The organism is Sphingomonas sp. PR090111-T3T-6A, assembly GCF_000383095.1.
Classification (GTDB): Bacteria; Pseudomonadota; Alphaproteobacteria; order Sphingomonadales; family Sphingomonadaceae; genus Solisphingomonas.
This window is the reverse complement of sequence record NZ_AORL01000021.1, coordinates 901,374-956,932: the sequence shown is the minus strand read 5'-3', so window position 1 is coordinate 956,932 and position 55,559 is coordinate 901,374. Positions and strand designations below refer to the sequence as shown.

Genomic DNA, 55,559 nt, shown 5'->3' with positions numbered 1-55,559 from the left:
GTTGGTGAGGAGATAGAGCCGGCCCATCGCCATCGCCCGCGCGCGTTCGAGGATGCTGGCCAGCAGGAATTCGCCCGCCTTGCGCCCGCGCGCCCTCTCCGACACGCCCATCTTGGTCAGCTCGAAGCTGCCCTCGTCGATGCGGATCAGTGCGCAGGTGCCGACCACCCCCAGCTCCGCATCCTCGACGAACAGGATGATGCCGCCGCGATCGATGATCAGCTCGCGCGGATGGGAGAGGATCTGCCGGTCATTCTCCTCCAGCACGAACATCTGCTCGATCCACTCGGCGTTGATCCGGTAGAAATCCTCCGCGAGATCGTCCGAATATTCGCGGATCGAGAGGCCGGTCGCGGCCTGCGAGGCGTCGAGGGTGGCGGTGTTCACGCGCATCTCCATGGAGCAGTGATCGAGCTTGGTTTCGAGCTGGCCGATCTGGTCGAGCAGCGCGCCCGAGAGGTCGCCGCACAGATCGGTGACGACCAGATCGAGTGGCGGCCAGAGCACGGCCTTGGCGCGGGCCATCAGCGCCTTGCCCGCCTCCGTCAGCGCGAGCGTCTTCTGGCGCATGTCCGCATCGTCGCGGCTGGCGGCGAGCAGGCCGATGTCGAGGAGCGATGAGGCTGTCCGCGTCACGGCGGGCTGGCTGACCCCCAGCGCCTCCACCGCGTCTCCGATGGTGAGGGGGCCATAGCGATCGATCGCGGCGAGCAGGGGGAATTGGGCTGGCTGGATCGGCAAGCCGCTCGCCTTGAGCAGCCGTGCGGCGTCTGCCTGGAGCCGTTCGGCGAGCCGCTTCAGCCGGCTGCCAAGGAACAGATATCCCATATCCGCCAAGATGTCGGCCATGCGCTTCTCCCGAGTCGGAAGAAACATAACATGCTATCTATATTCTCGGGAATATCGGATTGCGGCTTGAGCGCACGTCGGGAAGAAGCACGATCGTTCGAAAAAACTGGAATGTATCTTCAATATTATCGCGATTTCCTTGCAAGGATCGTCCGTCTTATGACCGAAGGCCAACACGGCAAACCGCTTCCCCGCACAGGATTTCCCGATGACCCGGACCCTCGCTTCCGCCGCGATCGCGCTGTTTGTCGCGTCCGCCTCCATCGCCGCCGCGCCGGCCGGCCCGGCCAATCCCGACCCCAGGGCGCTGACCGCCGGCAGCTACACCGTCGAGCCCAACCACACGCGCGTCCAGTTCACGGTCGCGCATATGGGCTTCACCGATTGGTATGGCGACTTCACCCATGTCGCGGGCACGCTTCAGATCGACCCGGCGCATGTCGAGGCGAGCAAGCTCGACATCAGCATCCCGGTCGCCTCCGTCTCGACCACCAATGCCACGCTCGACGGCGAGTTGAAGAGCGACCAGTGGCTTGACGCAGGCCAGTTCCCGACGATCCGCTTCGTCTCGACCAAGGTGGTCCGCACCGGCCCGTCCAGTGCGACGATCACCGGCGATTTCACCCTGCACGGCGTGACGAAGCCGGTGACGCTGGTCGCCAGCTTCAACGGCGCGGGCGTGAACCCGCTCGACAAGGCCTATACGGCCGGCTTCAACGCCACGACGACGATCAGGCGCTCGGACTATGGCGTGAAGACCTATGTCCCGCTGATCGGCGACGAGACGGTGATCCGCATCAGCGCGGCCTTCGTTCGCAACGCGTCGTAACGCGCTTCTCCGGGCCGGCTGCGCTTCTTGCCGGCCCGGATCTGGCAAACGGCTCGGCATGTTCGGGCGATTTTAACAAAACTGCCTTGATCCGGGGCTAGCCGGGCCGGGTGGGTAGAAGCCGTCGATCGATCGGGCGTTTATGTGCGGCCGTGATGCTCGCGCTCGCCGTCGCGCGTCCGGCATGGGCGGGTGATCCGCCCTCGGTGTCGGCGAGCTACATCACGGATGTGATCGGCAACGCCTCGGGCGGGGTGGAGCGCGGCGTCGACTGGATCGGCCGGCTCGACCTCACGGTCGCGAGCGGAGACCGGCTGTTCGGCATCGACGGCGCCCATGCCCAGTTCGACATGATGCTGCTCCACGGTGGCGGTTTCTCGGCGGTGCGCACCGGCGACGGGCAGGTGCTCGACAATATCGACGCGCCCCACGCCGTCCGCCCGTTCGAGGCGTGGATCAGCGTGCCGCTCACGCCGCGCCTGCGGGCAAAAGCAGGGCTGGTCGACCTCAACAGCGAGTTCGACCCGCAGAATGTCGGCACGCTCTTCCTCAACAGCTCGTTCGGCATCGGGCCGGATCTCTCGCAAGCGGGACTGGACGGCCCCTCCATCTTCCCGGTGACCGCGCCGGGGATGGTGCTGGCCTATGAACCGGCGGGCTGGTCAGCGCGGCTCGGCGTGTTCGATGCGCTGGCCGGCGATCCCGAACATCTCCACCGTGTCTTCCCGGATTCGTTCGGGCGGCATGGCGCGCTGGTGATCGGGCAGGCGTCGGCGCTGATCGGCCCCGTGGTGCAGGCCTATGCGGGGGCATGGGCGTTCACCGATCCCCTGCCGCGTATCGACGCGCCGGGAGAGGCGCGGAGCGCGGGCGGCTATGTCGAGATCGAGGCGCGGTTGCTCGACGACGGGCCGACCCGCGCGCTCAAGGCGTGGGTGCGTGCCGGCAAGGCGACGGAGCGCGCGAATCCGATCGGCACCTATGTCGGCGGCGGCTTCACCTGGGGCGGGGACCGGCGCATGGCGGGCATCGCCGTGGCACGCGCCATTCTCGGCGATCCGGCATGGCGCGCTGGGCAGCCCGCGGTGCCCGCGCCCTATCGTGCGGAGACGGCATGGGAGATCACCGCCCGCGAGCGCATGGGACGCGGCCTCTTCCTCCAGCCCGACATGCAATATATCGTCCATCCGGGCTGGGCGCCCTCTGTCGGCAATGCGCTCGTCCTCGCTCTCCGGCTGCAATGGAACTGGCTGGGGGGGCATTGAGACGGGCCCTGCAGAAAATCGTTCAGACCCCTTTGAACTCGGACGCAGGAACGCCTAGGTCGGCGCGGGTGCTCACTGTGGGAGCGCTACCAATTCGGGAGAAGACGCGATGCTGGATGGATCAAGCCTGATCGGTGGACAGTCTGTACGGGGCGGGGACCTGTTCCAGGCGGTCGATCCGTCGACCGGCCAGTTGATCGCGCCGGAATTCGCCGGTGTCGGCGCGGCGGAAGTGGCGCAGGCCTGCGCGCTGGCGGACGAGGCCTTCCACAGCTATCGCGAGACCGACCCGGAGACGCGCGCCCGTTTCCTCGAAACCATCGCCGATAATATCGAGGCGCTCGGCGACACGCTGATCGAGCGCGTCATGACCGAGAGCGGCCTGCCGCGTGCCCGCCTCGAAGGCGAGCGCGGGCGCACCTGCGGCCAGCTCCGCCTGTTCGCTTCGGTGGTCCGTTCGGGCGACTGGCTGGGCGTGCGCGTCGACACCGCGCTGCCCGAGCGCAAGCCGCTGCCGCGCCCCGACATTCGCCTCCGCAAGATCGCGATCGGTCCGGTCGCGGTGTTCGGCGCGTCCAACTTCCCGCTCGCCTTCTCGGTGGCCGGCGGCGACACGGCCTCGGCGCTGGCGGCGGGCTGCCCCGTCGTCGTGAAGGGCCATCCGGCGCATCCGGGCACGGGCGAGCTGGTCGGCCGCGCGATCCGCGACGCGGTGAAGGCCTGTGGCCTGCATGAGGGCGTCTTCTCGCTGCTTCAGGGCACGACCACGGCGCTGGGCGGCACGCTGGTCGCCGATCCGCGCATCAAGGCGGTGGGCTTCACCGGCTCGCGTGGCGGTGGCCTCGCACTGGTGAAGATCGCGGCCGAGCGCGCCGAGCCGATCCCGGTCTATGCCGAGATGTCGAGCGTGAATCCGGTCGTGCTGTTCCCGGCGGCGCTCGCTGCGCGCGCCGAGGCGATGGCCGAGGGCTTCGTCGGCTCGCTGACGATGGGCGCGGGCCAGTTCTGCACCAACCCCGGCATCCTGCTCGCGCTCGAAGGGCCGGACCTTGATCGCTTCGTTGCCACCGCGACCAAGACGCTCACCCCGTTGGCGCCGAGCACCATGCTCACGCCGGGCATCCACAGCGCCTATGAGAAAGGCGTGGACGCCTTCGCCCAGCATCATGGTGTCGAGACGCTGGCGCGCGGCGCCGAGAGCACCGGCCCGCACTGCGCGCGAGGCGCCCTGTTCGCCACCAGCGCCGTGGAGTTCATCGCCGACCCGGCGCTGAGCCATGAGGTGTTCGGCTCCTCTTCGATCCTCGTCCGCTGCAAGGACATGGGCGAGGTGGCCAAGGTGCTGGAAGGTCTCGAAGGCCAGCTCACCGCCACGCTCCAGATGGACGAGGCGGATGTCGAGCTTGCCCGCCCGCTGCTGCCGATCCTGGAGCAGCGCGCCGGCCGCGTGCTCGCTAATGGCTGGCCGACCGGCGTCGAGGTGAGCCATGCGATGGTGCATGGCGGCCCCTATCCGGCGACGTCGGATGGCCGCACCACCTCGGTCGGCACGCTGGCGATCGAGCGCTTCCTGCGCCCGGTGAGCTATCAGAACCTGCCCGACGCGCTGCTGCCGGAGGCGCTCAAGGCGGCCAATCCGCTCGGCGTGCAGCGTCTGGTCGACGGGAAGACCGAACTCGGCAACCGCTGAGCCGGATCAGCGGGGCGGGGGAGCGGTCCTCCGCCCTGTCGTTCAGGCCGGGGAGGCGGCGAGGAAGGCGTCCAGCAGGGCGTTGGCCACCGTCTCCATCGAGGCGGCGGGGCCTTGCGCGCCGGAGGTGTGGCGGCTCGCCCGCGCGCCCTCGAACAGCAGGATGATGCCGTCGGCGAGCAGCACTGGCTCGGGCACGGGCAATTGCTCGACCAGCGCGATCAGCCGCGCCCGCATCGCGCCCTTGTAGCTTTCGGCAATGGTGCGCGCGGGGTGGCCGGGCTCGGGAAACTCGACGGCGGCGTTGGTGAGCGCGCAACCACGATGAGTCGGAGAGCGGGTCTCGCGCGCCACTTCGCTGATGAGCGTGCGCAGCCGGGCAAGCGGATCGCCGGGCGTCCGCAGCTCCAGATCGTCCCACCAGCTCATGATCCGGTCGAACCGGGTTTGCAGGCAGTTCGCGACCAGGGCGTCTTTCGACGAGAAGCTGCGATAGAGGCTGGGCTTGGTGACGCCGGCTTCCGCGACGATCTCCTCCACGCCCACGGCCCGGATTCCGCGCCGATAGAAGAGCCGCCGCGCCGTGCGCGACACGCGCTCGGAGGCGGGCTGACGAGGGGGAAGCAATGGCTTCACGCCCACCCTTTCGGCAATCTCCCGTTCACTTACCATCGCCCATTTCCCCTCCCGGCGCTCTTGACAGGATGTTACCGATCGGTACGCGGGTCAAGACGGCGGATCGGTCGGACAATGAGACGGAAAGGAGGCGATATGGAGTTTCGGGGCCTGGCCCACGATACGACCGAAGCGCCCCTTCCGCTGTCTGTGGAGGACGAGCCCTTCCTGCTGCGCGAGGGCGAGCAGGCCGAGTTTTCGCCGCTCGAAGAGCAGGTGATCGATCTGGCGCGCCGCGAGCGGCTGGGCAGCCTTCAGGCGCCGGGACGGATCGAGCGCTTCCTCTCCTTTGTCTTCGGCCTCAACATCGGCGGCCGCGCCCTGGCGGATGAGCGGCTGGAGTCGCTGCGCCGCGCGGTGGTCGTCACCCGGCATCGCCATCATATGCCGGACGTGCAGGCCGCCGAGCTGCGCGTGGCGGGCTTCTCCCTGCCGCAGATCCGCCTGATCGAGCTGCGTGCCATCGCCGCCTGAGGCGGCGCTCAATCGAATCGGTAGGGGACGATGTCCCGCCGTTCCGGGTCTACGCGGATCGCGCGGCCGGAGGGCGGAAAGGCGCGCTGCTCGCAATTCTCACGCGGGCAGATGCGGCAGGAGACGCCGATCGGGGTCGCGGCATCGGCCCGTGTCAGATCGAGATGGTCGGCATAGACGAAATCGCCCGCCTCGCCGATCTCGCAGCCCAGCGCCACCGCGTAGCGGCGCGGCGCGCGGGCGAAACTGCCGCTTTCCTTCACCAGTCCCTTGGCGGCCACCACGTAGCGCGTGCCTTCCGGCATTTCGGCAAGCTGGATCAGGATACGATCCGGGATCGCGACCGCCTCGTGCATGATCCACAGCGGACAGGCGCCGCCGAAGCGCGCGAATTGCAGGCGGGTGGCGGAGTGGCGCTTGGTGATGTTGCCCGCCATGTCGACGCGGCAGAAGAAGAAGGGCGTGCCCCGTGCGCCCGGTCGCTGGAGGGTCGAGAGGCGATGACACGCCTGCTCGAAGCTGACGGCGAAGCGGCGGCGCAGGCGGTCGATGTCGTGTCGGACCCGGCGGGCTTCCGAGCGGAACAGCTCGTAGGGCATCAGGATCGCGCCCGCCGCATAGTTGGCGAGGCCGACGGTCAGCAGGCGCGTCGCCTCGGTGGAGGGCAAGCCGGCGCGGGCCAGCACCACGTCGATCTCGTCGGCCAGTTCGATACGGGCGAGCTGGTGAGCGAGCTGGAAGGCGCGGCTCTCGGGCGCCTGCGCGGGATCGAGCGTCAGGACGCGGTAGACCGGATCGTAGCTGCGGAGCGGAGGCGTATCGCCAGAGGACGCGCGGAGCGTGATGCGGTGACGCTCCCGCAGCCGTTCGGCCAGCGCATCGGGGCCGGGCTCCAGCGTCGCGCCGATCGCCTCGGCGGCGGTATCGATCAGGTCGACATAATTGCCGGCATCGTGGAACCAGTCGCGCACCTCGTCCCACGGCAGGCGGCCTCCGGAGGGCGCGCCTGTGTCATAGGCGTCGTCGAGGCGCTGTAGCTGGTCCTCGGCGCGGCGCCATGCCGCATGGAGCGCGACGAAGCGGCGGGCGAGGTCCGGCTGCTGCTCGATGGCGCGGGCCAGCACCTCGGGCTCGGGTGGCGGTTCGGGGAGGAGGGGCTCGGCGGCCGCTTCGGCGAGGCCGGCGAGCAGGCGCGCGCCTTCGTCCTCGTCGATGCCGGTCCAGTCGGTCGGGAAGGCGGCGGCGAGCGCCAGCGCCACGGCGGCGGTGAGCGGGCGTCCATCCGTCTCGATCTGCGAGAGATAGCTGACCGAGATGCCGATCCGCTCGGCCATCGCCGTCTGGCTGAGGCGGAGCTGGGCGCGCAGTGCGCGGACTCGGGCGCCGGCATAGAGGCTGCGGACGGGGCGTACCATGATGCTTCCGCATATTTCACAAAATTGCCTTTCGCAACTTCACAAAACCACATTTGCGCGGGCCGATGCCAAGGTGCAGTGCGGCGCAACACCGCCGCCCAGGAAAGGAGAGCGATGCCCACGACCCTCGAGAAGCTCGATCAACGACGCGCCGAGGCCCGCCTGGGCGGCGGACAGAAAAGGATCGATGCCCAGCACGCCAAAGGCCGCCTGACGGCCCGCGAGCGGCTGGAAATCCTCCTCGACGAAGGCTCGTTCGAAGAGCTGGACATGTTCGTCGAGCATAACTGCATCGACTTCGGCATGGACGCGAGCCACATCCCCGGCGACGGCGTGGTGACGGGCTCGGGCACGATCAACGGCCGCCTCGTCTTCGTGTTCAGCCAGGATTTCACCGTCTTCGGCGGCTCCCTGTCCGAGCGGCACGCGCAGAAGATCTGCAAGATCATGGATATGGCGCTGAAGGTCGGCGCGCCCGTGATCGGCCTCAACGACAGCGGCGGCGCGCGTATTCAGGAAGGCGTCGCCTCGCTCGGCGGCTATGCCGAGGTGTTCCAGCGCAACGTGCTGGCATCCGGCGTGGTGCCGCAGCTCAGCCTCATCATGGGGCCCTGCGCGGGCGGCGCGGTCTATTCCCCGGCGATGACGGACTTCATCTTCATGGTGAAGGACTCGTCCTACATGTTCGTCACCGGCCCGGACGTGGTGAAGACCGTCACCAACGAGGTGGTGTCGCAGGAGGATTTGGGCGGGGCCTCGGCGCATACCGTCAAGTCCGGCGTGGCCGACGTGGCGTTCGAGAATGACGTGGAGGCGCTGCTCGCCGCGCGCGACTTCATCGACTTCCTGCCCGAGAGCAATCGTTCGGGCGTCCCCGTGCGCCCCACCGACGATCCGTGGGACCGGCAGGAGCCGAGCCTCGACACGCTGATCCCGGCCTCGGCCAACATCCCCTACGACATGCACGAGCTGATCCAGAAGACGGTCGACGAAGGCGACTTCTTCGAGATCCAGCCCGCGCACGCTGCCAACATCATCACCGGCTTCGGCCGCATTGAGGGGCGCACCGTCGGCATCGTCGCCAACCAGCCGATGGTGCTGGCGGGCGTGCTCGACATCGCCTCCTCGCGGAAAGCGGCGCGGTTCGTGCGCTTCTGCGATGCGTTCGAGATTCCGATCGTCACCTTCGTGGACGTGCCCGGCTTCCTCCCCGGCACCGCGCAGGAGCATAACGGCATCATCAAGCATGGCGCCAAGCTGCTCTTCGCCTATGCCGAGGCGACGGTGCCCAAGATCACGGTCATTACGCGCAAGGCCTATGGCGGGGCCTACGACGTCATGGCGTCCAAGCATCTGCGCGGCGACCTCAACTATGCATGGCCGACAGCCGAGATCGCGGTGATGGGCGCCAAGGGCGCGGTGGAGATCATCTTCCGTCAGGAAGCGAAAGACCCCGAGAAGCTCGCGGCCCGCACCGCCGAATATGAGGCGCGCTTCGCCAACCCGTTCGTGGCGGCGTCCAAGGGCTTCATCGACGAGATCATCATGCCGCATTCCACGCGGCGCCGGGTGGCGCTGGGTCTTCGCAAGCTGCGCAACAAGCAGCTCGAAAACCCGTGGAAGAAGCACGACAATATCCCGCTGTGAGCAACGAGGTCGCCTCCGCCGTGCTGCTGGTCGCGGTGGGCGGCGGCGTCGCCGTGCATTGCTCGCGCACCGCGCTGCGTGAACTTCGCGCCGGCGAGGGGCGGAGACGCTGGGGGACATATAGACGGGACGATGATCCACTCCGCTTCTGGGGTGTTGTCGTGGGAACCGCGCTCGCCGCCCTTCTGGGGCTGTTTTCCTTCTGCTTCGGCCTGGCCTCCGCGGCCGCGCTGGCGCGGATCATCTAGGATGATGTCATGACCTCCTCCGATCCGGTCGTTTTCCTCTCCTTCGCCCGCACGCCGATGGGCGGCTTCCTCGGTGAGCTGTCCTCGTTGAAGGCCACCGAACTGGGGGCCATCGCCGTCAGGGGCGCGGTCGAGCGGTCCGGCATCAGCCCGGATCAGATCGAGCGTTGCTATATGGGCTGCGTCCTGCCGGCCGGCCTCGGCCAGGCGCCGGCGCGTCAGGCGGCGATCTTTGGCGGCCTGCCGACCTCGGTCGAGGCGACCACGATCAACAAGATGTGCGGTTCGGCGATGCAGGCCGCGATCATGGCGTCCGACGCGCTGGTCGCAGGCTCGGCCGACATCATCGTCGCGGGCGGCTTCGAGAGCATGTCGAACGCGCCCTATCTCAACCTGAAGCACCGCTCGGGCGCGCGCATCGGCCATGACAGGCTCTACGACCATATGTTCCTCGACGGCCTTGAGGATGCCTATGAGCAGGGCAAGCTGATGGGCAATTTCGCCGAGGACGTGGCCGGCGAATATCAGTTCACCCGCGAGAAGCAGGACGAGTTCGCGATCGCCTCGCTCACCCGCGCGCAGCAGCATGTCGGCGAGCTGGCGAACGAGATCGTGCCGGTCACGGTCAAGACCCGCAAGGGCGAGGTGGTGATCGATACCGACGAGCAGCCCCGCAACGCCAATATCGGCAAGATCCCGACGCTGAAGCCCGCCTTCGCCAAGGACGGCACGATCACGGCCGCCAACGCCTCGTCGATCTCGGACGGCGCGGCGGCGCTGGTGATGACGCGGATGAGCGTGGCCGAGAAGCTGGGCGTGAAGCCGATCGCCCGGGTCGTCTCCCACGCTGCCTTCGCGCAGGCGCCGGCCCTGTTCACCACCGCGCCGGTGGGCTCGTCCAAGCGCGCTCTGGAGAAGGCCGGCTGGACGACCAAGGATGTCGACCTGTTCGAGGTCAACGAGGCCTTCGCGACGGTCGCGATGATCGCGATGCACGATCTCGGCGTCCCGCATGACGTGCTGAACATCCATGGCGGCGCCTGCGCGCTCGGCCATCCGGTGGGCGCTTCGGGCGCGCGTATCTTGGGTGCGCTCATCAACGGGCTTCAGGTCAACGGCCTCAAGCGCGGCCTCGCCTCGATCTGCCTCGGCGGTGGCGAGGCGACCTCGATGGCGGTGGAACTGGTCTGATGAAGCGAGCCAAGAAATGAAACTGGGCCGCCTCAACCATGTCGGCGTCGCGACGCCGTCGATCGAGCGATCGATCGCCTTCTATCGCGACGTGATGGGCGCGGAGACGATCCACGAACCGTTCGACATGCCCTCGCAGGGTGTGCGGGTATGCTTCGTGGATGCTCCGAACTTCCAGGTCGAACTGATTGAGCCGCTGGGCGAAAATTCGCCCATCCATGGCTTCCTCGCCAAGAACCCGGCCGGCGGCCAGCATCATATGTGCTATGAGGTGCCCGACATCCACGAGGCCAAGGCCTGGTTCGAGGGCAAGGGCGCGAAGGTGCTGGGCGAGCCGCGCATCGGCGCGCACGGCACATTGATCTTCTTCGTCCACCCCAAGGATATGGGCGGCGTGCTCACCGAAATCATGGAGACCCCCCGTGGCGACCACTGAGGACTGGAAGGCGCTCGCCAACAAGGAGGTGAAGGGCCGCGATCTCACCTGGCACACGCCGGAAGGGATCGATGTCAAACCTCTGTATACGGCCGAGGATGTGGATGGCATCGATCCGGGCCTGCCCGGCTTCGCGCCCTTCACGCGCGGCGTGCGCGCCTCGATGTATGCCGGCCGCCCGTGGACGATCCGGCAATATGCCGGCTTCTCGACCGCTGAGGAATCCAACGCCTTCTACCGCCGCAACCTCGCGGCCGGGCAGAAGGGGCTGTCCGTCGCCTTCGATCTCGCCACCCATCGCGGCTATGACAGCGACCACCCGCGCGTCACCGGCGACGTCGGCAAGGCGGGCGTCGCGATCGACAGCGTCGAGGACATGAAGATACTGTTCGACGGCATCCCGCTCGACGAGATGTCGGTCAGCATGACGATGAACGGCGCTGTGATACCGATCCTCGCCTTCTTCATCGTCGCGGGCGAGGAGCAGGGCGTCCCTCAGGAGAAGCTGGATGGCACCATCCAGAACGACATCCTGAAGGAGTTCATGGTCCGCAACACCTATATCTACCCGCCCGAGCCGTCGATGCGGATCATCTCCGACATCATCGGATATACCTCGGCCAACATGCCGAAATTCAACAGCATTTCGATCTCCGGCTACCATATGCAGGAAGCCGGGGCGACGCAGTTGCAGGAACTCGCCTTCACCATCGCGGACGGCAAGGAATATGCCCGCGCGGCGATGGCCTCGGGCCTCGATCTCGACAAGTTCGCGGGGCGGCTGAGCTTCTTCTTCGCGATCGGCATGAACTTCTTCATGGAGGTCGCCAAGCTCCGCGCCGCGCGCAAGCTGTGGCACCGGGTGATGACCGATCTCGGCGCCAAGGATGAGCGCTCGAAGATGCTGCGCACCCACTGCCAGACCAGCGGCGTGTCGCTGACCGAGCAGGACCCGTACAACAACGTCATCCGCACCACGATCGAGGCGATGGCGGCGATGCTGGGCGGCACGCAGAGCCTCCACACCAACGCCCTCGACGAAGCCATTGCTTTGCCGACCGATTTCTCCGCCCGCATCGCACGCAACACGCAGATCGTGATCCAGGAAGAGACGGGGATGACCAAGGTGGTCGATCCCCTCGGCGGCTCCTATTACATCGAGGCGCTGACCCAGGAGCTTTACGACAAGGCCTGGGAGATCATCGAGCGGGTCGAGGCCGAAGGCGGCATGGCCAAGGCGGTCGCGGCGGGCTGGCCCAAGGCGATGATCGAGGAAGCGTCGGCGGGCCGCGCCGCGCGTGTCGATCGCGGCGAGGATGTGATCGTCGGCGTCAACAAATATCGCCTGAAGGAAGAGGATGCGATCGACATCCTCGATGTCGACAACCACAAGGTCCGCGCCGGCCAGATCGCCCGCATCCAGAAGATGAAGGCCGCCCGCGACGAGGCGAAGTGCCGGGCCGCGCTCGATGCGCTGCGCGAGGGCGCGAAGGGGAGCGACAATCTCCTCGGCCTCGCCGTCGAGTGCGCCCGCCAGCGCGCGACGCTGGGCGAGATCTCCGCCGCGATGGAGGATGTGTTCGGCCGCTACGGCACTACGCCCACGCCGGTGAAGGGCGTCTATGGCGGCGCCTATGGCGACGATCCGCGCTGGCAGGGGCTGGTCGACGGCGTCGCCACCGTCGCGCGACGCAAGGGGCGCAACCCCAAGATGTTCGTCGCCAAGATGGGGCAGGACGGGCACGACCGGGGCGCCAACCTCGTCAGCTCGGCGTTTGGCGATCTCGGCTTCGACATCGTCGCCGGGCCGCTGTTCCAGACGCCTGCCGAGGCGGTGGAACTGGCGCTGGCCGAGGATGTCGACGTGGTCGGCGCCTCCAGCCTCGCGGCCGGGCACAAGACGCTGATCCCCGAGCTGATCGGGCTGCTCCGCGAGAAAGGGCGCAGCGATATCAAGGTGATCGCGGGTGGCGTTATTCCCGCGCAGGACTATCAGGCGCTGTATGACGCGGGCGTCTCGGCCATCTTCGGGCCGGGAACGAATCTTGCGGACGCGGCCGCGGAGGTGTTGAAGCTCCTCGGTCACAATATGCCACCTTCCGAGAAAGCTGCCTGAGATGCGTACCGACTGGACCCGTGAAGAGATCGCCGAACTCTTCGATCTGCCCTTCCTCGATCTGGTGGCGCGCGCGCACGACGTGCATGTCCGCCATCATCCCGAGAATGAGGTGCAGCTCTCGACGCTTCTGTCGATCAAGACCGGCGGCTGCGTCGAGGATTGCGGCTATTGCAGCCAGTCCACCTCGGCCGACAGCGGGCTCAAGGCCGAGAAGCTGATGGCGGCCGACGCCGTCGTCGCGGCGGCGCAGGAGGCCAAGGACGCGGGCTCGGGCCGTTTCTGCATGGGCGCCGCGTGGCGTTCGCCGAAGGAGCGCGACATGCCCGCGCTTCTCGACATGGTGAGCCGCGTGAAGGCGCTCGGGCTTGAGACCTGCATGACGCTCGGGATGCTGGAGGGCGATCAGGCCCAGCGCCTCGCCGATGCCGGCCTCGATTATTACAACCACAATATCGACACCTCGCCCGAGAACTACGCCAACGTCATCTCGACGCGGACCTTCCAGGATCGCCTCGACACGCTGGAGCGCGTCCGCGCGGCGGGCGTGAACGTGTGCAGCGGCGGCATCATGGGCATGGGCGAGACGCGCACCGATCGCGTCGGCTTCCTCCATGCGCTGGCGACTCTGCCCGAGCATCCGGGCTCGGTGCCTATCAACGCGCTGGTCCCGATCGAGGGCACGGTGCTGGGCGACATGCTGAAGGACGTTCCCTCCGCCAAGATCGACGACATCGAGTTCATCCGGACCGTGGCGGTCGCGCGGATCATCATGCCGGAGAGCATGGTGCGCCTGTCGGCCGGCCGCGAGAGCATGTCGGACTCGACGCAGGCGCTGTGCTTCATGGCGGGCGCGAACTCGATCTTCACCGGCGACAAGCTGCTCACCACGGGCAACGCCGGCGACAGCAAGGATGCCGCCCTGTTCGCCAAGCTCGGCATCCTGCCGATGAAGGGCGAGCCGGTGCAGGCGCATCTGGCGGCGGCGGAGTAATCTGATTGCGGAAGATCATGGCGTTTGGCGCGGCAAGCATCGCCTTTTGGGCGCTGGCTGCTTGGGCGCTTTTAGACGCCATGATCGGACCGTGCGGTTGGGGGCCTGATGCTCCCTGCGAAGGGCACGGTAAGGCCTATATCGGTTTGCTGCTTGTCGTTGCCATCATTTCGTATGCGGCGCTCTGTGTCGTTTTCCTCAGAAAATCAAAGAGGGGCCTCTAGGTGTTCGAGAAGATCCTGATCGCCAATCGTGGTGAGATCGCCTGCCGCGTCATCCGCACCGCGCGGAAGATGGGGATCAAGACGGTCGCGGTCTATTCGGACGCCGACGCGCTCGCACCGCATGTCCAGATGGCCGACGAGGCGGTGCGCCTCGGGCCGCCGCCGGCGTCGGAGAGCTACCTGCTCGCCGATGCGATCATCGAGGCCTGCAAGGCCACCGGCGCGCAGGCCGTGCATCCGGGCTATGGCTTTCTCTCGGAGCGAGAGTCCTTCGCCAAGGCGTTGAAAGAGGCCGGCATCGCGTTCATCGGCCCGCCGCCGAACGCCATCGCCGCGATGGGCGACAAGATTGAGTCCAAGAAGCTCGCCAAGCAGGCGGGCGTGAACGTCGTCCCCGGCTTCCTCGGCGAGATCGCGACCACCGAGGATGCGGTGAAGATCGCCACCGACATCGGCTATCCGGTGATGATGAAGGCCTCGGCCGGCGGTGGCGGCAAGGGCATGCGGCTCGCCTGGTCCGAGCAGGACGTGCGCGAGGGCTTCGAGGCGACCAAGCGCGAAGGCCTCGCCAGCTTCGGCGACGACCGCGTGTTCATCGAGAAGTTCATCGAGAGCCCGCGCCACATCGAAATTCAGGTGCTGGGCGACCAGCATGGCAACATCGTCTACCTCGGCGAACGCGAATGCTCGATCCAGCGCCGCCACCAGAAGGTCGTCGAGGAGGCGCCGTCGCCCTTCGTGACGCCTCAGATGCGCAAGGCGATGGGCGAGCAGGCGGTCGCTCTGGCGCGTGCGGTGGGCTATTTCTCCGCGGGTACGGTCGAGCTGATCGTGAGCGGTGCCGATACGACCGGCGAGAGTTTCTACTTCCTTGAGATGAACACCCGACTTCAGGTGGAGCATCCCGTCACCGAGGAGATCACAGGCCTCGATCTGGTCGAGCAGATGATCCGCGTCGCGGCGGGCGAGAAGCTCGGCTTCACGCAGGACGAGGTGAAGCTCAACGGCTGGGCGGTCGAGACCCGCGTCTATGCCGAAGACCCGTATCGCAACTTCCTGCCGTCCACCGGCCGCCTGAGCCGCTACCGCACGCCGGCGGAGAGCCGCGCGTCGGATGCGGTGGTGCGCGTCGATACCGGCGTCACGGAAGGCGGCGAGGTGTCGATGTTCTACGACCCCATGATCGCCAAGCTGGTGACATGGGCGCCCACCCGCGAGGCCGCCATCGATCTCCAGATCGGCGCGATCGACCGCTATCAGATCGAGGGCGTCGGCACGAACCTCGATTTCCTCTCGGCGCTCTCGCAGCATCCGCGCTTCCGCTCGGGCGCAATCACCACGGGCTTCATCGCCGAGGAATACCCCGAAGGCTTCCACGGCGCCCCCGAGACGCCCGCCACCGCGCGCACCGTCGCGGCGGTGTCGGCTGCGATCGCGCGGGTAGATGCGGCGCGCGCGCTCCATGTCGACGGTCAGCTCGGCACGCCGCTGGAGGCTCCGGCGCACTGGATCGTCCGCATCGACGGCGTCGAGCATGACGTGATGATCGAGGCGGACTCCGCCACGGTGGACGGCGAGAGCGTCAGCCTGTCGATCGGCTATCGCCCCGGCGCGACGCTGGTCGAGGCGGAGGTGGCGGGCGAGTCCGTGACGCTCCGTATCGCCCGCAAGCGCGGCCATATGGTCGTCACCACCGCCGGGCGGGCGCGCAAGGTTCAGGCGATGCGGCCGATCGTGGCGGAGCTTCGCCATCACATGATCGAGAAGCCGGCGCCCGACATGTCGCGCTTCCTCGTCTCGCCGATGCCGGGGCTGCTGACCCGTCTGCTGGTGGCCGAGGGGCAGAAGGTGGAGGCCGGCCAGCCGCTCGCCACCGTCGAGGCGATGAAGATGGAGAACATGCTCCGCGCCGAGAAGAGCGCCACCGTCGCCAAGGTCGCGGCGGAGGTGGGCGCCAGCCTCGCCATCGATCAGGTGATCCTCGAATTCGAATGAGCGGCGAGCCGCTCGCCGGCTATGCTCTCGTAACGAATGCCGTCTAGGGTAAGCGCATGACTGCACCTGCACGCGTCCACCTGATCGCCGCCGCGCGGCCCAATTTCATGAAGGTGGCGCCGCTCTGGCACGCGCTCACCGCCGCGCCCGATTTCGAGCCGGTGCTGATCCACACCGGCCAGCATTATGACGCCAACATGTCGGACGCGATCTTCGCCGACCTGTCCCTGCCGCAGCCGGATCATCATCTCGGCGTCGGCTCGGGTAGCCATGCCGAGCAGACCGGTCGGGTGATGATGGCCTATGAGGCCGTCGCGCAGGCCGAGCGGCCCGACTGGCTCGTGGTGGTGGGCGATGTGAACTCGACGCTCGCCTGCGCGCTGGTGGGGGCGAAGCTGCGCATCCCGGTGGTGCATCTGGAGGCGGGGCTGCGCTCGCGCGATCGCGACATGCCCGAGGAGATCAACCGCCTCGCCACCGATGCGATCGCGGACATCCTGTGGACGCCATCGCAGGACGGCGACGAAAATCTGCTGGCCGAGGGCACCGCGCCCGAGCGGATCGCGCTGGTCGGCAACATCATGATGGACAGCTTCGAGCTGGTCCGCCCCAAGATCGAGGCAGCGGCTGAGCCGCAGGCGCTGGGGCTTCCCGAGCGCTATGGCGTGGTGACGCTGCACCGCCCCTCCAATGTCGATGATCCGGCGACGCTCGCAGCACTGGTCGATGCGTTGCTGGAGGTGCAGGCGCGGCTGCCGCTGGTCTTCCCGGTGCATCCGCGCACCGCTCAGAGGCTCGCGGCGGCGAGGCTCGATGCGAAGCTGGAGCAGGGCGGCGTGCGGCTGGCCGGTCCGTTGCCTTATGTGCGCTTCATGAGCCTCGTCGCGGGCGCGGCGGCGGCGATTACGGATAGCGGTGGCATCCAGGAGGAGACCACCTATCTCGGCATCCCGTGCCTGACGCTGCGCGAGAATACCGAGCGGCCGATCACCATCGATCAGGGCACGAACCGCCTCGTCAACGCCGCGACGCTCGCGGCGACGTTCGACGAGGCGATGGCGACGCCGCCGTCCGAGAGGGCGCGGCCGAGGAATTGGGACGGGCGCACGGCCGAACGATGCGTTGCCGATCTGAGGAGACGACGTGGATGAGCGATGAGGTCCTGACGGCGATTGAGGGTGGGGCGGGGCGTATCCGGCTCAACCGGCCGCGCGCCATCCATGCGCTCACCACGGGCATGTGCACCGCGATGATCGCCGCGCTTCAGGCGTGGCGCGAGGAGGCGGCGGTCGAGGCCGTGCTGATCGATCATGCCGAGGGCCGGGGCTTCTGCGCGGGCGGCGACGTTGTGCAGGCGTCGACCGATCCGGTGGCGGCGCGCGCCTTCTTCCATGAGGAATATCGCCTCAACCATCTGCTCTTCACCTATGCGAAGCCGACCGTCGCCTTCATGGACGGCGTGACGATGGGCGGCGGCGTCGGCATCTCGCAGCCGGCGAAATACCGGATCGCGACCGAGAACACGCTGTTCGCCATGCCGGAGACGGGGATCGGCCTGTTCCCCGATGTCGGCGGCGGGTGGTATCTCTCGCGGCTGGCGGGCGCGATGGGCGAGTATCTGGCGCTGACCGGCGCGCGGCTCGACGGCGCGGAGTGCCTCGCGCTGGGGCTGGCCACCCATTATGTGCCGTCCGAGGCGCTGCCGGAGCTGAAGGCGGCGATCGTGGCCGATCCGCGCGCGGTCGAGCGGCTGCTGGCGGAAGCCTCGGTGACGCCGCCGCCAGCCGGCATCCTCGCGCATCAGCCGGAGATCGATCGCCTGTTCGCGCATCGCACGCTGGAGGGGGTGCTGGCGGCTCTGGAGGCCGATCCGTCCGAATGGGCGGAGGCGACGCTCAAGACCTTGCATCGCAAGTCGCCGCAATCCTGCAAGGTCAGCCTCAAGCTGGTGCTGGATTCACGCGGCCGGACCGATTTCGCCGACGAGATGCGCGCGGAATATGGCATCGCGGCGCATGTCTGCCAGCGGCCGGATTTCCGGGAAGGCGTACGCGCCCTGCTGGTGGATCGGGACAATCGCCCCGTCTGGAACCCCGCGACGCCGGAGGGCGTCACCGATCATATGATCGACACGATCTTCTCAAGCCTCCCCGATGCGGAGGCGTGGACGCCGCTCGGCCGCTGAGGCGGCGCGGCGGCGCCCGGCGCGTCAGTTCAGCTCAGCGCCACCAGCACTGGCGGACGCGGTGATGATGGCGCCACACCATGCGGCAGACCTTGTGGCGATGGCCGCCGTGCCAATGGCCGTTCCCATGATAGCCGGGCGGCGGATAGCCGTTGGCAGCGGCGGGCGCGGCGGCGATCCCGGCGGTCAGCAACGTGGCGGCAGCGATAGCGAGCAAACGCATCAGACTCCTCCTCCTCGTACAATGGCGACGTGTTCGTCATCCGTAACGATCCATATCTCATTCGGGTCCACATGGGCATAGGTGACGGATCGCGGCGGGACGGCTAGGTTCGCGGCGATGCGTAAGCCTTCCAAGACCAATCCTCCCGGCCTGCCGAGCCGCGAGCAGATCCTCCGCTTCATCGAGGAGAGCGATCAGCCCGCCGGCAAGCGCGAGATCGCGCGCGCCTTCGGCCTGAAGGGGCAGGAGAAGATCACCCTCAAGGCGCTCCTCAAGGACATGGCCGACGAGGGCCTGATCGACCTCGGCCCCGGCCGCGCCTTCCACAAGATGGGCGGCGTGCCCAAGGTGACGGTGCTGCGCGTCGTCGATGTCGACGGCGATCAGGTGATCGCGGTGCCCGAGCATTGGGTGGCGGAAGGCGCGCCTCCGCCTCGCCTGCGCGTGATGGAGCGCGGCCGGCGTCAGGGCGCACTGGGGGTGGGGGACCGCATCCTCGCCCGCACCGAGGAGGCCGGGCGCGGCCTCGTCGCGCATCCGCTCAAGAAGCTCGCCAAGGGCGAGGAGCTGGTGCTGGGCGTGATCCACAAGGAGGGCGACCGGCTGTGGCTGCGCCCCGTGGACAAGAAGGAGCGGCACGATCTCCCCATCTCCGATGCGGGCGAGGCCGATGTCGGCGATCTGGTGCTGGCCGAGAAGGCGGGGCGCCCGCCGCGGATCATGGCGCGCGTCACCGAGCGGCTGGGCGATCCCTTCGCGCCGCGCAGCTTCAGCCTGATCGCGATCCACAAGTTCGGCATCCCCGACGTCTTCCCCGAAGCCGCGCTGGAGGAGGCCGACCGCAGCGCCCGCCAGACGCTCGGCGAAGGGCGCGAGGATCTGCGCCACCTCCCCATCGTCGCCATCGATCCCGCCGACGCGCGCGATCATGACGACGCGATCTGGGCCGCGCCCGACGAGGATGCCGATAACGAAGGCGGCTGGAAGGCGATCGTCGCCATTGCCGACGTGTCCTTCTACGTCCGCCCCGGCACGCCGCTCGACAAGGAGGCGCGCAAGCGCGGCAACAGCGTCTATTTCCCCGATCGTGTCGTGCCGATGCTGCCGGAGATCCTCTCGGCGGAGGTCTGCTCGCTGGGCGAGGGGGCGGATCGCGCGGCGATGGCGTGCCACCTCACCATCGACAAGGACGGCAACGTCACCGCCTTCCGCTTCACCCGCGCGCTGGTCCGGATCGCGGCGGTGATCGCCTATGAGGACGCGCAGGCGGCGCATGACGGTGCGATCAGCCACCCGCTCACCGAGGATGCGCTGAAGCCGCTCTGGGGCTGCTGGGCGGCGCTGGCCAAGGCGCGCGCCAAGCGTGAGCCGCTGGAGCTGGACCTCCCCGAACAGCGCGTCCAGCTCGACGAGAAGGGACGCATCGCCTCGGTGGCGCCGCGTGAAAGGCTCGACGCGCACCGGCTCGTCGAGGATTATATGATCGCCGCCAACGTCGCCGCCGCGCGTGCGCTGGAGAAGAAGCAGGCCCCGGTCATGTACCGCATCCACGAGGCGCCGAGCCGCGAGAAGATGGTCGCGCTCAAGGATTATCTCGGCACTTTCGATGTGCCGCTGGCGCTGGGGCAGGTGGTGCGGCCCAAGACCTTCAACCGCATCCTCGATTCGATCGCCGATCGGGTCGAGCGGCCGGAGATCATGACGCAGGTGCTGCGCACGCAGATGCAGGCGGTCTACACGCCCAACAATGCCGGCCATTTCGGCCTCGCGCTGGGCAGCTATGCGCATTTCACCTCGCCGATCCGCCGCTATGCCGATCTGCTCGTCCATCGGTCGCTGGTGGGCGCCTATGGGCTCAAGCCAGCGGTCGAGGACACCAAACTCACCGGCGAAGAGGCCAACCGCATGGAGGATCTCGGCGAGAAGATCAGCCAGGCCGAGCGCCGCGCCATGGAGGCCGAGCGTGAGACGATCGATCGCTATGTCGCGGCCTATCTCTCCACCAAGGTGGGCGAGCTGGTCGATACGCGGATCACGGGCGTGCAGAGCTTCGGCTTCTTCGCGACGGTGGTGGGGCTGGGCGGCGACGGGCTGGTGCCGGTCTCGACGCTGGGCGCCGAGCGCTTCCACCACGACGCCACCACCCACAGCCTGATCGGCGAGGAGACGGGCGAGCGCTTCACGCTGGGCCAGACGATCACGCTCCGGCTGGTGGAGGCCAATGTCGCGAGCGGCGCGCTCCGCTTCGAGCTGGCCGAGGGCGCGAACCATATGCCGATGCGCGGAAACCTGCGCCGCAAGCCGGGCAGCCGGCCTCTGGTCGGTCGGCGGGGGCGGCCATCGAACATCCGCCACCAGGGGCGCAAGAGATGACGGAAGGACGGGGGGATATGGCGAGCCAGCCCTTGCCGAGGCAGAAGCGCGCGCGGCTGATCCTGGCGCTGGGGCTCGTGGCGCTGGGGGTGTGGATCATCCATGATTTCCTCGCCTCGCTGGTGTGGGCGGCGGTGATCGCGATCGCCATCTCGCCGCTCTACGAGCGGGCCGAGCGGCGCTGGCCGCATCTGCGGGGCGGTGCCATCCTTCCGGCCATCACCACGCTCGTGGTGGCGCTGCTGGTGCTGGTGCCCGTCAGCCTCGGCATCATCCGCGCCGCGTCCGAGGCGCAGGACATCGTCCGCTGGATCACCACCGCGCGAGAGAGCGGCATTCCCGTGCCACATTGGCTCTATTCGATCCCTTTCGGCCGGGATGCGGCGGTGAACTGGTGGCAGCAGCATCTCGCCACGCCGGAGGCGACGCAGGCGGAGCTGGCCCGCTTCAACAACCGGGCGCTGCTCTATCACACGCAGATCGTGGGCAAGGGGCTGATCCATCGCAGCATCATCTTCCTGTTCACGCTGCTGGCGCTGTTCTTCCTGCTGCGCGACGCCGACATGCTGGTGGGGCAGATCAAGTCCGCCGGATATCGGCTGTTCGGCCCGTCAGGCGAGCGGATGGGGCGTCAGGTCGTCCAGTCGGTGCGGGGCACGATCGACGGGCTGGTGCTGGTCGGCATCGGCGAGGGTGCGGTGATGGCGGTCGCCTATCTGGCGCTGGGCGTGCCGCATCCGCTGCTGCTGGGGGCGGCGACCGCGATCGCGGCGATGATCCCGTTCGGCGCCGCCGTGATGTTCGAGATCGCGGCCTTCGCGCTCCTCACGCAGGATGCGGTGACGGCGGCGATCCTCGTCAACGTGATCGGCTTCACCGTGGTGGGCATCGCGGACCATTTCCTTCGCCCGGCGCTGATCGGCGGGGCGACGCGGCTGCCTTTCCTGTGGGTGCTGGTCGGCATTCTGGGTGGTGTCGAGACGCTGGGGCTGCTCGGCCTGTTCGTCGGGCCGGCGACGATGGCGGTGCTGGTGATGCTGTGGCGGGAGTATGTGGAGCGGGACTTGCCGCCGCCCGATACTGATGTAGGTTAGCCCCGTCTTCGACGAGGGAGGGTTTCGTGGCTCACAAGTTCGTCATCAAGAAGGACAAGGCTGGCGAGTTCCGGGTGAACTTCGTCTATAACAGCGAAATCATCTTCGCGACCGAGGGCTATTCCAGCAAGGCCTCGGCCCAGAACGCGATCGACTCGATCAAGAAGAACGGCCCGGCCGCCCCGACGGACGACCAGACCGTCTGATCTCCCTTCAGAGACGCGGCAACGTCACCCCGCGCTGGCCCATATATTTGCCGGCGCGGTCGGCGTAGCTCGTTTCGCAGGGCTCGTTGCCCTTGAGGAAGAGGAACTGGCACGCGCCCTCGTTGGCGTAGATCTTGGCGGGCAGCGGCGTCGTGTTGGAGAATTCCAGCGTGACATGCCCCTCCCAGCCGGGCTCCAGCGGGGTGACGTTCACGATGATGCCGCACCGCGCATAGGTGGACTTGCCGAGGCAGATCACCAGCACGTCGCGCGGCACACGGAAATATTCGACCGTCCGGGCCAGCGCGAAGCTGTTGGGCGGGATGATGCACACGTCGGTCTTGCGGTCGACGAAGCTGTTGGACGCGAAATCCTTGGGATCGACGGTGGCGCTGTCGACGTTGGTGAAGATCTTGAACTCGTCCGCCACGCGCGCGTCATAGCCGTAGGAGGAGAGGCCGTAGCTGATGCAGCCCTCGCGGCGCTGGGCCTCGACGAAGGGCTCGATCATGCCGTGCTCCATTGCCTGCTCGCGGATCCAGCGGTCGGATTGGACGGACATGGAGGCTCCCTGAAACGCGTGTTGGCCTGATGCTTTCGCGGGAAGCGCTTGCCGGGGCAAGGGGTTTCGCGAACCGAATGCCCGCCGCTTGCCCCGCTGCCACGCGCTGGCTAGGGACCGGGGCTTGCAGCAAGAGGGTTTACGAGCGTGGAACGAGAACGGGTCCTGGAGAGCCTGGTGGGGCTTTACGACCAGCCTTCCTATCTGGAAATCGGCGTCCAGCACGGGCTCACCTTCGACAGGGTTGAAGCCGCTCGCAAGGTCGCGGTCGATCCCAACTTCCTGTTCGACACCGTCGAGGCGGGGCGCAAGCCGCTCAATGCCACCGCGACCTATCACCAGGTTCCGAGCGACGAGTATTTCTCGCGCTTCCACAAGCCCGAAGATCGCTTCGACGTGATCTTCATCGACGGGCTGCACAGCTTCGACCAGACGCTGCGCGATCTGCTGAACGCGGTGGAATGCCTGGCGCAGGGCGGCGTGATCGTGCTCGACGACGTGATGCCGGTCTCCTACGCGGCCTCGCTGCCGACGCTGGAGAAGAACATCGCCTTCCGCGCCGCGCGAGGTATGCGGCAGGTGGACTGGATGGGCGACGTCTATCGCCTCGTCTTCTTCATCCGCGATTATATGCGGGGCTTCAGCTACGCGACGCTCACCGAGAATCACGGCCAGATGGTGCTGTGGCGCACGCCGCGTCCGTGCCCGCCGAACCCGCTCGACGTGGCCGAGATCATCCGTCTCGACTTCGCCGACGCGGTGTTGAACCAGGACTCCTACAATCTCCAGTCCTATGACGCCGTCGAGCCGCTGATCCGCGATTATATCCGGCATCATCGCCGTTAAAGGCGCTACCCTCGGGGCGAGCGGCGCGGAGCCGCTCGCCTCTAGTTCGCCGCCTTGGCGAGCCCCTTCGCGAGCTGGCCCGCACCATGGAGGCGGGCTTTGGGGTCGCCCCACGGTCGCGTGATGACGAGCTTGCTGTCCGGGCGCAGCTTGGCCGTGCCCTTAAGCCGCTCCACGTAAGCGAAAAGCCCCGGCACATTGGGGAAGCCACTTTCCGCGAAGGTCACCAGCGCGCCCTTGGGGCCGACGTCCAGCTTGGCGATGCGAGCGACGCGGCAGTCGAGCTTGATGCCGATCACGTCGATCAGGTTGCGCGTCGGCTCGGGGAGCTTGCCGAAGCGGTCGATCATCTCGGCGGCGAAGGCTTCGATGCCGGCCTTGTCCTCGATCTCGTTCATGCGGCGATACAGGCCCATGCGCAGGTCGAGGTCGGGCACATATTCTTCCGGGATCATGATCGGCGCGTCGACCGTGATCTGGGGCGAGAAGTCGACGTCCGCCTCGGGGATGTCGGTCCCGCCCGCCTTGGCGGCGAGGATCGCGTCCTCCAGCATCGCCTGATAGAGTTCGAAGCCGACTTCCTTGATGTGCCCGCTCTGCTCGTCGCCGACGAGATTGCCCGCGCCGCGGATATCGAGATCGTGCGAGGCGAGCTGGAATCCAGCCCCCAGCGTATCGAGGTTCGCGAGCACCTGAAGGCGCTTATCAGCGGCCTCGGTGGTGATGCGCCCGCCCTGTGTGGTGAGATAGGCGTAGGCGCGCGTCTTGGAACGCCCGACGCGGCCACGGAGCTGGTAGAGCTGGGCGAGGCCAAAGCGATCCGCGCGGTGGACGATCATCGTGTTGGCCGACGGGATGTCGAGCCCGCTCTCCACGATCGTGGTCGAGAGCAGCACGTCGTACTTGCGATCGTAGAAGGCGGACATCCGCTCCTCGACCTCGGTCGCGCCCATCTGGCCATGGGCTACGACATAGCGCACCTCGGGCACCTCCTCGCGCAGGAAACGCTCGATGTCGGGCAGATCGGCGACGCGCGGCGCCACGAAATAGGCCTGTCCGCCGCGATAATGCTCGCGCAGCAGGGCTTCCCGCAGCACCACCGGATCCCACGGCATCACATAGGTGCGCACCGCGAGGCGATCGACCGGCGGCGTCTGGATCACCGACAGCTCGCGCAGGCCCGACATCGCCATTTGCAGCGTGCGCGGGATCGGCGTGGCGGTGAGGGTCAGGACGTGGACGTCGGCCTTCAGTGCCTTCAGCCGCTCCTTGTGGGTGACGCCGAAACGCTGCTCCTCGTCGACGATGACGAGGCCGAGGCGCTTGAACTCCACCTGCTTGGAGAAGACGGCGTGCGTGCCGACCACGATGTCGATCGTGCCGTCCGCCAGCCCGTCGCGGACCTTCTTCGCCTCGGCCGTACCGACGAGGCGCGAGAGACGGCCGATGTTCATGGGGAAGCCCCGGAAACGCTCGACGAAATTGGTGTAGTGCTGCCGCGCGAGCAGCGTGGTCGGCCCGACGACCGCCACCTGCATCCCCGACATCGCGGCGACGAAAGCCGCGCGCAACGCCACCTCGGTCTTGCCGAAGCCGACATCGCCGACGACGAGGCGGTCCATCGGCTTGCCCGCGCCCAGATCGTCCAGCGCCTCGGCGATGGCGCGGTCCTGATCCTCGGTTTCCTGATAGGGGAAGCGGTCGACGAACTCGGGGTAGGAGGTGTCGGGCTCGGCGACCTCGGCGGGGCGCAGCGCGCGGGCGGCGGCGGTGGCCATCAGCTCGCCGGCGATCTCGCGGATGCGCTCCTTCATCCGGCTCTTGCGCGCCTGCCAGGCGACGCCGCCCAGCTTGTCGAGCGCGATGCCGTCGGCCTCCGAGCCGTAGCGCGAGAGGACGTCGATATTCTCGACCGGCACGAACAGCTTGTCGCCGCCCGCATAGGTGAGCTGGACGCAATCGTGCGGCGCCTGCCCGACCGGGATCGAGGTCAGCCCCTCATAGCGGCCAATGCCGTGATCGGCGTGGACCACCAGATCGCCCAGCGAGAGCGTCGCCAGCTCCTGAAGGAAGGCGTCGGCGGATTTCTTGCGGCGCTGGCGATGGACGAGGCGATCGCCCAGCATGTCCTGCTCGGTGAGGACCAGCACGTCGGGCGCGGAGAAGCCATGGTCGAGCGGCAGCACGGTGAGCGCCGCACCGCCGCCATTCTTGGCGACCTCGGCGGCGAGGCCCATCGCCTCCTGCCAGCTTTCGGCGAGCGGGACGCGGGGCAGGCCGTGGTCGCCGAGCAACCCCGCCAGACGCTCGCGCGAGCCCACCGAATAGCTGGCGAGGATGACGCGCTTCCCCTTGCGGGACTGCGCGCCGACATAGGCCGAGACGGCCTCGTACACATTCTCCTGCGCCGTCCGCTCGGGCGCGAAGTCGCGCGGGCCGTCGACGTCGAAGTCGAGGACGGTGGCGCTCTCCGGTTCGCGGAAGGGCGTGGCGAGGTGCATCGGCCGCGCCGCGATCTGCTTCTCCCACTCCTCGGCCGGGAGATAGAGCGAGGCGGCGGGGAGCGGGCGATAGCTGCCCGGATCGGACGACTGCGCGCGCACGCGGTTCGCGTGATAGTCGGTGATGCTCTCGAAGCGGTTCTGCGCGGCGCCCGGCGAGCCCGCATCGCGGACGATCACATCGTCGTCGGCGAGATGGTCGAACAGGGTGGAGAGCTTCTCCTCGAACAGCGGGAGCCAATGCTCCATGCCGGCGAGGCGGCGGCCGTCGCTGATCGCCTGATAGAGCGGGTCGCCCGTCGCGGTCGCGCCGAAGCGCTCGCGATAGCCGGTGCGGAAGCGCTTGATGCTCTCCTCGTCGAGCAGCGCTTCGGAGGCGGGGAGGAGGGTGAAGCCGTCGATCCGGTCGACGGTGCGCTGGTCCACGGGGTCGAAGCGGCGGACGCTCTCGATCTCGTCGCCGAAGAAATCGAGGCGGAGCGCCATCTCCTCGCCCGACGGCCAGAGATCGACGAGCCCGCCGCGCACCGCATATTCGCCCGGATCGGCCACGGTGTCGGTGCGGATATAGCCGTTGGCCTGGAGGAGCTTGCCGAGTTGGTCGCGATCGATCCGCTCGCCGGGCGCGAGCTTGGCGACGAGCTGGCGGATGCGGAAGGGGGTGAGCGTGCGCTGGGTGGCGGCGTTGACCGTCGTCACCAGCAGCGTCGGACCTTGCGCCTTCTTCTGAAGTGCGTGGAGCGTTGCCAGCCGCTCGGCGGAGCTGCGCAGGGAAGGCGAAGCGCGGTCGTAGGGTAGGCAGTCCCACGCCGGGAAGCTCAGCACCGTGAGCTCCGGCGCGAAATAATGGGCGGCGTCCGTCACCGCGCGCATCTGCACATCGTCCGAGGCGACGAACATCGCGCGGCCCGATGCGGCGCGGGCGAGATCGGCCAGCAGCCATGGCAGGAAGCCCGCCGGCGCGCCGGAAAGGGTGAGCGGCCGGCCGGCCTTCAGGATGCGCTGGAGATTGTCGGTCAAGGCGGGCTCAGTGGATCGAGATATAGTCGAGCTTCTGCATGGTCCGCATCAGCGGGCCGTCGAAGGCGGCGGGCACCGGCTCCTTGCCCATCGCCCAGGCCATGATGTCGACATCCTCCTGCTCGATCAGCCGTTCGAACCAGGCGACCTCCTCGTCGGACCACTCCGCCGCATAGCGATCGAAGAAGCCGCCGATCATGTAATCGGCCTCACGCGTGCCGCGATGCCAGGCGCGGAAGCCGAGGCGCTTCAGGTGATGCTCGCGATCCAAAGGGAGGCTCCAACGTCAAAAAGGCCGGCGGGCGCTTCCGGCGCGCGTCGGCTGTGGTAGAGCCCCATCTAGTGATGCGACCCGAAATCCTCAATCCGCTCTTCGCTGAAACCGAAGCCCTCAAGGGCGTGGGCAGCGCGCTCGCCAAACCCCTGGCGAAGCTGGGCCTGACGCGCGTGATCGACCTGCTGTTCCACCTGCCGACCGGCGTGGTCGAGCGGCGGCGGATCGAGCGGCTCGATCCGGCGGATGCGGGGCGCGGCGTGATCGTGACGCTGACGGCGACCGAGTATCGCGGCTCGTCCTCGCCGCGCGGGCCGTTCCGGGTGCGCGCGGTGGACGGGGAGGGGAATGCCGTCAGCCTCGTCTATTTCGGCAATGCCTCGGGTTGGGCGAGAAAGCAGTTCCCGCTGAACGAGCCGCGAATCGTGGCGGGAAGGCTCGATCTCTACGGGGATGCACTTCAGATCGTGCACCCCGATCAGGTGGTGCCGCCCGAGGAAGCCGGTGAGATCGTCGAGCGCGAGCCGGTCTATCCGCTGTCGGCGGGGATCACCTCGCGCCGGATCGCGCAGCTTGTCGCGCAGGCGCTGGAGCGGGTGCCGTCGCTGGCCGAATGGATCGAGCCGAGCCTGCTCTCCCAGCGCGGCTGGCCGGGCTTCATGGAGGCGCTGGAGCGGGCGCACGGCAACCCGCAGGACGCTAAGGCGCGCGAGCGGCTCGCTTATGACGAGGTGTTCGCCAATCAACTGGCGCTGATGCTGGTCCGCGCGTCGACGCGGCGGCGGAAGGGCTGGGCGCTGCTCGGCGACGGGCGGCTGCGCGCGAAGCTCGACCTGCCCTACAAGCCCACCGGCGCCCAGTCCCGCGCGATCGCGGAGATCGAGGGCGACATGCAGCAGGAGACGCCGATGTTGCGCCTCCTCCAGGGCGATGTCGGCTCGGGCAAGACGCTGGTCGCCACCATGTCGCTGATCGCGGCGGTCGAGGCGGGGGCGCAGGGCGCGCTGCTGGCGCCGACCGAGATCCTCGCCCGCCAGCATTTCGCGACGCTGCAACGCCAGCTTTCGCCACTCGGCCTCAATGTCGCGATCCTCACCGGGCGCGAGAAGGGCAAGGCGCGCGAGTCGACGCTGATGGGGCTGGCCGACGGATCGATCCACATCCTCGTCGGCACGCACGCCATCTTCCAGGAGGCCGTGACCTACAAGGAACTCGGCCTCGTCGTGGTGGACGAGCAGCACCGCTTCGGCGTCGCCCAGCGGCTGATGCTGGCCGGCAAGGCCGATCGCCCGCCGCACATGCTCGTCATGACCGCCACGCCGATCCCGCGCACGCTGACGCTCGCCCAATATGGCGAGATGGACGTGAGCCGCCTCGACGAGATGCCCCCCGGCCGCCAGCCGATCGAGACCAAGGTGATCGCGATCGAGCGGATGGAGGAGGTTATCGCCGGTCTCGGTCGCCATGTCTCGGGCGGGGGGCAGGCTTACTGGGTGTGCCCGCTGGTCGAGGAGAGTGAGACGGGCGACGATGCCGCCGCCGAGGCGCGCGCTGCGGCGTTGCGGCAGGTGTTCGGCGAGAAGGTCGGCCTCGTCCATGGCCGGATGAAGGGGCCGGAGAAGGATGCCGTGATGGCTGCCTTCCAGCGCAACGAAGTCGCGGTATTGGTCGCCACCACGGTGATCGAGGTCGGCGTGGACGTGCCCAACGCGGCGCTGATCGTGATCGAGGGGGCGGAGCGCTTCGGCCTCGCCCAGCTCCACCAGCTTCGCGGACGTGTCGGGCGAGGCACGGCGCATTCAGTGTGCCTGCTGCTCCGAGGCGCAGCGCTCAGCGAGACGTCACGTGCGCGCCTTGCGCTGATGCGGGATACCAATGACGGTTTCCTGATCGCGGAAGAGGATCTGAGGCTCCGCGGTGGAGGCGAAATCCTCGGCACGCGCCAGTCCGGCGAGCAGGGCGCGCGGCTGGCCGATGCCCAGCAGACGGCGGCGCTGATCCCGACGGCGCATGACGACGCGCGGCTGCTCACCGATCGCGACGGCGGCCTCGAAGCCCCGCGCGGGCAGGCGGCGCGGACCTTGCTCTATCTGTTCGAGCGCGACGCGGCGGTGGGCCTGCTGAGAGCCGGTTAGAATTCGTTCCAGGCGGGCTTGTCGTTGGGGGCGTTGGCTAGCATCCGGGGATAGGCGTTGATCTCGATCGGCGCGATGAATTCGCCGCCGACGCGGCCGCCCAGCGACCAGATCACGCGCGCCGGAGTCATGCCCACGACCGGCAATTTCACCGCGATCAGATCGCCCGGCTGCAACGCCGCGGCGGTGCGGCACATGAAGCCATAAGGCGAGATATCCACCACCAGCGCTGTCTCCCGCGCGCCCGACGGTCCGTCGAGCGGTGCGCGGAAGGAGACGACATCGCGTGGCGCGCGGCGGCTTTCGATGATGAACGGTGCGGTCGCCATTCGGAAATCATCCCTCGGGAGGTGCGGCCTGATTGTCCGCCCCCGTCCTAAAGACATCCTCAATCATCAGACTTAATAAGCGTTCACCATCTTCGCTTCGTCGCGTCGGCGGCTCAGCGCATCAGGATGCCGTGGCGCTTCTTGCCGAGGCTGATCTTCACCGGCACGTCCTCGAGAACGATCTCGAAGGTCGGGTCGGTGATGGCGAGATCGTTGAGGCGCACCGCGCCTTCGCCGATCTTGCGCCGCGCCTCGCCGTTCGACGCCGCGAAGCCCATCACGGTCAGCGCCTGCACGATCGGGATGCTGCCCCCGTCGACCCGCAGCGTCGGCAACGAATCGCCGGCAGCGCCTTCCTCGAAGGTGCGCCGCGCCGTCTCGGCGGCCTCCATCGCGGCCTCGGGGCCGTGGGCCATCGCGGTGGCGGCGTCGGCGAGGGCCTTTTTCGCCTCGTTGATCTCGGCGCCCTGGAGGCTCTCCAGCCGCAGGATCTCATCCATCGGGAGATCGGTGAACAGGCGCAGGAAGCGGCCGACATCGGCGTCCTGCGTGTTCCGCCAGAACTGCCAGTAGTCGTATGGCGGCAGCGCGTCGGCGTTGAGCCAGACGGCGCCCTTGGCGGTCTTGCCCATCTTGCCGCCATCCGCCGTGGTGATGAGCGGGGAGGTCAGGCCGAACACCTGCTCGCCCGCGACGCGGCGGGTCAGCTCGATGCCGTTGACGATGTTGCCCCACTGGTCCGACCCGCCCATCTGGAGGCGGCAGCCGGCGCGGCGCGACAGCTCCAGGAAGTCGTATCCCTGGAGGATCATATAGTTGAATTCGAGGAAGGAAAGCGACTGCTCGCGATCGAGGCGGAGCTTCACCGAATCGAAGCTCAGCATCCGGTTGATCGAGAAATGCTGGCCGATGTCGCGCAGGAAGGGGATATATTCCAGCTTGTCGAGCCACTCGGCATTGTCGACCATCACCGCGTCGGTGGGGCCGTCGCCGAAGGTCAGGAAGCGGGAGAAGACGCGCTTGATGGAGGCGATGTTCTCCGCGATCGTGTCGACCGTCATCAGCTTGCGGGCTTCGTCCTTGAAGCTCGGATCGCCGATCTTGCCGGTGCCGCCGCCCATCAGGACGATCGGCTTGTGGCCCGCCTGCTGCATCCGGCGCAGCATCATGATCTGGACGAGGCTGCCGACATGCAGCGACGGCGCGGTCGGATCGAAGCCGATATAACCCGGCACGATCTGGCGCATCGCGAGGTCGTCCAGCCCTTCGGCATCGGTGACCTGGTGGATATAGCCGCGCGCGTCGAGTAGGCGCAGCAGATCGGATTTGTAGCTCGTCGTCGTCATGGCGGGCGGGTGCGTAGCACAAGGGGGACGGGGATGGGTAGCGACGCGATGCTGGCAATCGGCCTGATGTCCGGAACCTCGCTCGACGGCATCGACGCCGCGCTGATCGAGACGGACGGGGAGGGCCATGTCCGCCCGATCGCCTTCCGCTCCGAGCCTTATTCGCAGCAGGCCCGGCAGCAGCTCCAGGAGGCGACCGCGCTGGCGCTCACCTACGAGAAGCCGCGCCTCAGCCCCGAGATCGCCGCCGCGACGGAGATGCTCACCCGCCGGCACCTGCTGGCGATCCACCAACTGGTCGCGAGCGCGGGCATTCCGCTCGATCATGTGAAGGTGGTGGGCTTCCACGGTCAGACCGTCGCGCACCGCCCGGCGCAGGGCTGGACCTGGCAGATCGGCGACGGGCCGGCGCTCGCGGCGGCGCTCAAGCTCCCGGTGGTGGCGGACTTCCGCTCGGCGGACGTGTCGGCGGGCGGGCAGGGGGCGCCCCTGCTCCCGGTCTATCACCGCGCGCTGGCATCCGGCGCGGCGCTGCCGCTGGCGGTTCTGAACCTCGGCGGTGTGGCGAACATCACCTATATCGGCCGCGACGGTGAACTGATCGCCTTCGACACCGGCCCCGCCAACGGCCTCGTCGACGACTGGATGGCCGCCGAGACGGGCAAGACCTTCGACGAGGACGGCGCCTTCGCCGCAACCGGAGAGGTTCATCGCGGGGTGCTGGCATCGATGCTCGACAATCCGTGGTTCGATCTCGCGTCACCCAAGTCGCTCGATCGGGCGGATTTCACGATGGCGCCCGCGCGCGGCCTGCTCCCGGCGGACGGGGCGGCGACGCTCACCGCCTTCACCGCCGCCACGGTGGCGCTGGCGCTCAACCATCTGCCGGAGCGGCCGGTGCGGATGATCGTCGCGGGCGGCGGCCGCCATAACGCCACGATGATGGCAATGCTGGCCGATGCCTGCGAGATTCCGGTCGAGCCGATCGAGGCGCTCGGCCAGAATGGCGACGCCACCGAGGCGGAGGGTTTCGCCTATATGGCGGTACGCAGCCTGAAGGGCTTGCCGATCAGCTTCCCAGGGACCACGGGTATCACCGAGCCGCTGACGGGGGGGCGCTTGTGCCTGCCCTGATTTCGGCGGCGTTGTTCCCGGGGGTCTCGATGCGTCACATTTTCTCCGCGCCGCTTATGCTGGCGCCTGCGGTCCTTGCCTTTTCCGCACCAGCCTGGGCTTCGTCCACGGCTGCCTGGACGGCGGGGGAGAGCGCCGCGCGCAACGCCTGCGTGAAGGCCAGCGGGCTGAACGATGCGGCCGCTTCCGCACCCGTCCATTTCAGCGACCGCACCGCGCAGGACGTCATCCTCGTGACGGGCCGCTATCCGCAGAAGGCCATGAAGGGCAGGGCGGGAACGATGCTGTGCCTCTACGATCGCCGCGCGCGCAAGGCGGAGACGCAGGAGGCGAGCGCCTGGGCGAAGAAGCCGGGGCGCTGAGGGCTCAGCCGTCGCGGCGCGCGGTGTGGCGGGTTTCGAGCAGATCCCACAGACCGCGATGCTGGATCAGCAATTGCTGCGCGCCGAACAGGATGGCCCGTTCGATGCCGGGCGTCTCGGCCGCCCGCGTGGCGACGTCGAGCGCCTCCTGAAGCCCCGGCAGATCGAGCGGCGGCGGCTGGAGATCGAATCGCTCGGCGGCCGCATCCAGCACGCGGCGGATCGGCCGCCAGTCGAGCGTCAGCGCCAGCGTCGCGCCGAGCGCGGTACCGTTGCGATCGGACTGGGCGAGAGTGGCGAGCGCATGGGTCTGCCCGGCGACCGCCGCCTCGCTCTGCGCCTGCCCCAGCGTGCTGGGGAGCGGGCCGACCGCGACGGCGAGCTTGGTGAGCAAGGTCCGTTCAGCAGAGAAACCGGCGGTGACGCGATAGATCCACGCGCGCGCGGCGGGGTGGACGATGCGATGCGCGGCATGATCGGAGACGCCCGGATGGCGGCCGTGCAGCATGGAGAGGAAATGCGCCGCATCCGCCAGATTGCGTGCACTGTGCTCACCGGTCAGGAGATCGGGCGAACTACAATAGGGATGCTGGGCGCTACCCTCGGCGGACAGCAACGCAGACAGACGCGCGCCTACGCCTTCGGGCTCCTCGCTCCTCGCTGTCGCCGTCATCAACCCACTCCGCTCGGCCTCCACGCGGGCCGGTCGCCGCGCTTCCGAATAGGGAATAGACAAAAGGCGTAAATGGGCGGTTTATGATGTCGAATTGATCGGAAGCGCCATGTTTACAAGGGCTTGACCCCAGAAACATGGCTCATCCGAAACGAAAACGGGCAGGATGACCCTGCCCGTATCGTCTTACTGGTCGAGGAAGCTGCGCATCTTCCGGCTGCGGCTCGGATGCTTGAGCTTCCGGAGCGCCTTCGCCTCGATCTGGCGGATGCGCTCGCGGGTGACCGAGAACTGTTGGCCCACTTCCTCCAGCGTGTGATCGGTGTTCATGCCGATGCCGAAGCGCATGCGGAGAACGCGCTCCTCGCGGGGGGTGAGCGAGGCCAATACCCGCGTCACCGTCTCCTTGAGGTTCTGCTGGATCGCGGCGTCCACCGGGATGATCGCGTTCTTGTCCTCGATGAAATCGCCGAGGTGCGAATCCTCCTCGTCGCCGATCGGCGTTTCAAGCGAGATCGGCTCCTTGGCGATCTTCATCACCTTGCGGACCTTCTCCAAGGGCATGGAGAGGCGCTCGGCCAGCTCTTCCGGGGTCGGCTCGCGGCCGGTCTCGTGGAGGAACTGGCGGCTGGTGCGGACGAGCTTGTTGATCGTCTCGATCATGTGGACCGGGATGCGGATCGTCCGCGCCTGATCCGCGATCGAGCGGGTGATCGCCTGACGAATCCACCAAGTGGCGTAGGTCGAGAACTTGTAGCCGCGGCGATATTCGAACTTATCCACCGCCTTCATCAGGCCGATATTGCCCTCCTGGATGAGATCCAGGAACTGAAGGCCGCGGTTGGTGTACTTCTTGGCGATCGAGATCACGAGGCGGAGATTGGCCTCGACCATCTCCTTCTTCGCGATGCGCGCCTCGCGCTCGCCCTTCTGCACCATGTTCACGATGCGGCGGAACTCGGGCAGCGCCATGCCGGTCGCCTGCACGATTTCGGCGATCTCGGAGCGGATGCGCTCGACCTGACCGGCCTCGGCGGCGGCGAAGGCGGCGAACTTCTTGTCGATGCCCTTGACGCGATCGAGCCAGCCTTCCTCGATCTCATGATCGATATAGGCGTCGAGGAACGCCTTGCGCGGCACCTTGTGGCGCTCGGCCAGACGCAGCATCTGGCCGCCCAGCGCGGTCAGGCGGCGGTTGAAGGCATAGAGCTGGTCGACGAGATGCTCGATCTTCGCGCCGTGGAACTGGACGCTCTCGACCTCGGCGGTCAGCTCTTCGCGCAGTTCGTGATAGCGGGCCTCGTCGGCCTCCGGGAAGCCGCCCGAGTTCAGCGCCTCGACACGCGCCTGCTGGATGGTGGCGAACTGGTGATACAGCTCGGTGATCCTGGCGAAGCGCTCCAGCGCGAGCGGCTTGAGCTGCTCTTCCATCTGGGCGAGGCTGAGGGTGTTGTCCTCTTCCTCTTCCTCGGCGGGGCGGGGCGTGCGGCGCTCGGTGAGGCCGTCCTCGTCCTCGTCGGCGGACTGCTCCTCGGGCTCTTCCTCTTCCTTGAAGGAGGGGCCGGCAGTCTTCTCGCTGATCTCGCCATTGTCGTCCTCGCCGTCCTCGGTGAGGCTTTCCGGCGCCGGGTCCTTGTTGAGCATCGCGTCGAGATCGAGGATCTCGCGAAGCTGCATCGTGCCTTCGTTGAGGGCGGTCGACCAGTCGATGATGGCGTTGAACGTGATCGGGCTCTCGCAGAGGCCGAGGATCATCGTGTCGCGGCCGGCCTCGATGCGCTTGGCGATGGCGATCTCGCCCTCGCGCGACAGAAGCTCCACCGCGCCCATCTCGCGCAGATACATGCGCACCGGATCATCGGTGCGGTCGACGGTTTCCTTCTTGGCGGCAACCTGGAAGACTTCGCCCGAGCCGTCGTCGGAGGACTGCTCCTCGTCGTCGGGCTCCTCCTCGCGCTTCTCGTCCTCGCCGGCATCCTCGTTCTCGACGATGTTGATGCCCATCTCGGAGAGCGCCGAGGTGATGTCCTCGATCTGGTCCGACGACATCTCGCCCTGCGGCAGCGCGTCGTTCAACTCGTCATAGGTCAGGTAGCCGCGCTTCTTGGCGCGGGCGATCAGCTTCTTGAGCGACGCGTCGTTCAGGTCGATCAGCGGCGCATCGCCGCCGTCCGCCTTCTCCGCCGTGTCCACTCCGTTCGTCTTCGCCATACCACCCAACCTCAAAGTTCCGCGTCGCCAGCCAGCTCTCTCAACTCGGAAAGCCGGCGATCTGTTTCTCGTCTTTCGTGTTGGAGGTGCTGTTGCTCCTCCAACGCTCGCTCCCAACCCGTACCATCGGTATCGGTCCGGAAGCGCTCCATGACCTCCGCGATCTGAGCATCGAGCTCCGATCGTTTCACCATTACGTCGATGACTTCCCCCAGCTCGCGGCGTGCGCGCTCCGGGTCCGCATCGCCGCGCCGGAAGGAAAAGGCAAGCCCGTTCGCACGATCTTGCTTCGATAGGAGATCAATCGCACCGACTCGGCGCAATATGGTGCTTACAGCGCCTCCTTCAAGCGCCTCTCCGCGCCAGACCGCTGCAACTAACTCCGTTCGGACGCGATCTAGGGTCGGGTCGCTGAATTGAAGGTGCGAAAGCTGCTCGGCATGAGCTGTAATGACGCTTGGTAGGCGAACAAGGCCTACAAGCAATGCACGTGCTTCTGCAGGAGCGACACCGCTCTTGTTGACCGCATGAGTGCTAGCCAAGGGCTCAGTCGGAACAGGCGGCCAGCTATCGCGCCGGCCGTTGGAACGAGAGGCGCGCGGCGATTTCCGCGGCCCAGACTGCCACTCGCGTTTGGGCGGGGCGAAGAGGGCATCGGCGCGCTGGCGGAATTCGGAGAGGTAGGCGTGGCTGACGTCCTTGTCCGCGATGGCGCGGGCATGTTCGGCGAGCCGTTGCTTGAGCCCGGCGCGGGCCTCGGGCGTGTCGAGGGGGAGGGCGGCCTGCTCATGGCGCCACAGCCGCTCGACCAGCGGTTCGGGCTCGGCCAGCAGCGCTTCCATGGCGACGCGGCCGCCGGAGCGGATCAGGTCGTCCGGGTCTTGTCCCTGCGGCAAGGTCACGAAGCGGAGCGTGCGCCCGGGGGTGAGGAAGGGGAGCGCGCGGCCGATGGCGCGGACCGCCGCTTTCTGTCCGGCGCTGTCGCCGTCGAAGCAGAGGATCGGCTGCGGGTCGAGCCGCCACAGCCGCTCGAGTTGCCCCTCCGTGAGCGCGGTGCCGAGCGGGGCGACCGCCTCATCGATCCCCGCGCCCGAGAGTGCGATCACGTCCATATAGCCTTCGACCACGATCACCCGGTTCGCCTTGCGGCTGGCCGGTGCGGCGCGGTCGAGGTTGAAGAGGGTGCGGCCCTTGTCAAACAGCACCGTCTCGGGCGAGTTCAGATATTTAGGCTCGCCCTCGCCGAGGATGCGCCCACCGAAGGCGATCGTCCGCCCGCGCGCATCGCGGATCGGGATCATCAGCCGGCCGCGGAAGCGGTCATAGGGTTCGCGCTTGGCTTCCTCGGGCTGGATGAGGAGGCCGCATTCGATCAGCTTCTCGTCGCCGGATTTCGCCAGCGCCGAGCGGAGCCGGGTGCGGCTGTCGGGTGCCAAGCCGATGCGGAAGGTGCGCGCCTGCGCCTCCGTGATGCCGCGCTTCTTGAGATAGGCGCGAGCCGATGCGCCCTCGGCCTTGCCCAGCTCCTCGACGAAGAAGGCCTCCGCATCGCCCATCACGTCATGGAGCGTGGAGGCGCGCTCGGCCTTCTCGCGGGCGCGGGGGTCCTGCGCCGGGACTTCGAGGCCGGCGTTGGCGGCCAGCTCCTTCACCGCATCCATGAAGGGCAGGCCCTGATGGTCGGTCATCCAGCGGATGGCATCGCCATGCGCGCCGCAGCCGAAGCAGTGGTAGAAGCCCTTTTCGTCGTTGATCGTGAAGCTGGGTGTCTTCTCGTTGTGGAAGGGGCAGCACGCCTTCCACTCGCGACCCGCGCGCTGGAGCTTGGTCGTCTTGCCGATCAGCGCCGACAGCAGGGTACGCGCCCGCAGCTCGTCCAGCCAGGCTGGCGAGAGGCTCACGACGCGCGCCCCCTGTCGAGCATCAGCCGGCCAGCCGGGCTTTCACGAGGCCGCTGGCCTTCGCCATGTCCAGGCTGGTCGCATGGCGGGCCTTCAGCTCGGCCATCACCTTGCCCATGTCCTTGAGGCCCTCGGCGCCGATCTCGGCCTTGATGGCGTCGATCGCGGCGATGGTTTCCTCGTCGGTCAGGCGTTGCGGCATGAAGCCTTCGATCACCGAAAGTTCGGCGGCCTCGGCGGCGGCCAGCTCCGGGCGGTTGCCCTTCTCGTACATTTCGATCGATTCGCGGCGCTGCTTCGCCATTTTGTTGAGCACTTCGACCACGAGGGCGTCGTCGTCGGTCACGGCCGCGCCGGTGCGCGCTTCGATGTCGCGGTTCTTGAGGGCGCTCTGGATCAGGCGGATCGCGGCCGTTTTCTCGCTCTCGCGCGCCTTCATTGCGGCGACGAGCGCCTGCTTGATGTCGTCTCGAATCATGGGGCCCCGTCGAATACCGGAAAGGAAGGACAGATAGCCATTCCGGCGGAATTTTACTAGATTGACCCGGCACTCCCTGATCCCTAGATCGCCGGCCGTTTACCCGCCTGTCCATCATTGAGGAGAGCCGCCTTGGCCGAGACCGAACCCGTGCGCGTTCCACAAGGAGCCACTGGCGTATTGGTGTTGGCATCGGGCGATGTGCTGTTCGGGCGGGGCTTCGGCGCCGTCGGCTCGGCCGTCGGCGAGGTCTGCTTCCATACGGCCATGACCGGCTATCAGGAGGCGATGACCGATCCTTCCTTCGAGAAGCAGATCATCACCTTCACCTTCCCGCACATCGGCAATGTCGGTGCCAACGGCGAGGACATCGAGGCGACCAACGCCCATGCGCTCGGCTGCATCGTCCGCGAGGACGTGACCGCGCCGTCGAACTTCCGCGCCGCCCAGCATTTCGACGAGTGGCTGAAGATCAATGGCCGCATCGGGCTGGCCGGGATCGACACCCGCGCGCTGACCCGCATGATCCGCGTCGAGGGCGCGCCCAACGGCGTCATCGCGCATGATCCGGACGGCAAGTTCGACATCCCCGCGCTGGTCGAGCAGGCGAAGGCGTGGCCCGGCCTCGAAGGGATGGACCTCGCCAAGGACGTCTCCGCCCTCCAGAGCTACACCTGGGAAGACGGCCTCTGGACCCTCGGCCAGGGCTATGCGACCCACGCGGCGAACCCGGAAGGGCCGCACGTCGTCGCCATCGACTATGGCCTCAAGCGCAACATCCTGCGCAACCTCGTCGCCGCTGGTGCGCGCGTGACGGTGGTGCCCGCGACCGCGAGCTTTGAGGACGTGATGCGGCATGAGCCCGACGGCGTGTTCCTCTCGAACGGCCCGGGCGATCCGGCGGCGACCGGCGAATATGCGGTGCCGGTGATCCAGAAGCTGCTGGAAGTCGGCAAGCCGCTGTTCGGCATCTGCCTCGGCCACCAGATGCTCGGCCTCGCGGTGGGCGCGAAGACCTACAAGATGCATCAGGGCCATCGCGGCGCGAACCATCCGGTCAAGCGCTCGGACGACGGCCGCGTCGAGATCACCTCGATGAACCACGGCTTCGCGGTCGATGTGGAGACGCTCCCCACCAACGCCGAGGCGACGCACGTCTCGCTGTTCGACGGCTCGCTGGCAGGCCTGCGCCTCACCGACAAGCCGGCTTTCTCGGTCCAGTACCACCCCGAGGCGAGCCCCGGCCCGCAGGACAGCCATTATCTGTTCGAGCAGTTCGTGAGCGCGCTGGAGAAGAAGGCGTGAGCCGCCCCGCCATCGACGAGGCGCGGTTCGAGGCTGAGTGGGAGCAGGATCAGGAACTCCTCGCCCAGCTTGCCGCGAATGGCGACATCGCGGGCGTCAAGCGGACGGTCGACGTCAGCTTCATCGGCCGCGAGGAGGCGCTCGAAACGCTGGCCGAGGCGGCCGAGGATCTCGGCTTCGAATTCGGCCAGTTCGTCCCCGACGAGGATGCCGAGGAGGAGGGCCAGTGGCGGCTCGACCTCGACATCGTCCAGACGATCGAGCCTGAGGCGGTGAAGGCCCTCACCCGCAAATGTCTTGAAATCGAAGCGACCTATTCCGGCGTCGAATATGACGGCTGGGGCTGCATGGCGACCACCGGAGAGAACAACTAATGCCCAAGCGCACCGACATCTCCTCGATCCTCGTCATCGGCGCGGGCCCGATCGTCATCGGCCAGGCGTGCGAGTTCGACTATTCGGGCACGCAGGCGATCAAGGCCCTCAAGGAAGAGGGCTATCGCATCGTTCTGGTGAACTCGAACCCGGCCACGATCATGACCGACCCGGACATGGCCGACGCCACCTATGTCGAGCCGATCACCCCCGAGATCGTCGCCAAGATCATCGAGAAGGAGCGGCCCGACGCGGTGCTGCCGACGATGGGCGGGCAGACCGCGCTCAACACCGCGCTGGCGCTCTTCCATGATGGCACGCTGGAGAAGTTCGGCGTCAAGATGATCGGCGCGGACGCCGAGGCGATCGACAAGGCCGAGGACCGGCTGAAGTTCCGCAACGCCATGGACAAGATCGGGCTGGAGAGCGCGCGTTCCGGCGTGGCGCACACGCTCGACGAGGCGCTGGCGGTGCTGGAGCATACCGGGCTCCCCTCGATCATCCGCCCGAGCTTCACCATGGGCGGCACCGGCGGCGGCATCGCGTACAACCGCGAGGAGTTCATCCGCATCGTGACGGGCGGCCTCGATGCCTCGCCCACCACCGAGGTGCTGATCGAGGAGTCGCTCCTCGGCTGGAAGGAATATGAGATGGAGGTCGTGCGCGATCGCGCCGACAACGCCATCATCATCTGCTCGATCGAGAATGTCGATCCGATGGGCGTCCACACGGGCGACTCCATCACCGTCGCGCCGGCGCTGACGCTGACCGACAAGGAATATCAGATCATGCGCAACGCGAGCATCGCGGTGCTGCGCGAGATCGGCGTCGAGACGGGCGGCTCGAACGTGCAGTTCGCGGTCAACCCGAAGGACGGCCGCCTGATCGTCATCGAGATGAACCCGCGCGTGTCGCGCTCCTCGGCGCTGGCGTCGAAGGCGACGGGCTTCCCGATCGCCAAGGTCGCGGCGAAGCTGGCCGTCGGCTACACGCTCGACGAGATCATGAACGACATCACCGGGGCGACCCCGGCCTCGTTCGAGCCGACGATCGACTATGTCGTCACCAAGATCCCGCGCTTCGCCTTCGAGAAGTTCAAGGGCAGCGACGACACGCTCACCACCGCGATGAAGTCGGTGGGCGAGGTGATGGCGATCGGCCGCAACATCCACGAATCCATGCAGAAGGCGCTGCGCGGCCTGGAGACGGGCCTGGCCGGCTTCGACGTGGTGGAGCGGCTCGACGGCCGCCCGCGCTCGGAGATCGAGGCGGCGCTCGGTCGTCCGACGCCGGATCGCCTGCTGGTCGCGGCGCAGGCGCTGCGCGCGGGGCTGACGGTCGATGAGATCAACGCCATCGCCAAGTTCGATCCGTGGTTCCTGGAGCGTCTGCGCGAGATCGTCGAGGCCGAGGACGAGGTCCGGGCCAACGGCCTGCCGCAGGACGCCACGGGCCTGCGTCGCCTGAAGGCGATGGGCTTCTCGGATCGCCGCCTCGCCAAGCTGGCGCTGGAGTCAGCGAACGTGCGCGAGAATGCTGTCGCGCGCTCGGGCCTGATCCACGACACGCTGAAGGCGATGACCGGCGGGATCACCGAAGCGGAAGTCCGCTCGCTCCGCCACAAGCTCGGCGTGCGTCCGGTCTTCAAGCGCATCGACACCTGCGCGGCCGAGTTCGAGGCGAAGACGCCCTACATGTACTCGACGTACGAGGCGCCCGTCTTCGGCGAGCCCGAGAATGAGGCGCTGCCGAGCGACCGCAAGAAGGTCGTCATCCTCGGCGGTGGCCCGAACCGCATCGGTCAGGGCATCGAGTTCGATTATTGCTGCTGCCACGCCTGCTTCGCGCTGGACGAGGTCGGCTACGAGACGATCATGGTCAACTGCAACCCGGAGACGGTGAGCACCGACTATGACACGTCCGACCGCCTCTATTTCGAGCCGCTGACCGTCGAGGACGTGCTGGAAATCCTGCATGTCGAGATGTCGAACGGCACGCTCGCGGGCGTGATCGTCCAGTTCGGCGGCCAGACCCCGCTCAAGCTCGCGGCCGAGCTGGAGAAGGCCGGCATCCCGATCCTCGGCACCTCGCCCGACGCGATCGACCTCGCGGAGGACCGCGAGCGCTTCGCCGCGCTCGTCGAGAAGCTGGGCCTCAAGCAGCCGCGCAACGGCATCGCCCGCTCGCGCGAGGAGGCGATCGCGGTGGCCGAGCGCGTCGGCTATCCGGTGCTGATGCGTCCGTCCTATGTGCTGGGCGGGCGCGCGATGGAGATCGTCGACACGCAGGAGCAGCTGGAGAACTATATCCAGACCGCCGTGCAGGTGTCCGGCGACTCGCCCGTGCTGATCGACCAGTATCTCCGTGACGCGATCGAGGTGGATGTCGACGCCATCGCCGACGGCACCGATGTGGTGGTGGCCGGCGTCATGCAGCACATCGAGGAGGCGGGCGTCCATTCGGGCGACAGCGCCTGCACGCTGCCGCCCTACAGCCTTTCGGACGAGATCGTCGCCGAGATCAAGAAGCAGACCGACGCGCTCGCCCGCGCGCTGATGGTCAAGGGCCTGATGAACATCCAGTTCGCGGTGAAGGACAGCGCGGTCTACCTCATCGAGGTGAACCCCCGCGCCAGCCGCACCGTGCCCTTCGTCGCCAAGGCGGTGGGCGCGCCCGTCGCCAAGATCGCGGCGCGCGTCATGGCGGGCGAGAAGCTGGCCGATCTGCCGTCGCTCGACCGCAAGGTCGATCATATCGCGATCAAGGAAGCGGTGTTCCCGTGGGCGCGCTTCCCGGGCGTCGATCCGGTGCTCTCGCCGGAGATGAAGTCCACCGGCGAAGTCATGGGAATCGATGGCGATTTCGAGGCGGCATTCCTCAAGTCTCAGCTCGGCGGCGGCGTCGTGCTGCCGACCGGGGGCCGCGTGTTCGTCTCGGTGAAGGATGGCGACAAGCCGCATATCCTGCCGGGCGTGCAGGCGCTGGCGGAGATCGGTTTCACCATCGTCGCCACCGGCGGCACGGCGGACTATCTGACCGCGCAGGGCATCACGGTGGAGCGCGTCAACAAGGTGGCGCAGGGCCGGCCGCACATCGTCGACCACATCAAGGATGGCGACATCGCGCTGATCTTCAACACCACCGAGGGCTGGCAGTCGCTGAAGGACAGCCGCGAGATCCGCGTTTCGGCGGTGATGGGGAAGATTCCCTACTTCACCACGGCGGCGGCCAGCGTGGCTGCGGCGCGGGCTATCGCTGCATTGCGGCAACGCCCGCTTGAAGTCCGCTCGCTCCAATCCTATTATTCTCCGCTGCCGCTTTGAACTCCCATACCAAGTGAACAGTTGGAACGGCCCATGGGGAGGGGCCGAAGGCGGCTTTGTTGACGAAAGGCAGTGGGTAGGATGGCAACGGTCGAGAAGATGCCGATGCTCCAGGAGGGCTACAAGCTCATCACCGAGGAGCTGCATCGCCTCAAAACGATCGAGCGCCCGGAGGTGATCGACGCGATCGAAGAGGCGCGCGCGCATGGCGACCTCTCCGAGAACGCGGAATATCATGCCGCCAAGGAGCGCCAGGGCCAGATCGAAGCGTCGATCGCCGATCTGGAAGACCGGATGAGCCGCGCGGTCGTGATCGATCCCACCGAACTTTCGGGCGACAAGATCGTGTTCGGCGCGACCGTCACCCTGCTCGACGAGGACGACAAGCCGATCGTCTATCAGATCGTCGGCCAGATGGAGGCGGACGCCAAGAAGGGCCGCATCTCCTACAACTCGCCGCTCGGCCGCGCGCTGATCGGGCGCAAGCTGGGCGACGACATCGAGGTGTCGGTGCCGTCGGGCGATCGCTATTACGCCGTCGAGAAGGTGGAATTCATCTGAGCCGGAAGGGCTGACACCGGGCTTTTCCGTCCATGCGCCTTCCTCCTGCGCGCGCCACCATCGCTATCAGCGTCATTACAGGCCTCGCCTGGCTCGCCGCGCAGGCGGCGGGGCAGGTGGAGCGGATGGCGCTGATCGCGGGCTTCATTCCCGCGCGCATCTCTCAGGGGATCGACATCGTCGGCGCCGTGCCGGTGTGGCTGACGCCGCTTACCGCCACGCTCGTCCATGCGAGCCTGCTCCATGTCGCCTTCAACCTCCTCATGATCGCCTTCTGCGGGCGTCTGGTGGAGGCTTCGATCGGTCCGGGTGGTTTGGTGCTGCTCTATCTCGTCGGCGCCTACGCGGCCGCTGCGGCCGAATATCTGGTGATGCCCGGCAGCTTCGCGACGATGGTCGGAGCGAGCGGAGCCGGCTCCGCGATCATCGGCGCCTATGCGCTGCTCTATGGCAAGCGGCGCGCGAAGAATTGGGGGCCGATACCCGGCCGCCTGCTTCAGGTGCTGTGGCTTGCCGTCGGGTGGGTCGCGATTCAGGCGATGCTGGGTTTCGCCTCGGTGGGGCTGCCCGGCGTGCCGGCCGGTGGCGCCATCGCGACGCCCGCGCATATCGGAGGCTTCCTCGCGGGGCTGGCGCTGGCGCGGCCCCTGCTGCTCTTCCGCTATCGCTCGGCCTGAGGGGCGCACCCGCCCAGGCCGAGGCGATCATCGTTTCCGATCAGAGTTCCGGTTCGAGCAGGCGGTGCAGGTGCACCACCACATACTTCATCTCGGCGTCGTCGATCGAGCGCTGCGAGGACGAGCGCCACGCGCTCTCGGCGCTGGCATAGTCGGGGAAGAGGCCCACGAAGTCGATCGCCTTGAGATCCTCGAAGTCGAGGCCCTGCGGGTCCTTGACGCGGCCACCGAAGACGAGATGGAGCTTGCTCATATGATCCTGCCGGTAAGATGGGGTGCGGCAGGCGACTAGGCCTGTTCGCCGCGCCGCACAAGAGGCGGCGCGACGGGAACAGGCCAGCGCCGCTTAGTTGCGGGACTTCATGAAGGTGACGAGCTTGTCGAAGCCGTTCTTCTGAACATAGGAATCGAAGTCCGCCGTCTGCGTCAGCACGAGGTTGATGCCGGCCACCGTCAGGTTGGTGACCTTGTAACCGCCGCCGATCTTCTGCACTGTCCAGGTGGCGTTGATCGGCTGCTGGCCGGGCTGGATCACCTGGCTCGCGATGGCTGCGCCGTCGCCGCGCGGAATGGCGCGGACCACCTTCACCTGCGCGTTGGCATAGTCATAGAGGCGATCGGCGTACGTGCTGATGATGAAGCCCGGCAACGCGGCCTTGTAGGCCTGATACTGGGCCGGCGTGATCTGCGAGCGCTCGCGCGCGATCAGGCGGTCGCCGATCTCGTCCACGGCGAAATACTGGCCGAGGAGCTGGCGGAACTGAGTGCGTGCGGCCGCCTTGCTGCCATTATGCAGCACGCGGAAGGCCTCGCCCGACAGCGTTTCGATGAAGCGCGACGGATCGGTGTTGTCGATCGTGGCCGCCGCCGCGGGCGTGGCCGCCACAGGCAGGGCGAGGCTCGACACGCCCAGCAGGAAGGCGCCGAACGTCAGGCGGATGCGATTCATGCAATACACTCCATGGACTAAAGGGCGGCCGCTTCGCGGCGGACCGCCTGGATAAGCCGATCCGTGGCATGGCTGCGCCCGGATGAACGCAGCCTGTGCCGAAGAGGGAAAGGGATCAGGATTTGGCCTTGTCGGCCCCGCCACCCGCCTTGCGCGCGCTGTCGACGGCGGCGGTGCCAGCGGTGCCGACCGTTGCGATCAGCCCGTCGAGGAGCGTCTTCATCAACTCGCGGGCCTTGTCCTGACTGATGCCGAGTTCGGCCAGCTTGTCGCGGCCGGCGGCCTTGGCGGCTTCGGTCGCCTCATGGGCCGCGCCGTGCAGCTTCTCGCCGACGGCGCCGAGCACCTTCGACTCGCGCTGGGTGCGCGGCAGGAGGGCGCCGATCGCCGCGCCGAGCGCGATCCCGCCGAGCATCGCGGCCATCGGGTTGGCGTCGAGCGTGTCGGCCGCCGAACGTCCCGCGGAACGGGCTTTCTCGCGCGCAGACGCATAGGCGTCGGTCGCGCGGTCGCGACCGGCGGCATAGGCATCCGACACGGCGCCACGCGCCTGATCGATGCCGTCCCTGGTGCGGGCATAGGCGCCGCGGGCGGTTTCGTTCACCTGCGTGCGGGCGGTGTCGATGCCGTCGCGGATCGCCTTGCGGGCGTTTTCCGCGCCAGCGGCAGGGCCGTCTTTGTCGGGCGTCGCGGTCATGGGCCTGTCCTTTCGATACTGGACGACGCGGGCGTCCCCGCGCCCTCAGGAGCTAAACTGGTGATCGGCATCGGGGGTTTCCTCGCCCCGATGCAAGAGTCTGGCGCCGAGCCGGAGGAGGGGCTTGCGGGCGAGCAGCAGCCCGATCCCGGCCACCGTCGCGGCCACCGTGGCGGGGCGATCGCGCGCGGCGCGGCCGGCATTCTCCACCATCTCGGCCGAGCGGGCGCGGGCGGCGGCCATCGCCTCATCGAGCAGGTTGGCCGGCGTCATGCGCGTCTGGATCTCCTGCACGGTGCCGAGCAGCCGGGCGCGGGCGGCGCGGGCGTCGGCCTTGGCGGCGTCGAGATCGTTGATCCCGGCGAACAGGCGGCCAAGCGCGCTCATGGCAGGGCCTCGGTGGGGGCCGCCTTCTCGCGCGGGCCTGCGATATGGTGGATGGCCGCCCAGGCGAGCAGCCCCGCCACCAGCAGCGCCGCGACCAGCAGGATAACGCCCGCCCAGGCAGGCCCGACGATCGGCGCCAGTGCCAGCACGAAACCCATCATCAGCGCGACGATGGCCCCCTGCACCAGCATCAGCGCGCAGCCCAGCAGCAGCAGCGCCGTGCGCGATCGCCGCAGGATGTCGTAGGCCCGGCTCTTGGCCAGCCGGACCTCTGCCCGCGCGAGCGCAAGCGCATCTTCGAACAACTGTCCGATCAGCCCCGGCAGGCCGAGCATCGCCCCCCTCCGCCGGGATCAGGAGTCGCGCGACTTGCGCTTGGCGGAGGGCGCCTTGCGGGCGCTCTCGGAGATGTCGGCGGCGATCTCCTCCTCTTCGGTCTTGGCCTTGGGCTCGGCCGCCTTCGCGGTTTCGTCCAGCGCCTCGCTGCTGGCCTTGATGAGCCGGGCGATGACGAAGCCGGCCGCTGCCGCAGCGCCGATGGCGAGGGCAGGGGAACGGCGGACGAGATCGCGCGCCTCGTCGACCAGCTCATCGACCTCCTTGTCGCGAAGCGAGCCCGAGAAGCCGGACACCGCATCGGCCGCGCGGCGGGCATAGTCGCCATAGGCGTTGCCCAGCTTCTCGTCGATCTGCGCGGCGCTGTCGCCGATCATCTTCGCGACCGATTCGAGGCCGCTCGCGGCGCGGGCCTTGCCCTCCTCCGCATAGTCGCGCGCCTTGTCGGCGGCCTGGCTCTTCAGCTCGGCGGCGCGGCTGGTCGCGCGATCCCGCAGTTCGGCCGCATCGGCCTTGAGCTTGTCGCGCGTATTGTTGCTGCCGGCGCCGGGAATGACGTGATCGGTGCCTTCGGGAAGCGTGTCGGCCATGGCGAACCTCATTCGTTACGCGCGCGATCATAGCCGCGCCAACGGGATCAAAACCAGCCGTCTCTTGCCGGGGTTCCGTCGATTGCGTCCGGCCGAGCCGATTGCCACCGTCATATTGCGCCGCTAACAGCCTGCGCGACCAATCATTACCCCCTTGCCGGAGGAGCCATCTCCATGACCGCCATCATCGACGTCCACGCCCGCGAAATCCTCGACAGCCGTGGCAACCCGACCGTCGAGGTCGACGTCACGCTGGACGACGGCAGCTTCGGCCGCGCCGCCGTTCCCTCGGGCGCGTCCACGGGTGCCCATGAGGCGGTCGAGAAGCGCGACGGCGACAAGAGCCGCTATCTCGGCAAGGGCGTGCAGCAGGCGATCGAGGCCGTGAACGGCGAGATCACCGACGCCATCGTCGATTTCGAGGCGGAGGAGCAGTCCGAGATCGACGCCGCGATGATCGAGCTGGACGGCACCGAGAACAAGTCGCGCCTCGGCGCCAATGCGATCCTCGGCGTCAGCCTCGCGGTCGCCAAGGCGGCGGCGGAGAGCCGTGGCCTGCCGCTCTATCGCTATATCGGCGGCGTGCAGGCGAACGTGCTGCCGGTGCCGATGATGAACATCATCAACGGCGGCGAGCATGCCGACAACCCGATCGACTTCCAGGAGTTCATGATCGTCCCCCACGGCGCGGACACGCTGAAGGACGCGGTGCGCTGGGGCGCGGAGATTTTCCACACGCTGAAGAAGGGCCTGCACGACGCCGGCCTCTCCACCTCGGTGGGCGACGAGGGCGGCTTCGCGCCCAACATCGGCTCGACCACCGATGCGCTCGACTTCATCATGAAGTCGATCGAGAAGGCGGGCTACAAGCCGGGCGAGCAGGTGGCGATCGCGCTCGACTGCGCCTCGACCGAGTTCTTCAAGGACGGCAAGTACGTCATGGCGGGCGAGGGCAAGACCCTCTCGCCGGACGAGATGGCGGCCTACCTCGCCGATCTCGCCCAGCGCTACCCGATCTGGTCGATCGAGGACGGCATGGCCGAGGACGACTGGGCCGGCTGGAAGACGCTCACCGATCTGGCCGGGGACAAGATCCAGCTCGTCGGCGACGACCTGTTCGTCACCAATCCGAAGCGTCTGGCGCGCGGCATCGAGGCCGGCGTCGCCAACTCGCTGCTGGTGAAGGTCAACCAGATCGGCACGCTCTCCGAGACGCTGGAAGCCGTGTCGATGGCGCAGCGCGCGGGCTACACCGCCGTCATGTCGCACCGTTCGGGCGAGACCGAGGACAGCACCATCGCCGACCTCGCCGTTGCCACCAACTGCGGCCAGATCAAGACCGGCTCGCTGGCCCGTTCGGACCGGCTCGCCAAGTACAACCAGCTCATCCGCATCGAGGAGGAGCTGGGCAGCTCGGCGCGCTATGCGGGCAAGGCTGCTTTTTCGGGCAAAATCGCCTGAAATCTCTTGAGTCGCGGCGCGTTTACCGAGATAATGCCCAGCTATGCGTAGGGGGCGATCCATCTCGATCATTCGCGCGGCGGCCGCTCCGGCGCTCGCGTTGCTCGTGATCGGCAATTTTGCCGGCTACGCCATCGCGGGCCCGAACGGCCTGCTGGCACTTGGCGACTACAAGCAGCAGCTTGCCCAGCGTCAGGCGGTTCTCAAGCAGGTCGAGGCGCAGCGCGCCGTGCTGGCTCATCGCGTCGCCCTTCTCGATGCCAAGCATGTCGATCCCGACATGGCGGACGAGCTGGTGCGCCGCGATATGGGCCTCGCCCGGCCGGATGAAGTGATCATCCCGACCCCCTGACGTTCACGTCATCTCGAAACCGCATGGCTTGCCGTTGCGGAATCGGCATTCGGGCGCCTATATCGCCCCCACCACAACGCCAACCGAAGGGCCTGACTCTTGGCGAGACCGCAAACGAAGAGCGCCGGGGCGACCTCGCCCAAGGCCGATCCCGTTCCCACCTCCAACCGCGAGCGCCCGGCCGAGCCGAAGCGCTATGAGGCGTCGAAGGAGGAGCTGCTCGAATTCTACCGTCAGATGACGCTGATCCGCCGCTTCGAGGAGCGGGCCGGCCAGCTTTACGGTCTCGGCCTGATCGGCGGCTTCTGCCATCTCTACATCGGCCAGGAGGCCGTCGCCGTCGGCTTGCAGTCCGCGCTCGATAACGAGAAGGACAGCGTTATCACGGGCTATCGCGACCATGGCCACATGCTGGCCTATGGCATCGATCCCAAGGTCATCATGGCCGAGCTGACGGGACGCCAGGCGGGTATCTCGAAGGGCAAGGGCGGCTCGATGCACATGTTCTCCGTGGAGCATAAGTTCTACGGCGGCCACGGCATCGTCGGCGCGCAGGTCAGCCTCGGCGCTGGCCTCGCGTTCAAGCACAAGTACAGCAACGACGGCGGCGTCTGCCTCGCTTATTTCGGCGACGGCGCGGCCAACCAGGGTCAGGTCTATGAGAGCCTGAACATGGCCGAGCTGTGGAAGCTCCCGATCATCTTCGTGATCGAGAACAACGGCTACGCCATGGGCACCGCGGTCAACCGCGCGGCTTCCGAGGATCAGCTCTATCGCCGCGGCGAGAGCTTCCGCGTGCCGGGCATGCAGGTCGACGGCATGGACGTGCTCGCCGTGCGCGGCGCGATCGAGGAAGCCCTGAAGTGGGTCCGCGCCGGCAAGGGCCCCATCGTGATGGAGCTCAAGACCTATCGCTATCGCGGCCATTCGATGTCCGACCCCGCCAAGTACCGTACCCGCGAGGAGGTGCAGGCGATGAAGGACACGTCCGACTGCATCGATCACGCCGTGCGCGAGCTGGAGGCCATGGGCGTCACCGCCGAGGAGCTGAAGGCGATCGACAAGGACATCCGCCAGAAGGTCGCCGAGGCGGCCGATTTCGCAGAGCAGTCGCCGGAGCCCGATCCGGCCGAGCTTTACACCGACGTGCTGGTGGGAACCTACTGAGATGGCGATCGAACTGAAGATGCCCGCGCTCTCCCCGACGATGGAAGAGGGCACGCTGGCCAAGTGGCTGGTGAAGGAAGGCGATGAGGTCCGTTCCGGTGACATCCTCGCCGAGATCGAGACCGACAAGGCCACGATGGAGTTCGAGGCCGTCGACGAGGGCACGATCGCCAAGATCCTGGTCCCCGAGGGCACGGACAATGTGAAGGTGGGCGTCGCGATCGCGCTGCTCGCCGGCGAGGGCGAGGATGCGTCCTCCGCCGCCGCTGCCGCTCCGGCTCCCAAGGCTGAGCCGGTCGCCGACACCGCCACGCCGCACCAGATGGAGACCGCCGCGCGCGAGCTCGTCGCCGACGTCGCCAAGGCCGAGAAGGCCGGTGTCGATGCTCGCGACCCGGAAATCCCGGCCGGCACCGAGATGGTCAAGATGACCGTCCGCGAAGCGCTCCGCGACGCCATGGCCGAGGAAATGCGCGCGGACGACCGCGTGTTCGTGATGGGCGAGGAAGTCGCGCAGTATCAGGGCGCCTACAAGGTGACCCAGGGCCTGCTCGACGAGTTCGGCGATCGCCGCGTGATCGATACGCCGATCACCGAGTACGGCTTCGCCGGCGTCGGCACCGGCGCGGCGATGGCGGGTCTGCGCCCGATCGTCGAGTTCATGACGTTCAACTTCGCCATGCAGGCGATCGACCACATCATCAACTCGGCCGCCAAGACCAACTATATGTCCGGCGGCCAGATGCGCGCGCCGATCGTGTTCCGTGGCCCGAACGGCGCGGCCGCCCGCGTGGGCGCGCAGCACTCGCAGAACTATGGCCCGTGGTATGCCGCGGTGCCGGGCCTGATCGTGATCGCGCCCTACAGCGCGGCGGACGCCAAGGGCCTGCTCAAGGCTGCGATCCGCAGCGAGGACCCGGTCGTGTTCCTCGAGAATGAGCTGCTCTACGGGCAGAGCTTCGAGGTGCCGAAGCTCGACGATTTCGTCCTGCCGATCGGCAAGGCGCGCGTCGCCCGCGAGGGCAAGGACGTGACGCTGGTCAGCTACTCGATCGGCGTGGGCGTCGCGCTCGAAGCGGCGGTGAAGCTCGCGGAAGAGGGCATCGACGCCGAGGTGATCGACCTGCGCACCCTGCGCCCGCTCGACACCGAGACGGTGCTGAAGTCGCTCGCCAAGACCAACCGCCTGGTGGTGGTGGAAGAAGGCTGGCCGACCTGCTCGATCGCGTCGGAAATCGCCGCCGTGGTGATGGAGAAGGGCTTCGACGATCTCGACGCCCCGGTGCTGCGCGTCACCAACGTCGACGTGCCGCTGCCCTACGCCGCGAACCTCGAGAAGCTCGCGCTGATCAAGGTGGACGACGTGATCGCGGCCGCGAAGAAGGTTTGCTATCGCTGACCTTCGGCGGGCAAAGCCGAATGGGAAGGGCGCCGCAGCGATGCGGCGCCCTTTTTCATGGGCAACTGGAGGCGGTGGCGCCTTCGGCGTTGTAGATCTGGCTGAGGTCGCGCTGATCGCGCACGGCCATCGAGGCGACCTCGTCGAAGGTCCTGGTCGGCATCAGCGAGAATTTCGAGCTGAACAGCGGCTGATAGACATAATAGACCTCGACGAACATCGTCGCGTTGCCGCTTTGCGCCGTCACCTGCTGACCGGCAGGGCCGATGCCGGCGAGATTATTGTCGCCGCTCTTGCCGTAGAGTGATGCGTGGCTCGTCTGCGATCCGTAGCAGCGTTGCCAGACGATCTTGTATTTCGTCTGGGTCGCCGTGGAGTGCGCCGTATCGATTTCGAGATCGGACAGGACGATCCGCGCATTGGCCTGCGCGTTCAACCCCCCGGCCTGAAGCTGGGCACCGGTGAACACGTCGTTGATGTCCGTCTCGCTGATCGTCTTGGGGCCGGCGACCGTGCCTTCGCCCATGCGCGAGGCATTGTCGGCCACCTGAAGCGCGAGCTGGCTGACGCGCATCTTGGCCGTCGTGTAGTTGACGAATTCCGCGCCGGTCATTCCCAGGAACAGGACGACCGGCAGGGCAAAGGCAAGCTCCGTCATCGCCACCGCACTGGCATCCCGTGCCAGGCGACGGGCGAAGGAAGGGAGGAGTCGGGTCATCCGGCGCACCTCAGGAGCAGTTCAGGATTTTGGTGCCGACTAGGTTTTGGTCGGCATAAGGCTGGTTCTCGAGCACGGTGGTGGCCTTGAGGGTGACGGTGCTCGAAAGTCCGATCATCTTCGCGAGGGGGAAGAGGCGCGGATAGGTGACGGTCACCGTATAGATGGTCCTGTCCTTGGCGCCGCCGCTGCCGGTGTTCGCGCCATTGGAGTCCCAACTGCCGTTGCTGTTGAGATCGGTATAGGGCTCGCCATTGTCGCAGGTGCCGTCATGATCGGTGTCGGTCCACGGCTCGGCCTTCTGCGCGGCGGCGTCGGCATAGGTGTGGAAGGATTGCCGCGTCGGTGTCGGCACGTTCGCGGAGGGCAGCAGCCGGTGGACCTGTGCCGTCACCGCCGCATCCAGCGTTGCCTGACCGGTCGGCGTGCTATAGTCCTGCAACGTGGAGTCACGCGCGGCTTTCTGCACGACACCTTGCAGCGTCGACACCATGTAGAGATTGAACAGCGCGTCGAACAACCCGAAGAGCAGCAGGAAGAGCACCGGCGCGGCGAGCGCGAACTCGATCGCTGTTACGCCTGCGTCGGAGCGCCACGACCATGCGGCGGCCTTTGCGGGGCGACGCTTGTATACGGTGCCGAGGCTCATTTGGTGAGCCTCAGCTGCGTGATCTGCGCGGCGATGAGTTTGAACGCATTGTTGAGGCTGTCCTTGTCTGTAGCATCAAAATAATGATTGGCATCCGTTGCGCAGGATGTCAGTCGATTCTTGGTATCTGTTGAAATTCCGACGCCGCCAAATGAAATGACCCAAAGTGTGGTTCCGGGCTCGTTCTTAACTGCGGTGCATAGAGCGGCGAGTCTGGAATTAACCTGATCATCGAGCGCTTGATATTCTTTTGAGCACTTTGATGCCGATCCGACATCAGAGGTTGTGCGCCGATCATACCAAGAGACGCCATAAGCGGTATAATCGCAAGGATATGCTTGGGCGTCACCGTCGGTCATGAATATCATGTGGCGCTGTATTTCTCCGCCGTTGTTCGCTTTTTCGTTGTCATTCTTAAATATTCCCTTGGGAGACAGAAGCCTTCCACCCCATATCATGCCGATGTCATGATATGTGTTTCCTCCTGGGCTGAGACTATCTACGTAACTCTGGAAGTCCGCTGCGCTCCATGAGGCAAGTTTTTTGGCTTTGGTTGGGCAGGACGCGGACGATGCCGCATTAGGCTCGTTGCTGGTTGTATATACATCATTAAGGGTCGGATTGGAGCTGCTATCCTCGCGCAGATAGACGGCTTGGGGCAAAGATGGAGCCCACAGTGATTTACTGTCGCTCTGACTGGGAATCAAGTCTATATTCAGATCATAAGCGCTAGAAGGGATTGGTGAATAGGAACTCTGGGAAACGGTTTTTGCCTCTTCTAGGCATCCATTCCATGAAATGGTTGCATTGCTATAATTATTACCGATGGGAAGCGTAAAACTACCATTGAGAGTGGATGGACCCTTCAAATCTGTGAGCGGGATTGTGCGTTTATGATACCACCACTGAGCGGTGCTCTTGTAAACCTTGCAATTGCTGCCGGTCCCTTGAGTTGTATAGTGTGTGGAATTTGTATTGGATGGGACGTTGTTGCAGCTTCCGGATGTTTGAGTCGGGGTCGTCCAGCTTATTTCGCGGGATTGATAGTCCCAGCTGTCCGCGAAATAGCTATTCGGTAAACTTAGGTCGCTAATATTGACATTAGTGTTATACGGAACAAAGCCGAATCTTATTTGCGAATTGCTGACACCTTGATTTGATGGAGATGTTTCGCAATTGGCGTTTGATATGATGTATTGTGCAACAGATTCGTAAAAGCATTTTACTGCGTTTTTTAGAATTGCAATTTTGCAGCCAGATCCACTGTGGCAATTTGTTCCGTCGGGGGCAGAGTCCATTGATCCAGTGATATCGAGAACGAACATGACATCGGTATTCGGAATTTGCATCTGCGCGTCGCAGGTGACGGCCATCGTTTGATCGGCGATCCTGAAGAACTTCATCATCGTCATCGGTACGACAACCGAAGCGGTGCCTTGCACGTCACCGCTGCTCTCACTGAAGGAATAAGCGAGGCTGTTCGTCCCGTATGCGCCGTTCTTGAAATTACCGCTGAAAAACTGCGTAGCAACGGTGTTGGGGGTGGGCGCGGTCGTCTGATTCCACACGCCACCGCCCATCTGCTTGCGGCCGGCGAGTGCGCCCGCGTCGCAGGCCTGTTGCAGGCGCGACTTCACCAGATACATGCGGCTGATGTCGATGCCGCTGCCGACCAGCGCGATCAGCGGGATCATGGCGGCGGCGACGAGCGCGAGCGTGTTCCCTCGCGCGTCCTTCCGCAGACGGCTCAGGAAACCGGTCAGCTTTCGTGCCTGTCTGAGCTTTTCGTTTGCCATTCCGTCGTCCACCGCGCATGTGCCCCAACCCATTGGGCCGCTTTCCATCAGGTGGGCTCAAGGTGCGGTTCATTGGTATGGTTAACGACCTGTTTGCTATTGAGTGGCGACTTGGTCAGGAGGCGGCATGACGATGCATTCCGACATCACGCATCCTGAGCGGCAACTGGCCATTCATCATGCGCCACGCTTGGCGCAGGAAAGTCTCGCCACGCTTTTCGCCATCGACGAGCGTCTGGGGGGCATTGTCGCCCGGACGCGGGAGACGACGATCGGGTTGATGCGCCTCGTCTGGTGGCGCGATGCGCTGGCGGCGCTCGATTCCGCTCCGCCGCCTGCCGAGCCGTTGCTTGCAGCCGCCGCGGCGCTGCGGCCAGACCGGATCTCGGGGGCCGAACTCTCGACGATGGTGGAAGGCTGGGAGGCGTTGCTCGACGATCCCGCGCTGGACGCGGAGACGTTGGAGATTCACGCGCGCGCGCGGGGCGCGCGCCTGTTCACATTGGCCGGACGCGTATTGGGTGTCGAGGCGCTGCGCCTGAGCGATGCCGGCGAGGGCTGGGCGCTAGTCGATCTGGCGCGGCATTTGTCCGATGCAGGGCAGGGCGATCGTATCCTCGAGGCGGCACGGGCTCCGCTGGAGCGGGCGGCAGCGGGCGGCTGGCCGCGGCGCCTGCGTTCGCTAGGGATGCTGACCGTTCTTGCGCAGGGCGACGTGAAGCGGGGCGCCGATGCGCTGCGGCCAATCGGATGTCGGGCGCGGATGCTGCGGGTGTTCGCGCATCAGCTCACCGGACACTGACGAGTCTGGTGCTATCTCCCGCATGAGCCCCGGTTCCGCGCGGCCCGGTTTCGGCCTAGCCTTCGCCTGACAGGACCGGAACGTCGGGAGTGGGCGATGGGGCGGTATTTGGCGG

At 66.9% G+C, this 55,559-nt stretch carries 54 protein-coding genes (2 of these 54 cut by a window edge); 32 read left to right on the top strand and 22 right to left on the bottom strand.

Features of this window, described 5'->3' with window-relative positions:
* A protein-coding gene (locus tag ST3T6A_RS0114595; RefSeq protein ID WP_019833684.1) for a bifunctional helix-turn-helix transcriptional regulator/GNAT family N-acetyltransferase crosses the window boundary here: on the bottom strand, nt 1-849 show its 5' portion. It extends 123 nt beyond the left edge of the window; 849 of the gene's 972 nt are visible here — the first part of the coding sequence; it begins with the start codon at nt 847-849; its stop codon lies off the left edge, out of view.
* A 208-nt stretch (nt 850-1,057) separates the two neighbouring features.
* On the opposite strand from ST3T6A_RS0114595, the gene ST3T6A_RS0114590 reads away from it, so the two are divergent.
* From ST3T6A_RS0114590 to ST3T6A_RS0114580, 3 genes are all read left to right on the top strand, one after another.
* Nucleotides 1,058-1,678: a YceI family protein gene (locus tag ST3T6A_RS0114590; RefSeq protein ID WP_019833683.1), complete on the top strand. Its 621-nt coding sequence runs from the start codon at nt 1,058-1,060 to the stop codon at nt 1,676-1,678.
* A 155-nt stretch (nt 1,679-1,833) separates the two neighbouring features.
* On the top strand, nt 1,834-2,943 hold the full coding sequence (locus ST3T6A_RS0114585; protein ID WP_019833682.1) for a carbohydrate porin: 1,110 nt from the start codon (nt 1,834-1,836) through the stop codon (nt 2,941-2,943).
* Between the two features lie 109 nt (nt 2,944-3,052).
* Nucleotides 3,053-4,633: an aldehyde dehydrogenase (NADP(+)) gene (locus ST3T6A_RS0114580; protein ID WP_019833681.1), complete on the top strand. Its 1,581-nt coding sequence runs from the start codon at nt 3,053-3,055 to the stop codon at nt 4,631-4,633.
* Between the two features lie 42 nt (nt 4,634-4,675).
* On the opposite strand, the gene ST3T6A_RS0114575 is transcribed toward ST3T6A_RS0114580, so the two are convergent.
* Nucleotides 4,676-5,269 carry a TetR/AcrR family transcriptional regulator gene (locus tag ST3T6A_RS0114575; RefSeq protein WP_202804599.1) on the bottom strand — a complete coding sequence of 198 codons (594 nt, stop codon included), beginning with the start codon at nt 5,267-5,269 and terminating at the stop codon, nt 4,676-4,678.
* Between the two features lie 135 nt (nt 5,270-5,404).
* On the opposite strand from ST3T6A_RS0114575, the gene ST3T6A_RS20300 reads away from it, so the two are divergent.
* On the top strand, nt 5,405-5,782 hold the full coding sequence (locus ST3T6A_RS20300; protein ID WP_019833679.1) for a hypothetical protein: 378 nt from the start codon (nt 5,405-5,407) through the stop codon (nt 5,780-5,782).
* Between the two features lie 8 nt (nt 5,783-5,790).
* Here ST3T6A_RS20300 and ST3T6A_RS0114565 read toward each other — a convergent pair whose 3' ends face one another.
* Nucleotides 5,791-7,197, bottom strand: coding sequence for a helix-turn-helix domain-containing protein (locus ST3T6A_RS0114565; protein WP_019833678.1), 1,407 nt, complete (start codon nt 7,195-7,197; stop codon nt 5,791-5,793).
* Nucleotides 7,198-7,311: 114 nt separating this feature from the next.
* On the opposite strand from ST3T6A_RS0114565, the gene ST3T6A_RS0114560 reads away from it, so the two are divergent.
* The 9 genes from ST3T6A_RS0114560 to ST3T6A_RS0114515 all read left to right on the top strand — a co-directional run bounded on the left by ST3T6A_RS0114560 (nt 7,312) and on the right by ST3T6A_RS0114515 (nt 18,233).
* The gene (locus ST3T6A_RS0114560; protein ID WP_019833677.1) at nt 7,312-8,844 is read left to right on the top strand and encodes an acyl-CoA carboxylase subunit beta; all 1,533 of its coding nucleotides are present in this window, start codon (nt 7,312-7,314) and stop codon (nt 8,842-8,844) included.
* Nucleotides 8,841-9,092: a hypothetical protein gene (locus ST3T6A_RS0114555; protein WP_019833676.1), complete on the top strand. Its 252-nt coding sequence runs from the start codon at nt 8,841-8,843 to the stop codon at nt 9,090-9,092. Before ST3T6A_RS0114560 ends, ST3T6A_RS0114555 begins: the two co-directional genes overlap by 4 nt.
* A gap of 9 nt (nt 9,093-9,101) precedes the next feature.
* A complete protein-coding gene (locus tag ST3T6A_RS0114550) occupies nt 9,102-10,283 on the top strand; it encodes an acetyl-CoA C-acyltransferase (RefSeq protein WP_019833675.1) in 1,182 nt (393 codons plus the stop codon).
* Between the two features lie 16 nt (nt 10,284-10,299).
* The gene (gene mce, locus ST3T6A_RS0114545) at nt 10,300-10,719 is read left to right on the top strand and encodes a methylmalonyl-CoA epimerase (RefSeq protein WP_019833674.1); all 420 of its coding nucleotides are present in this window, start codon (nt 10,300-10,302) and stop codon (nt 10,717-10,719) included.
* On the top strand, nt 10,706-12,835 hold the full coding sequence (gene scpA, locus ST3T6A_RS0114540) for a methylmalonyl-CoA mutase (RefSeq protein ID WP_019833673.1): 2,130 nt from the start codon (nt 10,706-10,708) through the stop codon (nt 12,833-12,835). Before mce ends, scpA begins: the two co-directional genes overlap by 14 nt.
* 1 nt (nt 12,836) lies before the next feature.
* The gene (gene bioB / locus ST3T6A_RS0114535; RefSeq protein ID WP_019833672.1) at nt 12,837-13,829 is read left to right on the top strand and encodes a biotin synthase BioB; all 993 of its coding nucleotides are present in this window, start codon (nt 12,837-12,839) and stop codon (nt 13,827-13,829) included.
* A gap of 224 nt (nt 13,830-14,053) precedes the next feature.
* Nucleotides 14,054-16,048 (top strand): acetyl-CoA carboxylase biotin carboxylase subunit, encoded by a 1,995-nt coding sequence (locus ST3T6A_RS0114525; RefSeq protein ID WP_019833670.1) that lies wholly within the window; start codon nt 14,054-14,056, stop codon nt 16,046-16,048.
* A gap of 56 nt (nt 16,049-16,104) precedes the next feature.
* Nucleotides 16,105-17,199: a non-hydrolyzing UDP-N-acetylglucosamine 2-epimerase gene (gene wecB / locus ST3T6A_RS0114520; RefSeq protein ID WP_019833669.1), complete on the top strand. Its 1,095-nt coding sequence runs from the start codon at nt 16,105-16,107 to the stop codon at nt 17,197-17,199.
* Nucleotides 17,196-18,233: an enoyl-CoA hydratase/isomerase family protein gene (locus ST3T6A_RS0114515; protein ID WP_019833668.1), complete on the top strand. Its 1,038-nt coding sequence runs from the start codon at nt 17,196-17,198 to the stop codon at nt 18,231-18,233. The genes wecB and ST3T6A_RS0114515 overlap by 4 nt, the downstream gene beginning before the upstream one ends.
* Before the next feature lie 34 nt (nt 18,234-18,267).
* Here ST3T6A_RS0114515 and ST3T6A_RS0114510 read toward each other — a convergent pair whose 3' ends face one another.
* Nucleotides 18,268-18,456, bottom strand: coding sequence for a hypothetical protein (locus ST3T6A_RS0114510; protein WP_019833667.1), 189 nt, complete (start codon nt 18,454-18,456; stop codon nt 18,268-18,270).
* A gap of 117 nt (nt 18,457-18,573) precedes the next feature.
* Here ST3T6A_RS0114510 and rnr point away from each other — a divergent pair, with 117 nt between their 5' ends.
* The 3 genes from rnr to ST3T6A_RS0114495 are packed head-to-tail and all read left to right on the top strand — an operon-like array spanning nt 18,574 to nt 22,129.
* Entirely contained in the window at nt 18,574-20,829 is a 2,256-nt protein-coding gene (gene rnr / locus ST3T6A_RS0114505; RefSeq protein ID WP_019833666.1) for a ribonuclease R, read from the top strand.
* A gap of 17 nt (nt 20,830-20,846) precedes the next feature.
* Nucleotides 20,847-21,923 carry an AI-2E family transporter gene (locus tag ST3T6A_RS0114500; protein WP_019833665.1) on the top strand — a complete coding sequence of 359 codons (1,077 nt, stop codon included), beginning with the start codon at nt 20,847-20,849 and terminating at the stop codon, nt 21,921-21,923.
* A 26-nt stretch (nt 21,924-21,949) separates the two neighbouring features.
* Nucleotides 21,950-22,129: a YegP family protein gene (locus tag ST3T6A_RS0114495; RefSeq protein WP_019833664.1), complete on the top strand. Its 180-nt coding sequence runs from the start codon at nt 21,950-21,952 to the stop codon at nt 22,127-22,129.
* 7 nt (nt 22,130-22,136) lie between these two features.
* Here ST3T6A_RS0114495 and dcd read toward each other — a convergent pair whose 3' ends face one another.
* Nucleotides 22,137-22,691 carry a dCTP deaminase gene (gene dcd / locus ST3T6A_RS0114490; RefSeq protein WP_019833663.1) on the bottom strand — a complete coding sequence of 185 codons (555 nt, stop codon included), beginning with the start codon at nt 22,689-22,691 and terminating at the stop codon, nt 22,137-22,139.
* Nucleotides 22,692-22,838: 147 nt separating this feature from the next.
* Between dcd and ST3T6A_RS0114485 the strand changes: the two genes are divergently transcribed.
* Nucleotides 22,839-23,537 (top strand): class I SAM-dependent methyltransferase, encoded by a 699-nt coding sequence (locus ST3T6A_RS0114485; protein ID WP_083937509.1) that lies wholly within the window; start codon nt 22,839-22,841, stop codon nt 23,535-23,537.
* A gap of 41 nt (nt 23,538-23,578) precedes the next feature.
* Here the strand turns inward: ST3T6A_RS0114485 and mfd are convergent, their stop codons facing one another.
* Nucleotides 23,579-27,058 carry a transcription-repair coupling factor gene (gene mfd, locus ST3T6A_RS0114480; RefSeq protein ID WP_019833661.1) on the bottom strand — a complete coding sequence of 1,160 codons (3,480 nt, stop codon included), beginning with the start codon at nt 27,056-27,058 and terminating at the stop codon, nt 23,579-23,581.
* A gap of 7 nt (nt 27,059-27,065) precedes the next feature.
* Nucleotides 27,066-27,329, bottom strand: a complete 264-nt coding sequence (locus ST3T6A_RS0114475; RefSeq protein WP_019833660.1) for an FAD assembly factor SdhE — start codon at nt 27,327-27,329, stop codon at nt 27,066-27,068.
* Nucleotides 27,330-27,403: 74 nt separating this feature from the next.
* Here ST3T6A_RS0114475 and recG point away from each other — a divergent pair, with 74 nt between their 5' ends.
* Nucleotides 27,404-29,467, top strand: coding sequence for an ATP-dependent DNA helicase RecG (gene recG, locus ST3T6A_RS0114470; RefSeq protein ID WP_019833659.1), 2,064 nt, complete (start codon nt 27,404-27,406; stop codon nt 29,465-29,467).
* Here recG and ST3T6A_RS20295 read toward each other — a convergent pair.
* Both ST3T6A_RS20295 and tyrS read right to left on the bottom strand, forming a co-directional pair.
* On the bottom strand, nt 29,464-29,796 hold the full coding sequence (locus tag ST3T6A_RS20295) for a PilZ domain-containing protein (RefSeq protein ID WP_019833658.1): 333 nt from the start codon (nt 29,794-29,796) through the stop codon (nt 29,464-29,466). The genes recG and ST3T6A_RS20295 overlap by 4 nt on opposite strands.
* Before the next feature lie 113 nt (nt 29,797-29,909).
* Entirely contained in the window at nt 29,910-31,142 is a 1,233-nt protein-coding gene (gene tyrS, locus ST3T6A_RS0114460; RefSeq protein ID WP_019833657.1) for a tyrosine--tRNA ligase, read from the bottom strand.
* A 33-nt stretch (nt 31,143-31,175) separates the two neighbouring features.
* Here tyrS and ST3T6A_RS0114455 point away from each other — a divergent pair, with 33 nt between their 5' ends.
* Complete coding sequence (locus ST3T6A_RS0114455) at nt 31,176-32,276, top strand: anhydro-N-acetylmuramic acid kinase (RefSeq protein ID WP_019833656.1); 1,101 nt, start codon at nt 31,176-31,178, stop codon at nt 32,274-32,276.
* Nucleotides 32,277-32,305: 29 nt separating this feature from the next.
* Entirely contained in the window at nt 32,306-32,638 is a 333-nt protein-coding gene (locus tag ST3T6A_RS0114450; RefSeq protein WP_202804598.1) for a hypothetical protein, read from the top strand.
* Nucleotides 32,639-32,642: 4 nt separating this feature from the next.
* Here the strand turns inward: ST3T6A_RS0114450 and ST3T6A_RS0114445 are convergent, their stop codons facing one another.
* The 4 genes from ST3T6A_RS0114445 to ST3T6A_RS0114430 all read right to left on the bottom strand — a co-directional run bounded on the left by ST3T6A_RS0114445 (nt 32,643) and on the right by ST3T6A_RS0114430 (nt 37,901).
* Nucleotides 32,643-33,311 (bottom strand): DUF6975 family protein, encoded by a 669-nt coding sequence (locus tag ST3T6A_RS0114445; RefSeq protein WP_026359740.1) that lies wholly within the window; start codon nt 33,309-33,311, stop codon nt 32,643-32,645.
* 186 nt (nt 33,312-33,497) lie between these two features.
* A complete protein-coding gene (gene rpoD, locus ST3T6A_RS0114440; protein WP_019833653.1) occupies nt 33,498-35,522 on the bottom strand; it encodes an RNA polymerase sigma factor RpoD in 2,025 nt (674 codons plus the stop codon).
* Between the two features lie 11 nt (nt 35,523-35,533).
* Nucleotides 35,534-37,423 carry a DNA primase gene (gene dnaG / locus ST3T6A_RS0114435; protein WP_019833652.1) on the bottom strand — a complete coding sequence of 630 codons (1,890 nt, stop codon included), beginning with the start codon at nt 37,421-37,423 and terminating at the stop codon, nt 35,534-35,536.
* Between the two features lie 22 nt (nt 37,424-37,445).
* Nucleotides 37,446-37,901 carry a GatB/YqeY domain-containing protein gene (locus tag ST3T6A_RS0114430; protein ID WP_019833651.1) on the bottom strand — a complete coding sequence of 152 codons (456 nt, stop codon included), beginning with the start codon at nt 37,899-37,901 and terminating at the stop codon, nt 37,446-37,448.
* A 132-nt stretch (nt 37,902-38,033) separates the two neighbouring features.
* Here ST3T6A_RS0114430 and carA point away from each other — a divergent pair, with 132 nt between their 5' ends.
* The 5 genes from carA to ST3T6A_RS0114405 all read left to right on the top strand — a co-directional run bounded on the left by carA (nt 38,034) and on the right by ST3T6A_RS0114405 (nt 44,141).
* On the top strand, nt 38,034-39,206 hold the full coding sequence (carA, locus tag ST3T6A_RS0114425; RefSeq protein ID WP_026359739.1) for a glutamine-hydrolyzing carbamoyl-phosphate synthase small subunit: 1,173 nt from the start codon (nt 38,034-38,036) through the stop codon (nt 39,204-39,206).
* The gene (locus tag ST3T6A_RS0114420) at nt 39,203-39,580 is read left to right on the top strand and encodes a ribonuclease E inhibitor RraB (RefSeq protein WP_019833649.1); all 378 of its coding nucleotides are present in this window, start codon (nt 39,203-39,205) and stop codon (nt 39,578-39,580) included. The genes carA and ST3T6A_RS0114420 overlap by 4 nt, the downstream gene beginning before the upstream one ends.
* Nucleotides 39,580-42,903, top strand: a complete 3,324-nt coding sequence (gene carB, locus ST3T6A_RS0114415) for a carbamoyl-phosphate synthase large subunit (RefSeq protein ID WP_019833648.1) — start codon at nt 39,580-39,582, stop codon at nt 42,901-42,903. The genes ST3T6A_RS0114420 and carB overlap by 1 nt, the downstream gene beginning before the upstream one ends.
* Before the next feature lie 81 nt (nt 42,904-42,984).
* Nucleotides 42,985-43,464: a transcription elongation factor GreA gene (gene greA, locus ST3T6A_RS0114410; RefSeq protein ID WP_019833647.1), complete on the top strand. Its 480-nt coding sequence runs from the start codon at nt 42,985-42,987 to the stop codon at nt 43,462-43,464.
* 32 nt (nt 43,465-43,496) lie between these two features.
* Nucleotides 43,497-44,141, top strand: coding sequence for a rhomboid family intramembrane serine protease (locus ST3T6A_RS0114405; protein WP_019833646.1), 645 nt, complete (start codon nt 43,497-43,499; stop codon nt 44,139-44,141).
* 40 nt (nt 44,142-44,181) lie between these two features.
* On the opposite strand, the gene ST3T6A_RS0114400 is transcribed toward ST3T6A_RS0114405, so the two are convergent.
* The 6 genes from ST3T6A_RS0114400 to ST3T6A_RS20275 all read right to left on the bottom strand — a co-directional run bounded on the left by ST3T6A_RS0114400 (nt 44,182) and on the right by ST3T6A_RS20275 (nt 47,100).
* The gene (locus ST3T6A_RS0114400; RefSeq protein WP_019833645.1) at nt 44,182-44,394 is read right to left on the bottom strand and encodes a DUF4170 domain-containing protein; all 213 of its coding nucleotides are present in this window, start codon (nt 44,392-44,394) and stop codon (nt 44,182-44,184) included.
* Between the two features lie 93 nt (nt 44,395-44,487).
* Nucleotides 44,488-45,090 carry an MlaC/ttg2D family ABC transporter substrate-binding protein gene (locus ST3T6A_RS0114395; protein ID WP_019833644.1) on the bottom strand — a complete coding sequence of 201 codons (603 nt, stop codon included), beginning with the start codon at nt 45,088-45,090 and terminating at the stop codon, nt 44,488-44,490.
* Nucleotides 45,091-45,205: 115 nt separating this feature from the next.
* Nucleotides 45,206-45,787 (bottom strand): hypothetical protein, encoded by a 582-nt coding sequence (locus ST3T6A_RS20920; RefSeq protein ID WP_019833643.1) that lies wholly within the window; start codon nt 45,785-45,787, stop codon nt 45,206-45,208.
* A 45-nt stretch (nt 45,788-45,832) separates the two neighbouring features.
* Entirely contained in the window at nt 45,833-46,174 is a 342-nt protein-coding gene (locus ST3T6A_RS20285; RefSeq protein ID WP_019833642.1) for a DUF3618 domain-containing protein, read from the bottom strand.
* A complete protein-coding gene (locus tag ST3T6A_RS20280; protein WP_019833641.1) occupies nt 46,171-46,509 on the bottom strand; it encodes a phage holin family protein in 339 nt (112 codons plus the stop codon). Before ST3T6A_RS20280 ends, ST3T6A_RS20285 begins: the two co-directional genes overlap by 4 nt.
* An 18-nt stretch (nt 46,510-46,527) precedes the next feature.
* A complete protein-coding gene (locus tag ST3T6A_RS20275) occupies nt 46,528-47,100 on the bottom strand; it encodes a hypothetical protein (protein ID WP_019833640.1) in 573 nt (190 codons plus the stop codon).
* Between ST3T6A_RS20275 and ST3T6A_RS22165 the strand changes: the two genes are divergently transcribed.
* From ST3T6A_RS22165 to ST3T6A_RS0114355, 5 genes are all read left to right on the top strand, one after another.
* Complete coding sequence (locus ST3T6A_RS22165) at nt 47,099-47,227, top strand: hypothetical protein (protein ID WP_268869717.1); 129 nt, start codon at nt 47,099-47,101, stop codon at nt 47,225-47,227. The genes ST3T6A_RS20275 and ST3T6A_RS22165 overlap by 2 nt on opposite strands.
* Nucleotides 47,228-47,274: 47 nt before the next feature.
* Nucleotides 47,275-48,561: a phosphopyruvate hydratase gene (gene eno, locus ST3T6A_RS0114370; protein ID WP_019833639.1), complete on the top strand. Its 1,287-nt coding sequence runs from the start codon at nt 47,275-47,277 to the stop codon at nt 48,559-48,561.
* Nucleotides 48,562-48,604: 43 nt separating this feature from the next.
* Nucleotides 48,605-48,913 carry an FtsB family cell division protein gene (locus ST3T6A_RS0114365; protein WP_019833638.1) on the top strand — a complete coding sequence of 103 codons (309 nt, stop codon included), beginning with the start codon at nt 48,605-48,607 and terminating at the stop codon, nt 48,911-48,913.
* A gap of 99 nt (nt 48,914-49,012) precedes the next feature.
* A complete protein-coding gene (gene pdhA, locus ST3T6A_RS0114360; RefSeq protein ID WP_019833637.1) occupies nt 49,013-50,080 on the top strand; it encodes a pyruvate dehydrogenase (acetyl-transferring) E1 component subunit alpha in 1,068 nt (355 codons plus the stop codon).
* Between the two features lies 1 nt (nt 50,081).
* Nucleotides 50,082-51,479 carry a pyruvate dehydrogenase complex E1 component subunit beta gene (locus ST3T6A_RS0114355; protein ID WP_019833636.1) on the top strand — a complete coding sequence of 466 codons (1,398 nt, stop codon included), beginning with the start codon at nt 50,082-50,084 and terminating at the stop codon, nt 51,477-51,479.
* Between the two features lie 55 nt (nt 51,480-51,534).
* Here ST3T6A_RS0114355 and ST3T6A_RS0114350 read toward each other — a convergent pair whose 3' ends face one another.
* Genes ST3T6A_RS0114350 through ST3T6A_RS21215 form a run of 3 tightly spaced genes read right to left on the bottom strand, consistent with a single transcriptional unit; the run spans nt 51,535 to nt 54,654 of the window.
* Complete coding sequence (locus tag ST3T6A_RS0114350) at nt 51,535-52,197, bottom strand: TadE/TadG family type IV pilus assembly protein (RefSeq protein WP_026359737.1); 663 nt, start codon at nt 52,195-52,197, stop codon at nt 51,535-51,537.
* Between the two features lie 10 nt (nt 52,198-52,207).
* Nucleotides 52,208-52,846, bottom strand: a complete 639-nt coding sequence (locus ST3T6A_RS20270) for a TadE/TadG family type IV pilus assembly protein (protein WP_019833634.1) — start codon at nt 52,844-52,846, stop codon at nt 52,208-52,210.
* Nucleotides 52,843-54,654: a TadE/TadG family type IV pilus assembly protein gene (locus ST3T6A_RS21215; protein ID WP_162140541.1), complete on the bottom strand. Its 1,812-nt coding sequence runs from the start codon at nt 54,652-54,654 to the stop codon at nt 52,843-52,845. The genes ST3T6A_RS20270 and ST3T6A_RS21215 overlap by 4 nt, the downstream gene beginning before the upstream one ends.
* Nucleotides 54,655-54,769: 115 nt before the next feature.
* Here ST3T6A_RS21215 and ST3T6A_RS0114340 point away from each other — a divergent pair, with 115 nt between their 5' ends.
* Nucleotides 54,770-55,444 carry a squalene/phytoene synthase family protein gene (locus tag ST3T6A_RS0114340; protein WP_019833633.1) on the top strand — a complete coding sequence of 225 codons (675 nt, stop codon included), beginning with the start codon at nt 54,770-54,772 and terminating at the stop codon, nt 55,442-55,444.
* Between the two features lie 96 nt (nt 55,445-55,540).
* On the top strand, nt 55,541-55,559 hold the 5' portion of the coding sequence (locus ST3T6A_RS0114335; protein WP_026359736.1) for an EF-hand domain-containing protein. Its footprint extends 482 nt past the window's final position; 19 of the gene's 501 nt are visible here — the first part of the coding sequence; it begins with the start codon at nt 55,541-55,543; its stop codon lies beyond the right edge, outside the window.

Coding starts and splice junctions, on each gene's coding strand:
- ST3T6A_RS0114590 (WP_019833683.1), top strand. CDS start 1,058: ATGACCCGGACCCTCGCTTCCGCCGCGATCGCGCTGTTTGTCGCGTCC.
- ST3T6A_RS0114585 (WP_019833682.1), top strand. CDS start 1,834: ATGCTCGCGCTCGCCGTCGCGCGTCCGGCATGGGCGGGTGATCCGCCC.
- ST3T6A_RS0114580 (WP_019833681.1), top strand. CDS start 3,053: ATGCTGGATGGATCAAGCCTGATCGGTGGACAGTCTGTACGGGGCGGG.
- ST3T6A_RS20300 (WP_019833679.1), top strand. CDS start 5,405: ATGGAGTTTCGGGGCCTGGCCCACGATACGACCGAAGCGCCCCTTCCG.
- ST3T6A_RS0114565 (WP_019833678.1), bottom strand. CDS start 7,197: ATGGTACGCCCCGTCCGCAGCCTCTATGCCGGCGCCCGAGTCCGCGCA.
- ST3T6A_RS0114560 (WP_019833677.1), top strand. CDS start 7,312: ATGCCCACGACCCTCGAGAAGCTCGATCAACGACGCGCCGAGGCCCGC.
- ST3T6A_RS0114550 (WP_019833675.1), top strand. CDS start 9,102: ATGACCTCCTCCGATCCGGTCGTTTTCCTCTCCTTCGCCCGCACGCCG.
- mce (WP_019833674.1), top strand. CDS start 10,300: ATGAAACTGGGCCGCCTCAACCATGTCGGCGTCGCGACGCCGTCGATC.
- bioB (WP_019833672.1), top strand. CDS start 12,837: ATGCGTACCGACTGGACCCGTGAAGAGATCGCCGAACTCTTCGATCTG.
- wecB (WP_019833669.1), top strand. CDS start 16,105: ATGACTGCACCTGCACGCGTCCACCTGATCGCCGCCGCGCGGCCCAAT.
- ST3T6A_RS0114515 (WP_019833668.1), top strand. CDS start 17,196: ATGAGCGATGAGGTCCTGACGGCGATTGAGGGTGGGGCGGGGCGTATC.
- ST3T6A_RS0114510 (WP_019833667.1), bottom strand. CDS start 18,456: ATGCGTTTGCTCGCTATCGCTGCCGCCACGTTGCTGACCGCCGGGATC.
- rnr (WP_019833666.1), top strand. CDS start 18,574: ATGCGTAAGCCTTCCAAGACCAATCCTCCCGGCCTGCCGAGCCGCGAG.
- ST3T6A_RS0114500 (WP_019833665.1), top strand. CDS start 20,847: ATGGCGAGCCAGCCCTTGCCGAGGCAGAAGCGCGCGCGGCTGATCCTG.
- dcd (WP_019833663.1), bottom strand. CDS start 22,691: ATGTCCGTCCAATCCGACCGCTGGATCCGCGAGCAGGCAATGGAGCAC.
- recG (WP_019833659.1), top strand. CDS start 27,404: ATGCGACCCGAAATCCTCAATCCGCTCTTCGCTGAAACCGAAGCCCTC.
- ST3T6A_RS20295 (WP_019833658.1), bottom strand. CDS start 29,796: ATGGCGACCGCACCGTTCATCATCGAAAGCCGCCGCGCGCCACGCGAT.
- tyrS (WP_019833657.1), bottom strand. CDS start 31,142: ATGACGACGACGAGCTACAAATCCGATCTGCTGCGCCTACTCGACGCG.
- ST3T6A_RS0114455 (WP_019833656.1), top strand. CDS start 31,176: ATGGGTAGCGACGCGATGCTGGCAATCGGCCTGATGTCCGGAACCTCG.
- ST3T6A_RS0114450 (WP_202804598.1), top strand. CDS start 32,306: ATGCGTCACATTTTCTCCGCGCCGCTTATGCTGGCGCCTGCGGTCCTT.
- ST3T6A_RS0114445 (WP_026359740.1), bottom strand. CDS start 33,311: ATGACGGCGACAGCGAGGAGCGAGGAGCCCGAAGGCGTAGGCGCGCGT.
- rpoD (WP_019833653.1), bottom strand. CDS start 35,522: ATGGCGAAGACGAACGGAGTGGACACGGCGGAGAAGGCGGACGGCGGC.
- ST3T6A_RS0114430 (WP_019833651.1), bottom strand. CDS start 37,901: ATGATTCGAGACGACATCAAGCAGGCGCTCGTCGCCGCAATGAAGGCG.
- carB (WP_019833648.1), top strand. CDS start 39,580: ATGCCCAAGCGCACCGACATCTCCTCGATCCTCGTCATCGGCGCGGGC.
- greA (WP_019833647.1), top strand. CDS start 42,985: ATGGCAACGGTCGAGAAGATGCCGATGCTCCAGGAGGGCTACAAGCTC.
- ST3T6A_RS0114405 (WP_019833646.1), top strand. CDS start 43,497: ATGCGCCTTCCTCCTGCGCGCGCCACCATCGCTATCAGCGTCATTACA.
- ST3T6A_RS0114400 (WP_019833645.1), bottom strand. CDS start 44,394: ATGAGCAAGCTCCATCTCGTCTTCGGTGGCCGCGTCAAGGACCCGCAG.
- ST3T6A_RS0114395 (WP_019833644.1), bottom strand. CDS start 45,090: ATGAATCGCATCCGCCTGACGTTCGGCGCCTTCCTGCTGGGCGTGTCG.
- ST3T6A_RS20920 (WP_019833643.1), bottom strand. CDS start 45,787: ATGACCGCGACGCCCGACAAAGACGGCCCTGCCGCTGGCGCGGAAAAC.
- ST3T6A_RS20285 (WP_019833642.1), bottom strand. CDS start 46,174: ATGAGCGCGCTTGGCCGCCTGTTCGCCGGGATCAACGATCTCGACGCC.
- ST3T6A_RS20280 (WP_019833641.1), bottom strand. CDS start 46,509: ATGCTCGGCCTGCCGGGGCTGATCGGACAGTTGTTCGAAGATGCGCTT.
- ST3T6A_RS22165 (WP_268869717.1), top strand. CDS start 47,099: ATGGCGAACCTCATTCGTTACGCGCGCGATCATAGCCGCGCCAACGGG.
- ST3T6A_RS20275 (WP_019833640.1), bottom strand. CDS start 47,100: ATGGCCGACACGCTTCCCGAAGGCACCGATCACGTCATTCCCGGCGCC.
- eno (WP_019833639.1), top strand. CDS start 47,275: ATGACCGCCATCATCGACGTCCACGCCCGCGAAATCCTCGACAGCCGT.
- ST3T6A_RS0114365 (WP_019833638.1), top strand. CDS start 48,605: ATGCGTAGGGGGCGATCCATCTCGATCATTCGCGCGGCGGCCGCTCCG.
- ST3T6A_RS0114355 (WP_019833636.1), top strand. CDS start 50,082: ATGGCGATCGAACTGAAGATGCCCGCGCTCTCCCCGACGATGGAAGAG.
- ST3T6A_RS0114350 (WP_026359737.1), bottom strand. CDS start 52,197: ATGACCCGACTCCTCCCTTCCTTCGCCCGTCGCCTGGCACGGGATGCC.
- ST3T6A_RS20270 (WP_019833634.1), bottom strand. CDS start 52,846: ATGAGCCTCGGCACCGTATACAAGCGTCGCCCCGCAAAGGCCGCCGCA.
- ST3T6A_RS0114340 (WP_019833633.1), top strand. CDS start 54,770: ATGACGATGCATTCCGACATCACGCATCCTGAGCGGCAACTGGCCATT.